At 71.1% G+C, this 57,142-nt stretch carries 47 protein-coding genes and 1 pseudogene (2 of these 48 cut by a window edge); 18 read left to right on the top strand and 30 right to left on the bottom strand.

The features are described from left to right. On the top strand, nt 1-723 hold the 3' portion of the coding sequence (locus ACIOHP_RS11130; RefSeq protein WP_401885734.1) for an isopenicillin N synthase family dioxygenase. The gene continues 306 nt to the left of window position 1, outside the view; only the last 723 of its 1,029 coding nucleotides appear in the window; the start codon falls outside the window, past its left edge; the stop codon is at nt 721-723. Between the two features lie 81 nt (nt 724-804). Here the strand turns inward: ACIOHP_RS11130 and ACIOHP_RS11125 are convergent, their stop codons facing one another. After that, entirely contained in the window at nt 805-1,929 is a 1,125-nt protein-coding gene (locus ACIOHP_RS11125; protein ID WP_361538460.1) for a citrate synthase 2, read from the bottom strand. A gap of 306 nt (nt 1,930-2,235) precedes the next feature. Here ACIOHP_RS11125 and pdxH point away from each other — a divergent pair, with 306 nt between their 5' ends. Next, nucleotides 2,236-2,865, top strand: coding sequence for a pyridoxamine 5'-phosphate oxidase (pdxH, locus tag ACIOHP_RS11120; protein ID WP_401886400.1), 630 nt, complete (start codon nt 2,236-2,238; stop codon nt 2,863-2,865). 13 nt (nt 2,866-2,878) lie between these two features. On the opposite strand, the gene ACIOHP_RS11115 is transcribed toward pdxH, so the two are convergent. From ACIOHP_RS11115 to ACIOHP_RS11080, 8 genes are read right to left on the bottom strand one after another with little or no spacing between them, the layout of a single operon-like run. Then, nucleotides 2,879-3,493 (bottom strand): TetR/AcrR family transcriptional regulator, encoded by a 615-nt coding sequence (locus tag ACIOHP_RS11115; RefSeq protein ID WP_361538462.1) that lies wholly within the window; start codon nt 3,491-3,493, stop codon nt 2,879-2,881. Then, on the bottom strand, nt 3,481-4,215 hold the full coding sequence (locus tag ACIOHP_RS11110) for an enoyl-CoA hydratase family protein (protein ID WP_401885729.1): 735 nt from the start codon (nt 4,213-4,215) through the stop codon (nt 3,481-3,483). Before ACIOHP_RS11110 ends, ACIOHP_RS11115 begins: the two co-directional genes overlap by 13 nt. Further along, nucleotides 4,212-5,780 carry a 4-coumarate--CoA ligase family protein gene (locus ACIOHP_RS11105; protein ID WP_361538466.1) on the bottom strand — a complete coding sequence of 523 codons (1,569 nt, stop codon included), beginning with the start codon at nt 5,778-5,780 and terminating at the stop codon, nt 4,212-4,214. The genes ACIOHP_RS11110 and ACIOHP_RS11105 overlap by 4 nt, the downstream gene beginning before the upstream one ends. Nucleotides 5,781-5,797: 17 nt before the next feature. Further along, nucleotides 5,798-6,931 carry an acyl-CoA dehydrogenase family protein gene (locus tag ACIOHP_RS11100; RefSeq protein ID WP_361538468.1) on the bottom strand — a complete coding sequence of 378 codons (1,134 nt, stop codon included), beginning with the start codon at nt 6,929-6,931 and terminating at the stop codon, nt 5,798-5,800. Nucleotides 6,932-6,986: 55 nt separating this feature from the next. Continuing rightward, nucleotides 6,987-8,837, bottom strand: coding sequence for a biotin carboxylase N-terminal domain-containing protein (locus ACIOHP_RS11095; protein ID WP_401885722.1), 1,851 nt, complete (start codon nt 8,835-8,837; stop codon nt 6,987-6,989). 11 nt (nt 8,838-8,848) lie between these two features. Then, nucleotides 8,849-10,447 (bottom strand): acyl-CoA carboxylase subunit beta, encoded by a 1,599-nt coding sequence (locus ACIOHP_RS11090; RefSeq protein ID WP_401885719.1) that lies wholly within the window; start codon nt 10,445-10,447, stop codon nt 8,849-8,851. After that, a complete protein-coding gene (locus ACIOHP_RS11085) occupies nt 10,444-12,114 on the bottom strand; it encodes an acyclic terpene utilization AtuA family protein (RefSeq protein ID WP_401885716.1) in 1,671 nt (556 codons plus the stop codon). The genes ACIOHP_RS11090 and ACIOHP_RS11085 overlap by 4 nt, the downstream gene beginning before the upstream one ends. Next, nucleotides 12,111-12,905: a TIGR03084 family metal-binding protein gene (locus ACIOHP_RS11080; RefSeq protein WP_401885714.1), complete on the bottom strand. Its 795-nt coding sequence runs from the start codon at nt 12,903-12,905 to the stop codon at nt 12,111-12,113. Before ACIOHP_RS11080 ends, ACIOHP_RS11085 begins: the two co-directional genes overlap by 4 nt. Nucleotides 12,906-13,058: 153 nt before the next feature. Between ACIOHP_RS11080 and ACIOHP_RS11075 the strand changes: the two genes are divergently transcribed. Both ACIOHP_RS11075 and ACIOHP_RS11070 read left to right on the top strand, forming a co-directional pair. Beyond that, nucleotides 13,059-13,904 (top strand): helix-turn-helix transcriptional regulator, encoded by an 846-nt coding sequence (locus ACIOHP_RS11075; protein WP_401885711.1) that lies wholly within the window; start codon nt 13,059-13,061, stop codon nt 13,902-13,904. Continuing rightward, nucleotides 13,864-14,070 (top strand): DUF397 domain-containing protein, encoded by a 207-nt coding sequence (locus ACIOHP_RS11070; protein ID WP_401885708.1) that lies wholly within the window; start codon nt 13,864-13,866, stop codon nt 14,068-14,070. Before ACIOHP_RS11075 ends, ACIOHP_RS11070 begins: the two co-directional genes overlap by 41 nt. Before the next feature lie 34 nt (nt 14,071-14,104). Here ACIOHP_RS11070 and ACIOHP_RS11065 read toward each other — a convergent pair whose 3' ends face one another. The 3 genes from ACIOHP_RS11065 to ACIOHP_RS11055 form a co-directional block, all read right to left on the bottom strand. Continuing rightward, nucleotides 14,105-16,546, bottom strand: a complete 2,442-nt coding sequence (locus tag ACIOHP_RS11065; protein ID WP_401885706.1) for a hypothetical protein — start codon at nt 16,544-16,546, stop codon at nt 14,105-14,107. Between the two features lie 95 nt (nt 16,547-16,641). After that, complete coding sequence (locus ACIOHP_RS11060; protein ID WP_401885703.1) at nt 16,642-17,577, bottom strand: EamA family transporter; 936 nt, start codon at nt 17,575-17,577, stop codon at nt 16,642-16,644. Nucleotides 17,578-17,694: 117 nt separating this feature from the next. Beyond that, nucleotides 17,695-20,679 carry an FAD-binding and (Fe-S)-binding domain-containing protein gene (locus ACIOHP_RS11055; RefSeq protein ID WP_401885699.1) on the bottom strand — a complete coding sequence of 995 codons (2,985 nt, stop codon included), beginning with the start codon at nt 20,677-20,679 and terminating at the stop codon, nt 17,695-17,697. Nucleotides 20,680-20,759: 80 nt separating this feature from the next. On the opposite strand from ACIOHP_RS11055, the gene serC reads away from it, so the two are divergent. Further along, entirely contained in the window at nt 20,760-21,878 is a 1,119-nt protein-coding gene (gene serC, locus ACIOHP_RS11050) for a phosphoserine transaminase (protein ID WP_361538486.1), read from the top strand. A gap of 73 nt (nt 21,879-21,951) precedes the next feature. Here serC and ACIOHP_RS11045 read toward each other — a convergent pair whose 3' ends face one another. From ACIOHP_RS11045 to ACIOHP_RS11035, 3 genes are all read right to left on the bottom strand, one after another. Then, complete coding sequence (locus ACIOHP_RS11045; RefSeq protein WP_401885695.1) at nt 21,952-23,475, bottom strand: cellulase family glycosylhydrolase; 1,524 nt, start codon at nt 23,473-23,475, stop codon at nt 21,952-21,954. Between the two features lie 108 nt (nt 23,476-23,583). After that, complete coding sequence (locus ACIOHP_RS11040) at nt 23,584-24,405, bottom strand: ABC transporter permease (RefSeq protein ID WP_401885692.1); 822 nt, start codon at nt 24,403-24,405, stop codon at nt 23,584-23,586. Further along, nucleotides 24,402-25,367: an ATP-binding cassette domain-containing protein gene (locus tag ACIOHP_RS11035; RefSeq protein WP_401885686.1), complete on the bottom strand. Its 966-nt coding sequence runs from the start codon at nt 25,365-25,367 to the stop codon at nt 24,402-24,404. The genes ACIOHP_RS11040 and ACIOHP_RS11035 overlap by 4 nt, the downstream gene beginning before the upstream one ends. Nucleotides 25,368-25,458: 91 nt before the next feature. Here ACIOHP_RS11035 and ACIOHP_RS11030 point away from each other — a divergent pair, with 91 nt between their 5' ends. After that, on the top strand, nt 25,459-26,220 hold the full coding sequence (locus tag ACIOHP_RS11030; RefSeq protein ID WP_361538494.1) for a TetR/AcrR family transcriptional regulator: 762 nt from the start codon (nt 25,459-25,461) through the stop codon (nt 26,218-26,220). 15 nt (nt 26,221-26,235) lie between these two features. On the opposite strand, the gene ACIOHP_RS11025 is transcribed toward ACIOHP_RS11030, so the two are convergent. Then, complete coding sequence (locus tag ACIOHP_RS11025; RefSeq protein ID WP_361538496.1) at nt 26,236-27,207, bottom strand: WD40 repeat domain-containing protein; 972 nt, start codon at nt 27,205-27,207, stop codon at nt 26,236-26,238. 85 nt (nt 27,208-27,292) lie between these two features. Between ACIOHP_RS11025 and ACIOHP_RS11020 the strand changes: the two genes are divergently transcribed. Further along, nucleotides 27,293-27,976, top strand: coding sequence for an SGNH/GDSL hydrolase family protein (locus tag ACIOHP_RS11020; protein WP_401885679.1), 684 nt, complete (start codon nt 27,293-27,295; stop codon nt 27,974-27,976). An 88-nt stretch (nt 27,977-28,064) separates the two neighbouring features. Then, a pseudogene (locus tag ACIOHP_RS11015) lies at nt 28,065-28,653 on the top strand (Uma2 family endonuclease). A gap of 13 nt (nt 28,654-28,666) precedes the next feature. On the opposite strand, the gene ACIOHP_RS11010 reads toward ACIOHP_RS11015, so the two are convergent. After that, nucleotides 28,667-31,183: a DUF6185 family protein gene (locus ACIOHP_RS11010; RefSeq protein WP_401885677.1), complete on the bottom strand. Its 2,517-nt coding sequence runs from the start codon at nt 31,181-31,183 to the stop codon at nt 28,667-28,669. Nucleotides 31,184-31,337: 154 nt separating this feature from the next. After that, a complete protein-coding gene (locus tag ACIOHP_RS11005) occupies nt 31,338-32,216 on the bottom strand; it encodes a nuclear transport factor 2 family protein (protein WP_401885674.1) in 879 nt (292 codons plus the stop codon). A gap of 174 nt (nt 32,217-32,390) precedes the next feature. On the opposite strand from ACIOHP_RS11005, the gene ACIOHP_RS11000 reads away from it, so the two are divergent. Beyond that, nucleotides 32,391-33,383: an aldo/keto reductase gene (locus ACIOHP_RS11000; protein ID WP_361538506.1), complete on the top strand. Its 993-nt coding sequence runs from the start codon at nt 32,391-32,393 to the stop codon at nt 33,381-33,383. Between the two features lie 356 nt (nt 33,384-33,739). On the opposite strand, the gene thpR is transcribed toward ACIOHP_RS11000, so the two are convergent. From thpR to ACIOHP_RS10985, 3 genes are read right to left on the bottom strand one after another with little or no spacing between them, the layout of a single operon-like run. Next, the gene (gene thpR / locus ACIOHP_RS10995) at nt 33,740-34,312 is read right to left on the bottom strand and encodes an RNA 2',3'-cyclic phosphodiesterase (protein WP_401885671.1); all 573 of its coding nucleotides are present in this window, start codon (nt 34,310-34,312) and stop codon (nt 33,740-33,742) included. A gap of 31 nt (nt 34,313-34,343) precedes the next feature. Then, on the bottom strand, nt 34,344-35,699 hold the full coding sequence (locus ACIOHP_RS10990) for an MFS transporter (protein ID WP_401885668.1): 1,356 nt from the start codon (nt 35,697-35,699) through the stop codon (nt 34,344-34,346). A gap of 24 nt (nt 35,700-35,723) precedes the next feature. Continuing rightward, entirely contained in the window at nt 35,724-36,161 is a 438-nt protein-coding gene (locus ACIOHP_RS10985; protein WP_046259087.1) for a MarR family winged helix-turn-helix transcriptional regulator, read from the bottom strand. A 145-nt stretch (nt 36,162-36,306) separates the two neighbouring features. On the opposite strand from ACIOHP_RS10985, the gene ACIOHP_RS10980 reads away from it, so the two are divergent. Beyond that, entirely contained in the window at nt 36,307-36,495 is a 189-nt protein-coding gene (locus ACIOHP_RS10980; protein ID WP_046259088.1) for a hypothetical protein, read from the top strand. On the opposite strand, the gene ACIOHP_RS10975 is transcribed toward ACIOHP_RS10980, so the two are convergent. Then, complete coding sequence (locus ACIOHP_RS10975) at nt 36,488-37,939, bottom strand: NCS2 family permease (protein ID WP_361538513.1); 1,452 nt, start codon at nt 37,937-37,939, stop codon at nt 36,488-36,490. The two genes, ACIOHP_RS10980 and ACIOHP_RS10975, sit on opposite strands and share 8 nt — an antisense overlap. 117 nt (nt 37,940-38,056) lie before the next feature. On the opposite strand from ACIOHP_RS10975, the gene ACIOHP_RS10970 reads away from it, so the two are divergent. Together ACIOHP_RS10970 and ACIOHP_RS10965 are read left to right on the top strand one after the other, a co-directional pair. After that, nucleotides 38,057-38,335, top strand: a complete 279-nt coding sequence (locus tag ACIOHP_RS10970) for a DUF2530 domain-containing protein (protein ID WP_361538515.1) — start codon at nt 38,057-38,059, stop codon at nt 38,333-38,335. Nucleotides 38,336-38,448: 113 nt separating this feature from the next. Beyond that, complete coding sequence (locus tag ACIOHP_RS10965) at nt 38,449-40,845, top strand: cation-translocating P-type ATPase (RefSeq protein ID WP_401885662.1); 2,397 nt, start codon at nt 38,449-38,451, stop codon at nt 40,843-40,845. A gap of 100 nt (nt 40,846-40,945) precedes the next feature. Here the strand turns inward: ACIOHP_RS10965 and ACIOHP_RS10960 are convergent, their stop codons facing one another. The 5 genes from ACIOHP_RS10960 to ACIOHP_RS10940 form a co-directional block, all read right to left on the bottom strand. Continuing rightward, a complete protein-coding gene (locus tag ACIOHP_RS10960) occupies nt 40,946-41,758 on the bottom strand; it encodes a hypothetical protein (protein ID WP_401885658.1) in 813 nt (270 codons plus the stop codon). Between the two features lie 220 nt (nt 41,759-41,978). Beyond that, on the bottom strand, nt 41,979-42,884 hold the full coding sequence (locus ACIOHP_RS10955) for a hypothetical protein (protein ID WP_401885651.1): 906 nt from the start codon (nt 42,882-42,884) through the stop codon (nt 41,979-41,981). 85 nt (nt 42,885-42,969) lie between these two features. Continuing rightward, entirely contained in the window at nt 42,970-43,737 is a 768-nt protein-coding gene (locus tag ACIOHP_RS10950) for a calcium-binding protein (protein WP_401885648.1), read from the bottom strand. Nucleotides 43,738-43,918: 181 nt separating this feature from the next. Then, nucleotides 43,919-47,026 (bottom strand): sacsin N-terminal ATP-binding-like domain-containing protein, encoded by a 3,108-nt coding sequence (locus ACIOHP_RS10945; RefSeq protein WP_401885645.1) that lies wholly within the window; start codon nt 47,024-47,026, stop codon nt 43,919-43,921. 349 nt (nt 47,027-47,375) lie between these two features. After that, complete coding sequence (locus tag ACIOHP_RS10940; RefSeq protein WP_361538527.1) at nt 47,376-48,302, bottom strand: DUF3027 domain-containing protein; 927 nt, start codon at nt 48,300-48,302, stop codon at nt 47,376-47,378. Between the two features lie 303 nt (nt 48,303-48,605). Between ACIOHP_RS10940 and ACIOHP_RS10935 the strand changes: the two genes are divergently transcribed. From ACIOHP_RS10935 to ACIOHP_RS10920, 4 genes are read left to right on the top strand one after another with little or no spacing between them, the layout of a single operon-like run. Next, complete coding sequence (locus ACIOHP_RS10935; RefSeq protein WP_401885642.1) at nt 48,606-50,039, top strand: MFS transporter; 1,434 nt, start codon at nt 48,606-48,608, stop codon at nt 50,037-50,039. Nucleotides 50,040-50,099: 60 nt separating this feature from the next. Further along, the gene (locus tag ACIOHP_RS10930; RefSeq protein WP_401885639.1) at nt 50,100-50,603 is read left to right on the top strand and encodes a hypothetical protein; all 504 of its coding nucleotides are present in this window, start codon (nt 50,100-50,102) and stop codon (nt 50,601-50,603) included. Between the two features lie 14 nt (nt 50,604-50,617). Further along, nucleotides 50,618-51,262, top strand: coding sequence for a futalosine hydrolase (locus ACIOHP_RS10925; RefSeq protein ID WP_361484886.1), 645 nt, complete (start codon nt 50,618-50,620; stop codon nt 51,260-51,262). Then, nucleotides 51,252-52,097, top strand: a complete 846-nt coding sequence (locus ACIOHP_RS10920) for a 1,4-dihydroxy-6-naphthoate synthase (protein WP_361538535.1) — start codon at nt 51,252-51,254, stop codon at nt 52,095-52,097. The genes ACIOHP_RS10925 and ACIOHP_RS10920 overlap by 11 nt, the downstream gene beginning before the upstream one ends. 13 nt (nt 52,098-52,110) lie before the next feature. On the opposite strand, the gene ACIOHP_RS10915 is transcribed toward ACIOHP_RS10920, so the two are convergent. After that, entirely contained in the window at nt 52,111-52,494 is a 384-nt protein-coding gene (locus tag ACIOHP_RS10915; RefSeq protein WP_046259101.1) for a cold-shock protein, read from the bottom strand. 164 nt (nt 52,495-52,658) lie between these two features. Here ACIOHP_RS10915 and ACIOHP_RS10910 point away from each other — a divergent pair, with 164 nt between their 5' ends. Beyond that, nucleotides 52,659-52,907 (top strand): hypothetical protein, encoded by a 249-nt coding sequence (locus tag ACIOHP_RS10910; RefSeq protein WP_351683214.1) that lies wholly within the window; start codon nt 52,659-52,661, stop codon nt 52,905-52,907. On the opposite strand, the gene ACIOHP_RS10905 is transcribed toward ACIOHP_RS10910, so the two are convergent. Further along, nucleotides 52,886-53,527 carry a haloacid dehalogenase-like hydrolase gene (locus tag ACIOHP_RS10905; protein ID WP_361538537.1) on the bottom strand — a complete coding sequence of 214 codons (642 nt, stop codon included), beginning with the start codon at nt 53,525-53,527 and terminating at the stop codon, nt 52,886-52,888. The two genes, ACIOHP_RS10910 and ACIOHP_RS10905, sit on opposite strands and share 22 nt — an antisense overlap. A gap of 23 nt (nt 53,528-53,550) precedes the next feature. Next, nucleotides 53,551-54,564: a hypothetical protein gene (locus ACIOHP_RS10900; RefSeq protein ID WP_401885633.1), complete on the bottom strand. Its 1,014-nt coding sequence runs from the start codon at nt 54,562-54,564 to the stop codon at nt 53,551-53,553. Between the two features lie 153 nt (nt 54,565-54,717). Here ACIOHP_RS10900 and ACIOHP_RS10895 point away from each other — a divergent pair, with 153 nt between their 5' ends. Further along, nucleotides 54,718-57,142: the 5' portion of a helicase-associated domain-containing protein gene (locus tag ACIOHP_RS10895; RefSeq protein ID WP_401885631.1), read on the top strand. 95 nt of this gene lie beyond the right edge of the window; 2,425 of the gene's 2,520 nt are visible here — the first part of the coding sequence; its start codon is at nt 54,718-54,720; its stop codon lies off the right edge, out of view.

Here is a 57,142-nt window from a genome sequence, read left to right as displayed (position 1 = left end):
TGGCGGGACCAGCTCGACATCGGGGCCGAGCGGGAGGCTCGCATACCGGGTGCCGATGAGCCCGCCTACTGGTGGCTCCAGGGGCCCAACCAGTGGCCCGGCTCACTGCCCGAGCTGCGGACCGCCGCGCTGGGGTGGGTCGAACGGCTCAGCTCCGTCGCCGAGCGGCTGCTGCACGAGCTGCTCGCTTCCATCGGGGCGCCCGCAGACTTCTACGACCCGATCTTCGGGGCGCACGCCCATCCGCATCTGAAGCTCGTGAGGTATCCGGGGAGTGCGGGGGACGGTGCCGATCAGGGGGTCGGTGCCCACAAGGACTACGGGTTCCTGACCCTGCTGCTCCAGGACCGGGTCGGCGGGCTCCAGGTGCAGCGCGAGGACGGGCGGTTCCACGATGTGCCGCCGCTGGACGGGGCGTTCGTCGTGAACCTCGGTGAGCTGCTGGAGGTGGCCACCAACGGGTATCTCGTCGCCACGAATCACCGGGTCGTCTCCCCGCCCGGGGCGACCGAGCGGTTCTCCGTCCCGTTCTTCTACAACCCGCGTCTCGACGCGCGCGTGGAGCCGCTGGCCTTCCCGTACGCCTCTGCCGCGCCCGGTGTCTCCGACGACCCCACCAACCCGCTGTTCGCGGAGTACGGCTACAACGAACTGAAGGGCAAGCTGCGGGCGCACCCGCTGGTGGCGGAGCGCCACCACGGCACCCTGCTGACTCCGGCCTAGATCAACGCCCCAAGGGGCGTGAGGAACTGCGCGACCAGCCACATACGGCCCGCAGCCGCCCGCGCCCCTCAGGCACCCTTCTCAGTGGGCGATGTCCTCGTACCCCGAGACGTCCTGCGGACTGCGCGACCCCGGCCCCACATACCGCGCGGACGGCCGCACGAGCCGCCCCGTCCGCTTCTGTTCCAGGATGTGCGCCGACCAGCCCGCCGTACGCGCGCACGTGAACATCGACGTGAACATGTGGGCCGGCACCTCGGCGAAGTCGAGGACGATGGCCGCCCAGAACTCGACGTTGGTCGCGAGCACCCGGTCGGGACGGCGGGCGTGCAGTTCGGCCAGGGCCGCCTTCTCCAGGGCTTCGGCGACCTCGAAGCGGGGCGCGCCCAGCTCACGGGCCGTGCGCCGCAGCACGCGCGCGCGGGGGTCCTCGGCGCGGTAGACGCGGTGGCCGAAGCCCATCAGGCGCTCGCCCTTGTCGAGGGCCTGCTTGACGTACGCGTCGGCGTCGCCGGTGCGTTCGATCTCCTCGATCATGTGCAGGACGCGGGAGGGGGCGCCGCCGTGCAGCGGGCCGGACATGGCTCCCACGGCGCCCGAGAGGGCGGCGGCGACGTCCGCGCCGGTGGAGGCGATGACGCGGGCCGTGAAGGTGGAGGCGTTCATGCCGTGCTCGGCGGCGGACGTCCAGTAGGCGTCGACCGCGGCGACGTGCTTGGGGTCGGGTTCGCCGCGCCAGCGGATCATGAAGCGTTCGACGACGGACTGGGCCTTGTCGATCTCGCTCTGCGGGACCATGGGGCGGCCCTGGCCGCGGGCGGACTGGGCGACGTACGACAGGGCCATGACGGCCGCCCTGGCGAGGTCGTCGCGGGCCTGGGCCTCGTCGATGTCGAGGAGGGGTTTCAGGCCCCAGACGGGGGCGAGCATCGCGAGTGCGGACTGGACGTCCACTCGGATGTCGCCGGAGTGCACGGGGATCGGGAAGGGCTCGGCGGGCGGCAGGCCGGGGCGGAAGGCGCCGTCGACGAGCAGGCCCCAGACGTTGCCGAACGAGACGTTGCCGACCAGGTCCTCGATGTCGACGCCCCGGTACCGCAGGGCGCCGCCTTCCTTGTCCGGTTCGGCGATCTCCGTCTCGAACGCGACGACTCCTTCGAGGCCAGGTACGAAACCGGGGTCAAAGCCGGGGTCGAGGTCGGACATCAGGCGGCTCCTCATGATGTGTGCGACTGGTCTTGTCGGGCGGTCCGGGGGCGACCTGCGGAGGGGACGGCTCCGGATGGTCGGTTGGCCCTGTGATGCCCCGTACGGCGGGTGGTCACCCCACCGCGGCGGCATCTGCACCATATCCCCGAGTGCCACCTTTGGGGAGTACTTGCGGCACTGAGTGCCACCCTTGTGCGGTGGGCCCCGACCGGCTCTCCGGCGGATTCCATACGGCAAGATGACGGCGTGACCGACGCAGACGCCGTCTCCCGCGATCCCGTTCCCTTCCCCGATCCCGCCGCCATGCGCAAGCAGTACCGGGCCGAGGGGCTCGCCGAGAGCGAACTCGCCGCCACGCCCGTGGGGCAGTTCGCGCGCTGGTTCAAGCAGGCCGCGACGGAGGCGCAGCTGTTCGAGCCGAACGCCATGGTGGTCTCCACGGCGGACGCGGAGGGCAAGCCCACCTCTCGTACGGTGCTGCTGAAGCAGTTCGACGAGCAGGGGTTCGTTTTCTACACGAACTACGACTCCCGCAAGGCGCGTGACCTCTCCGAGAATCCGTACGTCTCGCTGCTCTTTCCGTGGCATCCGATGGCCCGGCAGGTCGTCGTCACGGGTGTCGCGCGCCGTACCGGGCGGGACGAGACCGCTGCGTACTTCCGGACCCGCCCGCACGGTTCGCAGCTCGGGGCGTGGGCCAGCGCCCAGTCGTCGGTGATCGCGACACGGGCGGACCTGGAGGCGGCGTACGCCGAGCTCGAGGCCCGCTATCCGGAGGGCGAGCAGGTGCCGGTGCCGCCGCACTGGGGTGGTTTCCGGGTGGCGCCGCAGACGGTGGAGTTCTGGCAGGGCCGGGAGAACCGGCTGCACGACCGGCTGCGGTACGTGGCGGAGCCGGACGGGAGCTGGCGGGTGGAGCGGCTCAGTCCCTGAGGAGCCGGGGCGTTCAGCCCAGCGCGTCGTCCAGCAGTACGGCCCACTGGGCGACGACGCGTTCCCGGCGCCCCGCGTCGTCCGTGAGCAGGTTGGCCAGCCCCAGGCCCCGGGCCATGTCCAGCAGGCCCTGGACCGTCTCCCGTACCCCGGGCCTGGACTCGTCCGCGCCCAGGAGCTCCACCGCGATGCGGTGGGTCTCGCGGCCGACGCGCGCCTCCAGTTCCGTCACGTTGGGGCGGAGCTGCTCCTCGTTGGAGGCGGCGACCCACAGGTGCAGGGCCGCGCGGAAGAGGGGGCCGGTGTAGAGGTCGACGAGGGCTGCCACCACGGTCCGCCGGTCGGCCGTCGCACCCTGCGGGAAGAGCGCCCGCAGAGCCGTCGAGCGTTCCTCCGCCACGTACTCCACCGCCGCCGTGAACAGGTCCTCCCGGGTCGGGAAGTGGTGCTGGGCGGCGCCTCGGGAGACGCCCGCGCGTTCGGCGACGACGGACACCGTGGAGCCCGCCCAGCCGTGTTCGGCGAGGCAGGCCACGGCGGCTTCCAGGAGCCGCTGCCGGGTGGCCCGGCTGCGGTCCTGTTTGGGAGTACGTTCCACACGGTCGCCGACCGTGCTCACAGCGCCCATGCGGGATCCCGTCGTTCCAGAAAGGCCGTCATGCCCTCGCGGGCCTGTGCGGAGGCGAACAGGCGGGCCGAGAGTGCGGTGAGGTCGGCCGCGTCCCGGTCGAAGGCTTCCAGCACCCTAGCGGTGAGCAGCTGTTTCGTCTCCGCCAGGGCTTCGGGGGCCGCCTTGCGCAGGCCGTCCAGGAGGGGTTCCAGTACGTCGTCCACGGCGTCGCCGGTCGCCGTCAGGAGGCCGATGCGGGTGGCCTCGGCGGCGTCGAAGCGTTCGCCGGTGAGGTAGTAGCGGGCGAGGGCGCGGGGGTCGGTGCGGGGCAGCAGCGGCAGGGAGATCACCGCGGGGGCCACCCCGATCCGTACCTCGGTGAAGGCGAAGCTCGACCCGGTGGCCGCGACCCCGATGTCGCAGGCCGCCAGCAGGCCCAGTCCGCCCGCGCGGACGTGGCCGGTGACCCGGGCCAGGACCGGTTTGGGCAGCGCGATGATCTGCCGCAGCAGCCCCACCAGGGCATGGGGGTCGGGCGGGTCCTTCAGGTCGGCGCCGGCGCTGAACGTGTTCCCGGTGTGGGTGAGGACGATCGCGCGTACGTCGCCGTCCTTCTCCGCTTCGGCCAGGGCGGTCGCCAGCTCGCCCACCAGCGCGGCCGACAGGGCGTTGCGGTTGTGGGGCGAGTCGAGGGTGAGGGTCTGGATACCCCGCGCGTGTGCGCGGCCGATCAGTGTCACTGGAGCTCCCTCAGTCGGCGGCGCAGGATCTTCCCGGAGGCGGCCCGCGGTACCCCGTCGATGAAGGTGACCTGGCGGACGCGTTTGTAGGGGGCGACGCGTTCGGCGACGTACATCATGACCTCTCCTTCGGAGAGGTCGGTGGCGTTGGGCCCGCGGACCACGTACGCGTGCGGGACCTCGTTGCCGTCGTCGTTGTAGGCGCCGATGACGGCGGCGTCGGCGATGCCGGGGTGGGTGAGGAGGAGCGCTTCGAGTTCGGCCGGGGCGACCTGGAAGCCCTTGTACTTGATGAGTTCCTTGACCCGGTCGACGACGAACAGCCACCCGTCGGCATCGGCGTGGCCGACGTCGCCGGTGTGCAGCCAGCCGTCGGGGTCGATCATGGCGGCGGTGGCGTCGGGGCGGCCCAGGTAGCCCTTCATGACCTGGGGGCCGCGGATGAGGATCTCGCCGTCCTCCGCGACGCCGACGTCCTTGTCGGGGTCGTCGAGGGAGACGATGCGCATCTCGGTGCCGGCGACGAGGCGGCCGACCGTGCCGGGGGGCGCGTGGCGCATGGCGGCCAGGGGGACGACGTGGGTGCCGGGCGAGAGTTCCGTCATGCCGTACGCCTGGCCCACGGGCGGCAGGTTCAGGCGCTGCGAGCAGGCCTCGGCGAGCTTGGCGTCCAGGGGGGCGGCGGCGCTGATGATGTAGCGCAGCGTCGACAGGTCGTACTGGGTGACCAGCGGGTGCTTGGCGAGGGCCAGGACGATGGGCGGGGCGACGTACAGGCCGGTGATGCGGTGGTTCTGGATGGCCGCGAGGAAGGTCTCCAGGTCGAAGCGGGGCAGGACGACGACGGTGGCGCCGTTGCGCAGTGGCCCGTTCATGAGGGCCGTCAGACCGTAGATGTGGAAGAAGGGCAGTACGGCGAGGATGCGGTCGCCGGGGCCCACCGCGAGGGCGGGTGAGAGCTGCGCGAGGTTGGTGGCCAGCTGGCGGTGGGTGAGCATGACGCCCTTGGGGATGCCGGTCGTGCCCGAGGAGTACGGCAGTGCCGCCACGTCCTCCACGGGGTCGATGTCGATGACCGGTTCCGGGGCGGTGGAGCCCAGCATGTCGAGGAGCGAGCGGTGTCCCGGCGCGCTGTCGCAGACGAAGATCTCCTCGACGCCGCCCGCGAGTTCGGCCGCCCGGCGGGCGGTCTCCAGCAGCGGGGAGACGGTGACGATCCAGCGGGAGGCGGAGTCCTTGAGCTGCTTGGCGAACTCCTCCGGCGTGGCGAGCGGGTGCACGGTGGTGACGGTGGCCCCCGCGCGCGTGGCGGCGTAGAACGCCGTGGGGAACGCGATCGTGTTGGGGCTGTGCAGCGCGAGGACGTCCCCCTTGGCCACCCCCGCCTCGGCGAGACCGGCGGCGACGCGCCGGTGGAACAGGTCCAGCTGGGCGTAGGTGAGGGTGGTGCCGTTCGTGCCGTCGACGAGGGCGGGGCTGTCGCCGAACTCGGCGGCCCGGCCCAGGACGGCCTCGTGGATGGGGAGTTCGACCGGGGGGACGTCTGCGTACTCGCTGCGGAACACGGTTCCTCCAAGACGGCCTAGTACGACTTGGGCAGGCCCAGGGTCTGGTGGGAGACGTAGTTGAGAATCATCTCCCGGCTCACCGGGGCAATACGAGCCACGCGCGAGGCCGTTATCAACGAGGCGAGCCCGAACTCCCGGGTGAGGCCGTTTCCGCCGAGGGTGTGCACGGCCTGGTCGACCGCCTTCACGCAGGCCTCCCCCGCCGCGTACTTCGCCATGTTGGCGGCCTCGCCCGCGCCGACGTCGTCGCCGATGTCGTAGAGATGGGCCGCCTTCTGCATCATCAGGCGGGCCAGTTCGAGGTCGATGTGGGCCTGCGCCAAGGGGTGCGCGATGGCCTGGTGGGCGCCGATGGGGGCGTTCCAGACGGTGCGGTCGCGGGCGTACTCGATGGCTTTGGCGAGCGCGTAGCGGCCCATGCCGATCGCGAAGGCGGCCGTCATGATGCGTTCGGGGTTCAGGCCGGCGAAGAGCTGGAGCAGGCCCGCGTCCTCGTCTCCGACGAGTGCGTCGGCGGGGAGGCGTACGTCGTCGAGGGTCAGCTCGAACTGCTTCTCCACGGCCTGGAGTTCCATGTCGATCTGGTGGCGGGTGAAGCCCTCCGCGTCCCGGGGGACGATGAAGAGGCAGGGCTTGAGGCGGCCGGTACGGGAGTCCTCGGCGCGGCCGACGATGAGGGTGGCGTCGGCTATGTCGACGCCGGAGATGAAGACCTTGCGGCCGGTGAGGAGCCAGTCGGTGCCGTCTCTGCGGGCCGTGGTGGTGATGCGGTGGCTGTTGGAGCCGGCGTCGGGTTCGGTGATGCCGAAGGCCATGGTGCGGGTGCCGTCCGCCAGGGCGGGGAGCCAGTCCTGCTTCTGGGCGTCCGTGCCGAACCTGGCGATCACTGTGCCGCAGATGGCCGGGGAGACGACCATCATGAGCAGGGGGCATCCTGCGGCGCCGAGTTCTTCGAGGACGATCGAGAGTTCGGAGATGCCGCCGCCTCCGCCTCCGTACTCCTCAGGGAGGTTGACGCCGAGGTAGCCGAGTTTGGCTGCCTCGGACCAGAGCTGTTCGCGGTCGTAGGTGCGGCCGTGGCGTTTGCCGAGGGCGGCTACCGCTGCTCGGAGGGCTTTGTGTTCGTCGGATTCGATCGTGGATGGCATGGGACTCCTCCCGGGTGCGAGTTGTCTGTGGCTGGTCGCGCAGTTCCCCGCGCCCCTAGGTGGGTTCGACCACCGCCAGTAGAGAGCCGACCGTGACTTGGTGGCCGGGTGCGGCGTGCAGGGCCGTCAGTACGCCTGTGAGCGGGGCCGTGATCTTGTGTTCCATCTTCATCGCCTCCAGCCACAGCAGGGGCTCTCCGGCCTTCACAGGAGCCCCCTCGGCCAGCCCTTCCGCGACCCTGACCACCGTTCCCGGCATCGGGGCCACCAAGGAACCCGGGGCCAGCTGGGCCGCGGGGTCCGAGAAACGCGGCAGCGCCCTCAGCCGCGTCGCGTTCACGAACACCTCGCCGCCGTACCTGGTCACCTCGAACTTGCGCTGCACGCCCTCCACTTCGAGTACGACCAGAGCCGCGTCCGCGTGCACGATCCGCACCCCGTCCGCCTCCAGTCCGTCCCGCGTGGGGCGGTAGTGGACCTCGTGTTCCTCGCCCGCGATCTCGTAGCGCTTGGTCTGGGGCTGCGAGGGAACGTTGCGCCAGCCTCCGCCGAAGCGGGAAGGGCGGCTTCGGGCGTCGGCGAGGGCGGCGGCCAGGGGGGCGTAAGGGTCGGGCAGCGCCACCGTCAGGGACGGGAGATGGCGGTCGTAGAACGCCGTGGTCATCGCCGCCGACGTGAACTCCTCGTGCCGCAGGCTGCGGACCAGCAGGTCCCTGTTGGTCGTCGGGCCGTGGATCGTGGCCCGCTCCAGCGCGCCCGCCAGTTTGCGGAGCGCCTCCGCGCGTGTGGGGGCGTGGGCGATGACCTTGGCGAGCAGGGGGTCGTAGTGGACGCCGATCTCGGTGCCGTCGTCGTAGCCGGTGTCGAGGCGGACGGATGCCGGGACGGTCAGGCGGTGGAGGGTGCCCGTCTGGGGGGTCCAGTCGGTCGACGGGTCCTCGGCGTAGAGGCGGGCCTCGATGGCGTGGCCACGCGCGCGGGGAGGCTGGTCCGCGTCCAGCGCGCGGCCCTCCGCCACCGCGATCTGGAGAGCCACCAGGTCCACGTCGAACACCGCCTCCGTCACCGGGTGTTCGACCTGGAGGCGGGTGTTCATCTCCAGGAACTGCGCCTTGTCGTCGGCGACCAGGAACTCGACCGTGCCGGCGCCCACGTAGTCGACCGCGCGGGCGGCGCGTACGGACAGCGTGTGCAGCTCGGCCACGAGTCCCTCGGAGAGTCCGGGTGCCGGGGACTCCTCGATGACCTTCTGGTGGCGGCGCTGGAGGGAGCAGTCGCGGGTGCCGAGCGCCCAGACCGTGCCGTGCGTGTCGGCGAGGATCTGGACCTCGACGTGGCGGCCGTTCTCGATGTACGGCTCCAGGAAGACCTCGCCGTCCCCGAAGGCGCTCGCGGCCTCGGCGCGGGCGCCCTCCCGTGCGGCGCTCAGCTCCTCCATGCGGCGCACGACCCGCATGCCGCGCCCCCCGCCGCCCGCGGCCGCCTTCACCAGCAGGGGCAGATCGGCCTCCGTGGGCTCCCCCAGCGGCGCGAGGCCCATCAGCTCCTTCGCGCGCGTCTTGGACGCCATCGCCTCGATCGACGAGGGGCTCGGGCCGATCCACACCAGTCCCGCGTCCAGGACCGCGCGTGCGAAGTCCGCGTTCTCGGAGAGGAAGCCGTAGCCGGGGTGCACGGCGTCCGCGCCGGCCGCGACCGCCGCCTTCACGATCAGGTCGCCGCGCAGATACGTCTCCGCGGGGGTCGCCCCCGGCAGCCGTACCGCCGTGTCGGCCACGCGCGCGTGGAGGGCGTTCGCGTCGGCGTCCGAGTGCACGGCGACCGTCCGGATTCCCAGCTCACGGCAGGTGCGGAAGACGCGGCAGGCGATCTCGCCGCGGTTGGCGACGAGGACAGAAGTGATCACTGGAAGGTTCCTCACATCCGGAAGACGCCGAAGCCACCGCGCGCGCCCTCGTACGGCGCCGTGTGGATGGCCGACAGGCACAGGCCGAGGACGGTGCGGGTGTCGCGGGGGTCGATGACGCCGTCGTCGTAGAGCCGCCCGGACAGGAACATCGGCAGCGACTCGGACTCGATCTGCTGCTCCACCAGGGCCCGCAGAGCCGCGTCGCCCTCCTCGTCGTACGGCTGCCCCTTAGCCGCCGCCGACTGCCGGGCCACGATCGAGAGGACGCCGGCGAGCTGCTGCGGGCCCATCACGGCCGACTTGGCGCTGGGCCAGGCGAAGAGGAAGCGGGGGTCGTAGGCCCGCCCGCACATGCCGTAGTGCCCGGCGCCGTACGAGGCGCCCATCAGCACGGACAGGTGTGGGACACGGGAGTTGGACACCGCGTTGATCATCATCGCGCCGTGCTTGATGATGCCGCCCTGCTCGTACTCCTTGCCGACCATGTAGCCGGTGGTGTTGTGCAGGAAGAGGAGCGGGATGTCCCGCTGGTTGGCCAGCTGGATGAACTGGGCCGCCTTCTGGGACTCCTCGCTGAACAGGACCCCCTGCGCGTTCGCCAGCACGCCGACCGGATAGCCGTGCAGTGAGGCCCATCCCGTGGTCAGGCTGGTCCCGTACAGCGGCTTGAACTCGTCGAAGTCGGAGGCGTCGACGATCCGGGCGATGACCTCGCGGGGGTCGAAGGGCACCTTCAGATCGCCGGGGACGATCCCCAGCAGCTCCTCCGCGTCGTACTTGGGCGGCTCGGCCGGGCCCGGATCGCCGTACGCCTTGCGGTGGTTGAGGCGTGCCACGACCCGGCGTGCCTGCCGTAGCGCGTCCTGCTCGTCCACGGCGAAGTAGTCGGCGAGTCCCGACACGCGCGCGTGCATCTCCGCGCCGCCGAGGGACTCGTCGTCGCTCTCCTCCCCCGTGGCCATCTTCACCAGCGGCGGACCGCCCAGGAACACCTTCGCGCGCTCCTTGACCATGATCACGTGGTCGGACATGCCGGGGACGTACGCGCCTCCGGCGGTGGAGTTCCCGAAGACGACGGCGACCGTCGGGATCCCGGCGGCGGAGAGGCGGGTCAGATCCCGGAAGATGGCCCCGCCGGGAATGAAGATCTCCTTCTGGGACGGCAGATCGGCGCCTCCGGACTCCACCAGGCTGATGCAGGGCAGCCGGTTGGCGAGCGCGATGTCGTTCGCGCGCAACGCCTTCTTCAGCGACCAGGGGTTGCTGGCGCCTCCGCGTACGGTCGGGTCGTTCGCGGTGATCAGGCACTCCACGCCCTCGACGACCCCGATGCCGGTGACCAGGGAGGCGCCGACGGTGTAGTCGCTGCCCCAGGCGGCGAGCGGGGACAGCTCCAGGAAGGGCGTGTCGGGGTCGAGGAGCAGCTCGATGCGCTCACGGGCGAGCAACTTGCCGCGCTTGCGGTGCCGTTGGACGTACTTCTCGCCGCCGCCCGCGAGAGCCTTGGCGTGCTCGGTGTCCAGGTCGGTGAGCTTGGCGAGCATGGTCTCGCGGTGGGCGCGGTAGTCGGGGCCGTTGGTGTCCAGCGCCGACGACAGGACGGTCACAGCAGCTCCTCCGGGATGTCCAGGTGGCGGGAGCGCAGCCATTCGCCGAGGGCTTTGGCCTGCGGGTCGAAGCGGTGCTGGGCGGCGACGCCGGCGCCGAGGATGCCCTCGACGACGAAGTTGAGGGCGCGCAGGCCCGGGAGGGCGTGGCGGGTGACGGGCAGGTGGGCGGTCTCCGGGAGGAGTTCGCGGAACCGGTCGACGCTCAGCGCGTGCGCGAGCCAGCTCCAGGCCTCGTCGGTGCGGGCCCAGACACCCACGTTGGCGTTCCCGCCCTTGTCGCCGCTGCGGGCGCCGACGACGAGCCCGAGAGGAGCGCGGCGCGTGGGCCCCGACGGAAAGGGCTCGGGCAGCGGCGGCTCCGGGACCTCTTCCAGTACGACGGTCTCCTGAGCCGGTGCCACGGACACCCGCCGCCCGTCATGGAGGACCGCCACATGGGGAACGGCCCCATGGGGGACGTACACATCCTCGAAGACCCCATAAGGCGCGCCCTTTCCAGGTGGCGCCAGCACATGGAAGCCGGGATAACTCGCCAGCGCGAGCTCGATGGCGGCCCCGCTGAGCGCCCGCCCCACGGCCTCCTGGTCCGGGTCCCGTACGACGAGCCGCAGCAGCGCGCTCGCGGTCTCCTCGGTGTCGGCGTCGGGGCGGTCGGTGCGGACGAGGTCCCAGCGCACCTCGCTCACCTTGCCGAGGGCAGCCTCCAACTGCCCCTTCACCAGTGCCGCCTTGGCCTCGATGTCGAGCCCGGTCAGCACGAAGGAGACCTCGTTGCGGAAGCCGCCGAGCCGGTTGAGGCCGACCTTGAGGGTGGGGGGCGGGGGTTCGCCGTGGACACCGTCGATACGGACGCGGTCGGGGCCGTCCTGGGTGAGGCGGACCGTGTCGAGGCGGGCGGTGACGTCGGGGCCCGCGTACCGGGCGCCGCCCGTCTCGTACAGGAGCTGCGCGGTCACCGTGCCGACGTCGACGAAGCCGCCGGTGCCGGGGTGTTTGGTGATGACCGCCGTGCCGTCCTCATGGAGCTCGGCGAGGGGGAAGCCGGGGTGTCGGACGTCCCCCTCCCGGAAGAACGAGTAGTTCCCGCCGGTCGCCTGCGTCCCGCACTCCAGCACATGCCCGGCGACGACGGCTCCCGCCAGCCGGTCGTACTCCCCCGGCCCCCACTCGAAGTGCGCGACGGCCGGCCCGGTGACCAGGGCCGCGTCCGTCACGCGCCCGGTGACCACGATGTCGGCGCCCTCGCGCAGACAGGCGGCGATACCGAAGCCGCCGAGGTAGGCGTGCGCGGCGAGGCTGCCGGGATGCTGTGCCGTGAGGTCGTCGCCCTCGACGTGGGCGACGCGGACGGGGATGCCGAGCCGGTCCGCCAGCTCCCGCACCCGGTCGGCGAGTCCGGCGGGGTTGAGGCCGCCCGCGTTGGCCACGAGCTTGACGCCCCGCTCATGGGCGAGACCGAGCGAGTCCTCGAGTTGGCGCAGGAAGGTGCGGGCGTACCCGGCGCCGGGGTCCTTCAGGCGGTCGCGGCCGAGGATGAGCATGGTCAGTTCGGCGAGGTAGTCGCCGGTGAGGACGTCGAGCTCGCCGCCGGTCAGCATCTCGCGCAGGGCGTCGAACCGGTCGCCGTAGAAGCCGGAGGCGTTGCCGATACGCAGCGTGCTCACCCGGCCGCCCCCTTCGGCGGGCGTCCACCGCCCGGCGGGCCCGCGAAGGCCTGGGCGATGTCGAGCCAGCGGTCGGCGTCGGCGCCTTCGGTGCGCAGGGCGAGGTCGGTGCGGTGGGCTCGGTGGGTGACGAGAAGGCAGAAGTCGAGGGCGGGGCCGGTGACGCGGTCGGTGGCGTTCTCGGGACCGTAGATCCACACCTTGCCGGAGGGGGCGGTGAGTTCGATGCGGAACTCCTCGAACGGCGGGGTCAGACCGTGCACGCCGAAGGAGTAGTCACGGGTACGGACACCGAGCCGGGCGATATGGCTCAGCCGGTCGGTGGGCGTACGGGTCACGCCGAGCGCGTCCGCCACGTCCAGGCCGTGCGCCCAGGTCTCCATGAGACGGGCGGTGGCCATGGAGGCGGTGGACATGGGCGGGCCGTACCAGGGGAAACGGGCACCGTCAGGGGCGGCCCGCAGAGCGTCGGCCAGGTCCTCACGTCCCGCGCGCCAGTACGCGAGCAGCCGCGACGGAGGCTTCCCGGCACCCTCCTCGGCACCGTTGTCCACGAAGTCCCCGGGTGCGGCGAGCGCCTTCTCGACCTCGCGGGAGAAGGCGTCCTGATCGGTCACCGCCAGCAGGGAGGAGTGGTCGGTCCAGGCGAGGTGGGCGATCTGGTGGGCGATGCTCCAGCCGGGGGCGGGCGTCGCGAGCCGCCACTGCTCGGGGCTCAACTCGGCCACGAGCAGGTCGAGCTCCTCGCTCTCGGCGCACAGATCGTCGATGACGGGCGTCGGGTCTGCCATGGAGCGAGGATGTCAGCGAGCGCAAAAACAAGCAAGCATGCTTGCATGAAAATGTGCGGCCCTTTCGTCGGCCGTTGACGGCGCCCGACTTTTCCACAAGCCGGGATCTCTGCGCATCCGAGTGGCTACTCTCAGTCATGGGAGGTGGTCGGCATGCGGATCCGTGAACTCGACCCCAGCGCATCGCCGTTGGACTACTACGGCTACGAACTGCGCCGCGTACGGGAGGAGGCGGGACTGACACTGGCGCAACTCGGGGCGATCGTGTTCTGTACCGGGTCGCTGATCGGGCAGATCGAGACGGCGGCGAAGGTGCCGCAGCGGGAGTTCTCCGAGCGGGTGGACGCGGCGATGGGGACGGACGGGATGTTCTCGCGGCTGGTGGGGCTGGTGCTGCGGAGTCAGTTGCCGAACTGGTTCCAGCCGTATGCGGAGATGGAGGCGAAGGCGGGATTCATCTCGACGTACCAGTGTCAGTTGGTGCACGGGCTCCTGCAGACGGAGGCCTACGCACGAGCCGTACTCGGTGTCGAGCACTCGGACCGGCTCGACGAGATGGTGGCGGCACGGATGGACCGGCAGCGCATCCTGGCGCGGGAGCAGCCGCCGGTGCTGTGGGTCGTGCTGGACGAGGCGGTGCTGTATCGCGAGATCGGCGGCCGGGAGGTCATGCGGGAGCAACTGGCGCACCTGCTGAGCCTGTTCGGCCGCCAGTGGATGGAGATCCAGGTGCTGCCGTTCTCGGCGGGCCAACATGCGGGGATGATGGGCTCGTTCACGCTGTTCCGGTTCGACAGCGATCCGGATCTGCACTACAGCGAGAGCTACGACCAGGGCCACCTGACCGCCAATCCGTCAGTGATCAAAGAGCGTTCCCTCGGTTACGCTCGCTTGCAGGCTGCGGCCCTCTCACCGAGAGACTCGGCCGCCTTGATCGCCCGCGTGATGGAGGAACGCTATGGGGAGCAACCTGAACCTGACGCGAGCGCAGTGGCGTAAGTCGTCGTACAGCGGAAGCAGCGGCGGCGAGTGCGTCGAGGTCGCCCACCTCACCCCCCACATCGCCGTCCGTGACTCCAAGAACCCCGACGCCGGGGCGTTCTCCGTCACCCCGGAGGCCTTCGCCGCCTTCGTCGCCGGAGCCGTACGGGGGCCGCTCGCCTGAAACGGCCATCCCACCCGGCTGACACGGTCGGAGGTCATCCGCTGACGCGGGGCGGCACAGCCGCACCGTTCTCGCCGTCCGGCGCGCGTGAAGGCGGGACGACCGGAGCCGACGGCGGCCGCGTCCCCGCCAGACTGTCGAGAAGGTTCCTGCGGATCGGGTGGAGCCGCGGTGCACGCCGGTAGCCGACGTGGCGTTCCAGGGGCCAGAAGACGGGCTGGCCCGTAGTGCGTCCTGGTTCCGTCGTGGTGGGCTCGGCTGTCGGGTCCACCCCGTCCTTCCACTCCACATCCCCGAATGAGCCGTTCTCCGCGGCGCCCCCGACGACGGGTCCCGCCAGTACGTCGGTGGTGCGGTGGATGTTGATCCAGGCGTGCAGGTTCCGCAGCGCGCGGATCGAGTCGGCGGGCGCGTAGCCGGGGTAGTGGCGCCGGAACACCACACCGACCGGGCTGCCCGTGGTCAGCAGGGCGATGCGCCGGCGCAGTCCGGGCCGTACCTGCCACAGGGCCGCCACGGCGATCACCGATCCCATGGAGTGCGCCTGGATCAGCAGGCGGCGGCGGTCGTTCCCGTCCAGCAGGTACTCGATCCGGTGCACGAGTTCGGGGACGGTGCGCACCGCCCAGGCCGCCGGGGTGAACGGGTGCGCCGCACGGGGCCAGAACGCGCCGAACGCCCAGGCCAGCCCCGCGTTCCGGCGCATCTCGGGCCGCAGCACGATGGCGCGTACGGCGAACACGGCCACCGCGACGAGACCCACCAGGATGACGGCCCCGAGCGTCGTCAACTGCTGGAGTACATCGACCATGACGTCCCGTACGCCGGCCAGCCAGGAGCCGTCGCCGACCCAGTAGGCCCCGTACATGGCGCAGGTCAGGAGGACGACCAGGACCGCGAGGGTGGCCAGGCCGCGGTCGTACCAGATCAGGGCGCGGACTCCGGCGTACTCCGCGAACCGCAGCCTTTTCCACTGGCGTTGGTTGTCGAGGATGTCGTCCGGGTCCGCGCCGGGATCGGGGGCGGGGGGCGAGACGTCCCGCAGCCAGGGCCGGCGCAGGGCCGTGCACGCGGCGGCGATCGCGCCCACCGCCGCGCCGAGCAGCACGACCAGCGGGAAGGCCGCCGCGACCACTTGGACGGCCCGCGGGATGAGGGCCGCGTACGGGTCGCCGTCGGGGGTGAGCCAGCCCTGGAGCCACAGGGAGAACGCCGCGGTGTAGAGCCAGCCCACGAAGCAGGCCAGCACGCCGACCACGGGTCCCAGCAGCCCGTACAGGGTCGTCCTCGACGCCGAACCGGTCTCTCCGCGGACCATGGCGAGACAGGCGACGACCATGAGCACGAGACCGACGCCCTGGGCGATGACCACGTAGTTCGCCTCCGCGCCCATGCCGGGCAGCATCGTGGAGCGCTCGCGGGCGGCGTCCCAGTCCCGGGAGGGCACCGCGCAGCACACCATGGCACCGACCGTCACCGCCAGGCACCCGCCGACAGCCCCCTTCGCGTACCGCAGGGGCCAGCGGAGCCTGTGCCGTGGAGTGCCCATGGTTCCTTCGCGCTGGACGTAGCTGGCGCGGAAGTACGGGCCGTCGATCACCACGAGGACGGCGATCACCAGGATCAGCACGAACAGGGTCAGGGCCAGGGTGGCGTCGCCCTCGCGCAGGTCGTACTGGAGCGGCGGGACGATGAGCAGCATGGCCACCGTGAGCAGTCCCGCGCACAGGTGCCGTGTGGTCAGGCCCTTGGCCCGCGTGTTGTGCTCCCAGAAGCCGCGGACCTCCAGGGGCCGCCGGGTGCGGTGTCCGTTGCGCCGGTGCCGGTCCTCCTCCTCGGCCCGTTCGTAGTGCTCGCGCGCGGCGGTCCTGAGCACCGGGCGGTACTCGCGTTTGGCGTCCCGGGCGCTGAACGCCATCAGGGTGCCGACGACCAGCGGCGCGAGGGCCGCGAGGGCCAGGCCCGTCCCGGTGTCCGGCTCGCGGGCCGCGGTCACCGCGAAGTTGCCCGAGACGCACTCGGCGGTCTCGGCTCCGCACTGCCAGACGACCTGGTCCATGGCCGCCTGCCCGAAGACGCCGACCAGCATCACCGTCAGGGAGAGTCCGAGCAGCCGCGCTCCGAAGCTGTACAGGGAGCCGTGCCATGAGCGTTCCGGTAAGCGTGGCTGCATCCACGTCACCAGGTTGATCACGAGAAAGGGCAGCAGGAAGAGCCAGGCCGCCCGGCCGGCCCCGCCGATCAGCAGCCGGGGCCAGTCGTACACCTCCCGCAGGGGGCGCGGCCCGTCCGTGTCCTCCTCGCCGGGCCGGTACCAGCCCGCGCTGTCGTCCCCGCTCACCTGACGTACACCGGGCGGCCGGAGAACCTCCTCGCGGTCCACGACGCCGGTGCCGGGTATGACCAGTTCGATCAGTTCGACCGGCTCCGGCGGGGGTGGTTCGCCGACGTGCGCGCCCGGTGTTCCGTTGTCCATGAGAGCTCAGGGTGAGGCTGCCGACGGCTGCTGACAATGCGCAGAATGTACGAGAAGTCGGCTGTTCGGGAGGCGGCCCGGGTTTCCCGTGCCCCTCAGGAACCGTCCTCCTGAACCTTGGCCTTCCCTCGTCCCACCTGAGTCCGCACCGCCCCCATGCTCGCCGCGATGACCAGGGCGATCGCGGCGGCCTCGGTCATGGAGAGGGCCTGGTTCAGGATGAGGAAGCCGGCGGTCGCGGCGATGGCCGGTTCCAGGCTCATCATGATCGCGAAGGTGGAGGCGGGCAGGCGGCGCAGGGCGACGAGTTCGAGGGTGTAGGGCAGGACCGAGGAGAGGACCGCCACGGCCGAGCCGAGGGCGATGGTCGTGGGGTCGAGGAGCTTCGCGCCGGATTCGGCGACGCCCAGCGGGAGAAACACCAGCGCCGCGACGACCATGGCGAGGGCGAGCCCGTCAGCCTGCGGGAAGCGGCGGCCGGTACGGGCGCTGAAGACGATGTACGCCGCCCACATGGCACCGGCGCCCAGGGCGAACAGGACACCGACGGGGTCGAGGCCGCCGAAGCCTCCGCCGCTGAGGAGGAAGACGCCGCCGAGGGCGAGGGCCGCCCAGACGAGGTTGACCGCCCGGCGGGAGGCGACGACGGAGAGCGCCAGGGGGCCGAGCACCTCCAGGGCGACCGCCGGGCCCAGCGGGATGCGGTCGATGGACTGGTAGAAGAGCCCGTTCATCCCGGCCATCGTGATGCCGAAGACGACGACCGTGCCCCAGTCCGCACGCGTGTAGCCGCGCAGCCTCGGCCGGCAGACGACGAGCAGGACCAGCGCGGCCGCCACCAGCCGCAGGGTCACCACCCCGGACGCCCCGGCCCGCGGCATCAGGCTCGCCGCGAGGGCGCCGCCGAACTGCACCGAGATGCCCGCGGAGAGCACCAGACCGATGGAACCGAGGGAACCCCAGCGGTGCGGGACTTCTGCCGAGGCGGCCTGGATGACGGGGGTCTCGGAAACCGGGGTCGGCGTGGTCACGGGGCCTTCCAGAGGACTTGGCGCGGATTTCGTTCATCGTGATGGACTTACCAGTCCAGAGTAATGGACTACGTCAGGCGCGTGAACCCTTTTTGCCACTGTTCCGAATGACTCGGCTCACGCCCCAGGACGCTCCAGCCCTTCCGCCAGCACCTCCGCCAGATGCCGCCCCCGCGCCCCCGCCAGCTGTCCCAGCTGCGTCCGGCAGGAGAAACCGTCCGCCAGGACCACCGTCCCGTCGGCCGCAGCCCGCACCGCCGGCAGGAGCTGCTCCTCCGCGCAGGCCCGCGACACCTCGAAGTGACCCTTCTCGAAGCCGAAGTTGCCCGCGAGTCCGCAGCAGCCGCCCGCCAGTTCACCGGTCAGGCCCGCGGCTTCCCGCAGCCGCCGCTCGGCCGCGTCTCCGAGGACCGCGTGCTGGTGGCAGTGGGTCTGGCCGACCGCCGGACGGTCCACACGCGGCGGCCGCCAGTCCGGCGCCAGGCGCTCCAGCGCCTCCGCGAAGGTCACCACCCGCGAGGCGAGACGCGCGGCCCGCTCGTCGTCGTGGAGCAGCTCCGGCAGGTCCGTGCGGAGCGCCGCCGCGCAGCTCGGTTCCAGGACCACCACCAGAAGGTCCGTCTCCAGTACCGATGCCATCAGGTCGAGGGTGCGGCGCAGGACCGTACGGGCGCGGTCGAGTTGGCCCGTGGAGACGTACGTCAGACCGCAGCAGACCCGGCCGCGGCGCGCCGCGAGCGGGCGGAGGCCCTCGGACACCGTGCGCAGGGTCGGCGGCAGCACGATCCCGATGCCCGCCGCCTCCAGGACCCGTACCGCCGCCTGGCCCACCTCGGGCGACAGATGTTCGGTGAAGGTGTCCGGCCACAGCACGACCCTCCCGCGCGGCCCATCACCAACCGTCCGCCCGGCCCCGCCACCAACCCTCCCGCGCGCCCCACCACCCGCCATCCCGTGCGGCCCCTCGGAGCCCGCCCCAGCCAGCCCACGACCCGCCGCCTCACACGACCCCTCGACGCCCGCCCCACGAGACCCCTCGACGCCCGCCGGCCTCCGCCCCCACCACCGGCTGAACGTCTCCCCCGCCACCCGCGGGATCGGGCGCTCGGGAGCGATTCCGCCGAGCCTCTTCGCGACCGCCGCCAACGGCCGCACCCCGGCCAGACCGTTCACCGCCCGCGCCGCGCGCGTACGGGCCACCGCCCGCAGCCACACCGGCAGCCACCCCATCGCGTAGTGCGCGGCCGGGCGGCGCCGCCCCTCGTAGTGGTGGTGCAGGAACTCCGCCTTGTACGTGGCCATGTCGACCCCGACCGGACAGTCCGAGCGGCAGCCCTTGCAGGACAGGCACAGATCCAGCGCGTCCCGCACCTCCTCGGACCGCCAGCCGTCGGTGACCAGTTCACCCGCGAGCATCTCGTGCAGCAGCCGGGCCCGCCCGCGCGTGGAGTGCTCCTCCTCGCCGGTCGCGCGGAACGACGGGCACATCACGGAGGACCCGGGCGCGGACGTCGTACGGCACTTCGCCACGCCCACGCACCTGCGGACCGCCGCGGAGAAGTCACCGCCGTCGGCCGGGTAGCCGAAGGCCACGTCGACCGGCTCGCGGGGCAGGACGGAGAAGCGGAGGTTCGAGTCCAGTGGCGCCGGGCGCACCAGCATCCCGGGGTTCAGCAGGTCGTCCGGGTCCCACACACCCTTCGCCCGCTCGAAGAGCCCCACCAGCTCCGCGCCGTACATCCGGGGCAGCAGCTCCGCCCGCGCCTGCCCGTCCCCGTGCTCGCCGGACAGCGAGCCACCGTGCGCCGCGACCAGGCCGGCGAGCTCCTCCGAGAAACGCCGGAAGCGGCCGACGCCCGCGTCCGTCAGCAGATCGAAGTCGATACGGACGTGGATGCAGCCGTCCCCGAAATGGCCGTACGGCGTCCCGCGCAGCCCGTGCTCGCCCAGCAGCCCCCTGAAGTCCCGCAGATACGCGCCCAGCCGGGCCGGCGGCACCGCGCAGTCCTCCCAGCCGGGCCACGCCTCGGAGCCGTCCGGCATCCGGGTCGCCGTACCGCTGGCGTCCTCGCGGATGCGCCACAGGGTGCGCTGACCGGCCGGGTCCGTCACGACCACCGCGTCCATGACATCGGCGGCCCGCACGATCGTCTCCGCACGCGCGCGTGCCTCGGCCTCGGTGTCGCCGCCCGTCTCCACGAACAGCCACGCCCCGCCACGGGGCAGCGCCACCGCCGCGGGCACCAGGTCGGCCGCCATGCCCTCCACCGTCAGGGGGCCGTACGGCAGCAGTCCGGCCGCGGCCTCGGCGGCCGCGCCCTCGTCCGGATATCCCAGCACCGCGAGGGCACGCGCGCGTGGTGACTCGACGAGCCGTACGACGGCTTCGGTGAGGATCCCCAGAGTGCCCTCGCTCCCGCAGAAGGAGCGGGCGACATCCGCGCCCCTCTCCGGCAGCAGCGCCTCCAGCGCATACCCGGAGATCCGGCGGGGCAGCTCGGGGAAACCGGTCCGCAGCCGCGCCAGGTCCCCCTCCACCAGCTCCCGCAGCCCCTCCGGCGCGCCCGCCCACCCCTGCCCCAGCCGCGCCCGCTCCCCGCGCGCGGTGACCACGTCCAGCTCCCGCACACTGTCCGCGGTCGTCCCCCACGCCACCGAGTGCGAGCCGCACGAGTTGTTCCCGATCATCCCGCCGAGCGTGCACCGGCTGTGGGTGGAGGGGTCGGGGCCGAAACGCAGCCCGTGCGGGGCGGCGGCCTCCTGGAGCCGGTCGAGGACGAGACCGGGCTGTACGACGGCGGTGCGGGACAAAGGGTCGAGGGAGAGCAGCCGGTTCATGTGCCGGGTGAAGTCCAGCACCACCCCGGCGCCGGTCGCCTGGCCGGCGATGGAGGTGCCGCCGCCGCGCGCGACGACCGGTACCGAGTGCTCGCGGCACACGGCGAGGACGGCGGCGACGTCGTCGGCGTCGCGTGGAGCCACGACACCGAGCGGGACCCGCCGGTAGTTGGACGCGTCCATGGTGGTCAGCGCGCGGGAGGTGACGTCGAAGCGGACGTCACCCTGGACGGCTTTACGCAGAGCGGCCTCTAGATCCGTCATGTGTCCAGCAAATCAAACGCCGCGTCTCAGCCGACGGACTGCGTTTCGACCAGGTTTCCCGTACCGGCTAACCTCACTCCGTGGCTGAGATCCAGATTCCCGCTGACATCAAGCCCGCCGACGGTCGATTCGGCGCGGGCCCCTCCAAGGTGCGGACGGAAGCGCTGGACGCGCTGGCCGCAACCGGTACATCTCTGCTGGGCACCTCACACCGCCAGGCCCCGGTCAAGAACCTGGTCGGCCAGGTCCGTGAGGGCATCAGTGCACTGTTCTCCCTGCCCGAGGGGTACGAGGTCGTCCTCGGCAACGGCGGCTCGACCGCGTTCTGGGACGTGGCGACCCACGGCCTGATCGAGAACAAGTCGCAGCACCTGAACTTCGGTGAGTTCAGCTCGAAGTTCGCGAAGGCCGCCAAGCTCGCCCCGTGGCTGGCCGAGCCCACGGTCATCGCGAGCGACCCGGGCACACACCCGGAGCCGCGGGCCGAGGCGGGCGTCGACGTGTACGCCCTCACCCACAACGAGACCTCCACCGGTGTCGCCGCCCCCGTCCAGCGCGTGGCCGGTGCCGACGAGGGCGCCCTCGTCCTCGTGGACGCGACGAGCGGCGCCGGCGGTCTTCCGGTCGACATCGCCGAGACGGACGTCTACTACTTCGCCCCGCAGAAGTCCTTCGCCTCCGACGGCGGCCTGTGGATCGCCGTCTTCTCCCCGGCCGCGATCGAGCGCGCCGAGCGCGTCCACGCGTCCGGCCGCCACGTGCCGGAGTTCTTCTCGCTCCCCACGGCGATCGACAACTCCCGCAAGAACCAGACGTACAACACCCCGGCCCTCGCCACCCTCTTCCTGCTCAACCAGCAGCTGGAGTGGTTCAACGGCCAGGGCGGTCTGGCCTGGTCCACGGCCCGTACGAAGGACTCCTCGACCCGCCTGTACGGCTGGGCCGAGGAGAGCAAGTACGCGAGCCCGTTCGTCGCGGACGCCGCCAAGCGCTCGCAGGTCATCGGCACGATCGACTTCTCCGACGAGATCGACGCCGCCGCGATCGCCAAGGTCCTGCGCGCCAACGGCATCGTCGACACCGAGCCCTACCGCAAGCTCGGCCGCAACCAGCTCCGCGTCGCCATGTTCCCGGCGATCGACCCGGCGGACGTCGAGGCGCTGACGAAGTGCGTCGACTACGTGATCGAGAAGCTGTAGTCGCCTGAGGTCGTACGACGATGAAGGGCGCCCGGGCGAACACCCGGGCGCCCTTCTCGCGTACGGCGCTCCCCTAGGCCGCCGTACAGCTCACGCTCGGCACGCCCCCGCCCCCGGGCGCGCCGCCGAATCCGAAGCTCGCCGCACCGCCCGCGGCGACCGAGCCGTTGTGCGCGGCGTTGGACGCGGTCACGGTCGACCCGGTCTGCGTGTACGACGCGTTCCACATGCTCGTCACGCGCTGCGAGCCGCTCCAGGTCCAGGTCACCTTCCATGAACTGATCGCGGTCGTGCCGGTGTTGGTCACCTTCACCTCGGCGTTGAAGCCGCCGCCCCAGTCGCTGCTGACGGTGTAGGCGGCGGTGCAGGCCGCCGTGCCGCCGCCGGGGTCGCCCGGATCACCGGGGTCGCTGCCGCCGCCCGCCGGGAAGCCCGGCGCCTTGACGCTCGCCAGGTAGCCGTCCTTCACGGTGTCCACGGTCTGCCAGTCGTCCTTGAGGATCCCGCCCGTGTCACCGGAGTTGGGGTTCCAGGACCAGAAGGTCCAGTGGAAGGAGTCCGAGCCGTACGTCGCCGTCGGCCGCAGATAGTCCACCAGCGCGGCCAGCCACCGCTGGTCCACGGTCGACTGGAGGGTCGTACCGAACTCGCCCACCCACACGGGCGCGATGTTCTGCTTGAAGATGTAGCCCCAGTACTTGTCCCAGATGCCGGGCATGTTGGCGGGGAAGGCGGGATCGCTGAACCAGCTCTGCTGGGCCACGGACGTGGCGTAGTCGTGCGCCGAGTAGACGACCCGGTTCGCCACGTTCAGTTGGACCGGGTGGTCGGCCACTCCCATCAGGTTGCCGCCCCACCACCCGGAGACGCCGTTGTACGTCTGGACACCCTCGACGAAGATCAGCAGCTCGGGATTGACGGCGAGGACCGCGTTGCCGGCCCGTTGGGCGGCCAGGCGCCAGTCCCTCGTCGTGTCGCCGCAGCCCCAGCAGGCGGGGTCGTGGGGCTCGTTGTGGAGGTCGATGCCCACGACGGTGTCCTGGCCGAGGTAACGGGTCGCCAGGTTCTTGAGGTTGGCGATCCAGGTCGACTCCGGGACCGCCGAGGTGTACCAGAGCGCCGACTGGCCGCCGGAGTCCGGGCGGTGCCGGTCGAGGATGACCTTGAGGCCGTCCTGACCGGCGTACGAGACGATCTTGTCCAGGATCTGGAGGGAGTTGAGTCCTTGCAGGTCGGCGTTCTTGCCGCTGGAGAAGTCGATGCTGTTGGGGACGGTCCCCGACTTGAAGATGTCGTCGCTGAACGGGATGCGGATCGTGTTGTAGCCCAGCGTTTTCATCTGGTCGATCATGCTCTTGTAGTCGCGTGACCAGAGGCCGTGGAGGACGTAGTTGCCGGTCTCGAAGCCGAACCAGTTGATGCCGGCGATACGGACCGGCTGCCCGGCCTCGTCCAGGATCTGGCGGCCGCTGGTGTGCCAGTAACCGGCGCCGGCCGCGGCCTCGGCGGCCTGGGCGGGCTGGGCCGTCTGCGCGCCCAGCGGTAAAAGAAGGGCCGCGGCCACCGCACACAGCGCTCTTCGCAAGCTGCGGAACATGTCGCTGCTTCCTCTCGGGAGGCGCGGGCCCGGAACTGGGTGGGAGCGCTCCCACACCCGCACCTCCCATGGAAGTCAGGTCACATGAACACGTCAAGACACTGGACGCTACCGACTGAGCTTCTGGAACCTGCGTACCGCCAAGGGCAGGAAGATCGCCGTCAGGATCACCGGCCACACGTACGCCATGAGCAGCGCGTGCTGCTCGACCCAGGAGTCCCCGCCGCCGACCGGGGTGCCGAACAGGTCGCGGGTGGCGGCAGCCGTGGAGGAGATCGGGTTCCAGGAGGCCACGGCGCCGAGCCAGTCGGGCATCAGCTGGGGTGCGACGAAGATGCTGGAGATCATCGTGAGGGGGAAGGCCACCGCGAACAGGCCGCCCGCCGCCTCCGGGTTCGGCACGATCAGCCCCAGCCACACACCGATCCAGATCAGCGAGAACCGCAGCCACAGCAGCAGCCCGAACGCGGCGAGGAAGCCCAGACCCCCGTCCGGCCGCCAGCCCATGGCGATCGCGGTCAGCATCATGATGGCCAACTCGGCGCAGGCGACCAGCAGATCGGTGACCCCGCGCCCGGCCACGACCGCCGAGGACGCCATCGGCATGGAGCGGAACCGGTCGATCACGCCCTTCGTGGCGTCGTACACCACGAGCGTCGCCGTGTTGATGAAGCCGAACGCCATCGTCATCACGAACATCCCGGGCATCAGGAAGTCCTTGTAGTCCCCGCCGCCGGGCACCTGCATGGCGCTGCCGAAGACATAGCCGTAGAGGAGGACGGAGAGGATCGGGAAGCCCAGCTGCCAGGCGATGTTGACGGGCTGACGCTGGTAGTGGGTCAGGCCTCGGCGGACGATGTTCCAGACGTCGGCGAGGATCCAGTAGGCGCGGCCGTGGGTGGCCCGGCCGGTCAGGTCGACGGTGCTCATGCGGCTGTCTCCTCCTTCTCCGTGCGGTGTCCGGTCAGGCGCAGGAACACGTCGTCGAGGCTGGGCCTGCGCAGCCCGATGTCCTCCACACGGACACCCTCGTCCTGGAGGGTGCGGGCCACCTCGGTGAGCGCCGGGACGCGGTCGACGACCGGGGCGTGGACACGCAACTCGCCTTCCTCCGCCTCGGGTTCGCCGTCCGAGACGCGGGCGACGACCTTCACCACCCGCGGGATGTCGGCCCGGTCGGCGACCACCACCTCGATACGGTCGCCGCCGACCCTGCTCTTCAGTCCGTCCGGGGTGTCGTCGGCGATGGAGCGCCCCTGGTCGATGACGGTGATGCGGGAGGCCAGCTTGTCGGCCTCCTCCAGATACTGCGTGGTCAGCAGCACGGTGGTGCCGCTCGCCACCAACGCCCGCACGGAGTCCCAGACTTCTCCCCGGCTGCGGGGGTCGAGTCCGGTGGTCGGCTCGTCCAGGAAGAGGACGGCCGGGGCGAGGATCATCGAGGCGGCGAGGTCGAGGCGGCGCCGCATGCCGCCGCTGTACTTGCCGACGCCCTTGTCCGCGGCGTCGGTGAGGTCGAACTGCTCCAGCAGGTCGGTGGCGCGCGCCTTGGCCCGCCGGCCACCGAGGTGGAAGAGCCGGCCGAACATCTCCAGGTTCTGCCGGCCGGTGAGCACCTCGTCCACGGCCGCGTACTGCCCGGTCAGCCCGATGCGGGCACGCACCTCGCGTGAGTGCCGGGCCACATCCAGGCCGGCCACGGTCGCGTGTCCGCCGTCCAGCCGCAGCAGCGTGGCCAGGATGCGGACGGCCGTGGTCTTGCCGGCGCCGTTCGGCCCGAGCAGTCCGTGCACGGTGCCTTCGCGGACGGCCAGGTCGAAGCCGTCGAGGGCGCGCTTCTCGCCGTACCGCTTCTCCAGTGCCTCGGCGCGCACCGCGTATCCGTCGGTCATGGGTTCCCCCTTGGTCTCCTTAACTGAGTACACCGTACCCGATTACGCGTACGGCGTACCCAGTTAATTTCCGGGGAACTAAGCTGCACCCATGACGAGCAGTTCGGAGAGCAGCGGCAGCGGGGACATCGTCCGCACCCTCGAGCTGCTGTGGGACACGGGCCGGCGCCCCAGCCGCGGGCCCAAGCCGGCCCTGACCCTGGACCGGATCGTGGAAGCGGCCGTCCAGGTGGCGGACGCCGACGGTCTGGACGCGGTGTCGATGCGCCGCGTCGCCGGCGAGCTCGGCACCGGCGCGATGTCGCTGTACCGGTACGTCCCCGGCAAGGCCGAGCTGCTCGACCTGATGCTGGACCGGGTGCAGAAGCCGTCCGAGAACCCGGCGGACCTGGGCGACGGCGACTGGCGCTCGGCTTTGGAGGCCATGGGCCGCGCGACCCTCGCCCTCTACCGCCGGCACCCCTGGCTGCTCCAGGTCAACCAGTCCCGCCCGATCCTCGGCCCGAGCGCCCTGGACGGCATGGAGAAGGTCCTCACCCTCATCAAGCCGATGGGCCTGACCGACCCCGAACTGGTCTCGGCGATCATCATGATCGACGGTTACGTCGTCGGCGCCGCCCGCACCCAGCTGTACCAGCAGGAGGTGGAGCGCCGCACGGGCCTGACGGACGCGGAGTTCTGGCAGGCACAGGTGCCGACGCTGGAGAAGGTCATGGCCAGCGGTCGCTACCCGGTGCTCGCCGCCCTCTCGGACGACGCGTTCGGCACCGACTTCGACCACTTCGAGTTCGGCCTGCAGCGCATCCTCGACGGCCTGGAGGTCATCGTGTCGCGACGCCGGACGGAACAGTGATCCGGGCCCGGCGGCTCACCTGCGGCGCAGCACCCGGAACCCGAACACGACGGCCGCGGCGACGGCCACGGCGAGAGCGCCGACCTTGACGTTCTTGCTGTCGGAGCCGCCGTCTCCGTCGGCCTGACCCGAACCCCCGTTGCCGGACGGCGAGTCGGACGATCCGTCGCCCCCGGGCGCGTCCTCGGCCACCACCTCGCTGCCGACGCCCTCGCTGCCGAGCATCAGCTTGGTGCCGTCCGGCGAGTAACTGACGGACTCCCCCTGCCCGATGGGCACGCTGATCCGGCCGCCGCGCTTGAGGTCGCCGCCGTTCCAGTCGTACCAGATACCGCCGAAGTAGCCGCGTACGGCGAGCTGTCGGCCGTTCGGCGAGAAGGCGGCGTCGGTGGCCCAGAGGTCGACGGCGGCGGCGGGCCTGAAGACGTTGGCGCCGGAGGTGGAGAGCTTGGCGGGCCCCTCGTACAGATGCCCGCCGTCCTCCTGCTTGTCGATGAGGTAGACGCGCCCGGTCTTCGGATGGACGATCATCGACTCCGCGTCACGGGAGCCGTCGGAGTACTTCACGACGTACTGCTTGGCGCGGATCGTCTGGTCCTTGAGCTCCTTGGGCTCGGGCAGCTGGTAGATCCAGACGTAGGGCCAGGTCACCCCGTCGTTGTCGCCGATGTCCCCGACGTAGATCTGGTTGTCCGGCCCGATGGCTACGGCCTCGACGTCCCGCTGGGTGCCGACACCCTTCAGGGTGATCCTCGCGACGGTCTTCCCGGTGGAGCTGTCGACGGCGTAGAGGTAGGTGCCGGTGTCCTGGTCGTTGTGGGTCCAGTAGATGCCCGGGTGCTGACGGGACGCGGCGAGCCCGCTGGACTCGGTGATGCGCGGGTCCTCGATGGTGAACCCGTTGTCCCCGTCGGCGGCGGCCGCGGGGCTCGCGCCCGTGAGAACGAGCAGGGCAGTGGCTCCGACAACACCGAGTAGCGCACGCATGAGCCCAAGCTTGCCATCCCCGGAAGGGCGTTCACGTGTCCGGCCTCACACCCCACCGCTCCCACTGATCGTTCATCATGAGCGGATGCCCAGGTTCATGCCCGTCGGCGACTCCATGACGATCGGAAGCGCGGGCGAACACACATGGCGTTACCGGATGTGGCAGCACCTGCGCGACACCCACGGCCACCCCTTCGACCTCGTCGGCCCGCGCGAGACGCTCCACGACAAGGCGACGGACACACCCACCTCGTACGAGTACGCCGACCCGGACTTCCCCCGCGCCCACCTCGCCGGCTGGGGCGAGGGGTGGCTGCACATGGCTCCGCTGATCGGTGACGCGGTCCGCTCCTGCCGGGCCGACGTCCTGATGGTCTCGCTGGGCCTCATCGACCTGGGCTTCTACACGAACGCGGAACAGACGGCGGACAACGTCCGCGCCTTCGTCGCGGAGGCACGCGCGGCGCAGCCCCGCATCCGCATGGTGCTGCTCCCGGTCATCCCGAACGTCCGGGCCCAGGACGACCCGCCCTTCGGCACCCAGGTCACCCTCTTCAACGAACTCCTCGCCAAAGTGGTGGCCGACCTGGACGAGCCCCGCTCCCCGCTCCTGCTGGCCTCGCCGCCGGAGTCGTACGACATCAACCACGACACCTACGACGGCACCCACCCGAACGCGAGCGGCGAGCACCGGATCGCGGGGGCGTTCGCGGAGGCGATGTATCAGGGGTGGGGATGGGGACAAACGTACGCGGCTGGAACAAGCTGACCGAGTAGCGGCGTACCTCGATCACCGTGCGTATCGTTGTACCGCGCGGCTGCATCTGTCCGTGGGGCAGCCGCGGAGGAGCGCCACGATGACCGTCCTTGAAGACAGGATCGCGATGGCCGAGAGCGACAACGAGAGCACGCTCGACGAGATGTTCGACCGGCTCGAGAAGAAGCCCGCCCCCGAGGGATACAAGGTCGAGATCGTCGAGGGGACCCGTCTACATGTCGCCGCAGCGGGACACCCGCTGGGAGATCATCGCGGACATCTATGAGCAGTTGCGGACCAAGTACCCCCGGAAGCGAGTGAAGTCCGACGTCCGGATCGACTACCCGGGCCATCTCAACGGCTTCGCGACCGACGTGACGGTCGTGAAAGAAGGTGCGGCAAAGACTGAGAAGGGCCACTGGCGCCACGAAGACGTCGAGTTCGTCGCCGAGGTCATTTCCAGGGGCACGGCTGCCAACGACTACGGCCCCAAGAAGACCGCCTACGCCGTCGCCGAAGTCCCCGTCTACCTCATCGCCGACCCTTACAAAGGCACTTGCTACGCCTATACCCAGCCCAAGGAAGGCGACTACATCACGAGGACGAAGGTCGACTTCGGCACCGACATCGACCTTACCGGCACCGTCGTCGACCTCACCCTCAAGACCGACGAGTTCCCGCGCGACTGAGCCGGGCGGGGGGTCACTTGCCGCCGGCCGGCGGTGTCGCCGCGGGCTCTGCGAAGAACTGCCAGATGGTGATCACGGCGATGACCTGGCCGATGAGATAGGCGACCTGGAGCGAGTAGTAGCGCATCTGGTAGATGGACAGCAGCAGCCCCAGGCGACTCTGCCAGTACCGGCGCTCACCCCGGAAGGTGTCCAGGTCCAGCGCGATGCCGGTGACCGTGAGGACGAGCAGCATCGTCACGGCGTGCAGTGCGAGGTTGGCGGCGCCCTCCTGCGTGAACCAGCCGAACACCGCGTCCAGTGCCAGCGGAACGGCGAAGGCGAGGGCGACCGGAATCGCCTTGACCGCCCCGCGCCGCCCGGGCAGAACCCGCCACAGCGCCCCCAGGAAGAACCCGCCGCCGATCCAGGTGGACGCCCAGTAGACGATGCCGAGCGCCATGCTGGGCAGGCCGAACAGGTCCAGCAGGGTGTCTCGCCAGGCCTCGCCCCGGACGAAGCCCGCCCAGGTGGAGAGGACGGCGGCGAGGAGACCGGGGACCAGCGCCCAGCGGGCCCCGCGGACGCCGTTGTCCCACCAGTTGTCCCTCGGCCCCAGTGCCAAGGCCGCGTCGACCACGGAGACTCGCGTGGGAAGGCGATCGGGGAACGGCAGCGGGCCGCCCGTGGGCCAATCGTGCAGCCCGTCCAACTTCCCTTCCAGCGTCTGTCGTTCAGGGGGCTCGTCGCCGAACATCCCTTGGTCGAGGCGGCGCAGCTCCGCGTGGGTCTCCCGGTAGACCCGTGAGTCCTTCATCAGCCTGCGGCGGGCGATGGCATCAGCGGCCGTCGCCAGGGGCCACCGGGAATCCTCGAAACCCTGCTCCAGGACAGCGCGGCCCCGGAAGGCGGCCACCGCCGCGTACAGGGCCAGCATGTAGACGGGGATCCAGAGGATCTCGGCGAGTGAACTCGCCAGCCGGTCCTCGCTGATGGACACCGCGACCGGGAAGAACGCGAGCAGCAGCAGTCGGTCCGCCGGATCGTCCAAGGGTGGGTGCGTCGGGGAACGCCTGGTGCGCAGTACGGCGAGCATGGCGATGCCGGTGAGGATCCAGGAGTTGGCGAGGATCCATTCCTGACCGTTGGAGACGGACCACATCGACTCCCAGACGAAGTCGTTGCGGTGTTCCGTTCCGTACGAGGGGTCACCGCGGTCGCTGAGCCAGGAGGCGCGCTGCCAGTTGCGCTCCTCCGTGAGCGCGTAGCAGAGGCCCACCACGGCGGTCCACGCGACGACGGCGGGTACGACGATGCGCAACCGCAGCTCACGGTCCCTCGGTGGCCCGCCGGGAGGAACACCCCTCCCGCTCTTCGGGATGAGCTCCCCGTCGACGCCCAGCCGCCACGCCACGGCGACGAATCCGAGGACCGTGAGGGCCATCAGACAGCACGAGGCCGTCGTCTCGGCGGCGAGTGCGAGGTCCGACGTCATCGGCTGGTCGTCCCACCACTGGTACAGGTCGAAGGTCTTGGGCAGGCTCATGGTCACCGCGGGCGGGATCCCCAACAGGGCACCGACGGCCCAGACACGCCAGGGCGGCTTCGCGAAGGCGAGCAACAGCGCTGCGGTGGCCAGCGCGAAGAGATGCCCCCGCAGCAGCGCGTCCTCGAACCACCACGCGCTGCGCCTCACGTCGTACTCGTGGATCAGGTCGTCCGTGTACGTCAACACGAAGAGGGCGACGGCGATGACGGCCCAGCAGGCGAGGTTGCGCAGGACGGGATCTGGTGTGCGGCGGCGCGGGCGGTAGCGGGCCACCGCCCACAGCAGCAGGGCGGACATCGCCACCGTCGACAGCAGACCGCCGATCCAGCCGAGGCCCTGGGCGGTCAGACGCTCGTTCTGCGCGGACCACAGGCGCTGCCAGGACGGCCTGACGACCACGGTCAGGGCGGAGGGCGCCGACTTCACCCGGTTCCCGAGACGCCACACCAGCCGGGAGCCATCCTCCTCGGCCGTCGGCCACGGCTGTGCGCTCTCGACGCCGGGCACACCGGGGTCCACCGTGACCTCGTCCCAGCGGGCACCGCTCAGCGCGGGCGGCGGCCTGAGCGTCACGGACCAGGTGTCGGTCCCGGCCCGCAGCCGCCAGATCCCCATGTCGAGGTTCTTGTCGTACTGACCGACCCAGGCATGTGCCTCGTAGACGACGTGGACCCGGCCGCCCTTCTCCACCGTCACCTCGGGCAGCCCGGGGCGCCACTCCCACCAACGCAACGGGTCCTGCCAGCCCGGTCCCTGCCGGGTGAGGCAGGCCATGGCGGTGGTGTGAAGGGGGCTGTCCCCACTGAGCAGCAGGACCGGCGCGTAGGCCCAGTCGGCGGGCACGTCGACGGTGAGCTTGGTGATGACCTTCGTGAACGTACGGTCGTCATGCAGGAGTTGGATGCTTGTCGAGACCTTGGCATCGGCGAGCCCCGAACTCAGACACGCCGGGTCCCCGGCGTCCGCCGCCCGCGCGGGACCGGAACAGAGCACAACCCCCATGACCGCCGTCACGACCGCCGCCAACACCCGACTTCCCAGCAAGCCCGCCCCCCGACCGACTCATCACAGTGTGACGCCGGTCATACTGCCCACCACCTCCCACAACAACTCCCCCACCACGAAAGGCGTTGGGCCACCTTCCTGGCACCCTCCCCTAGAACATCCCGTTCTCATTCGCCGAGCTCTCCGGAACGTCCTGGATCACATCCCACTGCTCCACGATCTTGCCGGCCCGTACCCGGAAGAGGTCCACGATGGCCTGGCCGCGCTCTCCCGGTGCCGGGACGTAGTGGCTGTGGACGGCTACCAGGTCGCCCTCGGCGATGATGCGCTTGGGCTCCACCTTCAGCTCGGGGAAGGCCGTGAAGTACGCGCCCAGCCCTGACTTCACGCCTGCCACGCCGTCCGCGATACCGGGGTTGTGCTGGTGGTACTCACGGCCCCAGTAGCGGTCGATCGCCGACAGGTCCTTCTTCACGAGCAGTTGGTCGAAGGCGGCCGTCACCATCTTCTTGTTGTACCCGGTGAGGAACCCCGGACCCGGCTCGGTCGTCTGCGGCCAACTCACCGTGGAGAACATGTCGTTGCCGTTGGCGGAAGACTCCGGCACCGTCTGTCCCACATCCCAGTGCTCGGCGATCTTCCCGCCCTGGAACCGGAAGATGTCGAACACGGCGGAGCCACGCGTACCCGGCGTCAGCACGACGTTCGAGTGGACCAGGACCAGGTCGCCCTCCGAGAGCACCCGCTTGATGCCGTACACCGCGTCCGGGAACTGCGCGTGCACCGACGTCGCCAGCCCCTTGAGCGTCTCCGCCCCGTCCGGTGCGAACGGGTTGTGCTGGATGTAGTCCGGCCGTACGAAACGGTCCACGACCGTGGTGTCGCCGCGCTCGAAGACGCCCTTGAGGACGCGTTCGGCGACTGCCTTCTGATAGCCGAGGCGGGCGAAGTCGGGGTGACCGACGGATGCCGGGCGCGGTGCCGCGACGGCCGGTGCGGCCACTGCGGTCAGTACCGCGGTGGCGGCCATGACAGCGACAACAGCCTTGCGGACAGGCGTGGTGGGGGACACAGGACTCTCCAGGCGATAGATATTGAAAGTTCAAGCTCCAACTTTCCATAGGGAAGCACTAACCATTGGTTAGCGTCAAGACTCAAGATCACCCTTGCCTAGAGCGCACTCCACGCCGTTGGCTAGGGAGTCATGAAGTACACGCAGCTCGGACGCACCGGACTCAAGGTCAGCCGACTCGTCCTCGGCACCATGAACTTCGGCCCGCAGACCGACGAGGCCGACTCCCACGCGATCATGGATTCGGCCCTCGACGCGGGCATCAACTTCTTCGACACCGCCAACGTGTACGGCTGGGGCGAGAACAAGGGCCGTACCGAGGAGATCATCGGCAACTGGTTCGCGAAGAGCCCCACGCATCGCGACAAGACCGTCCTCGCCACCAAGGTCTACGGCAACATGGCCGGCGACGGCCCCTCCTGGCCGAACCACGACAAGCTGTCCGCCCTCAACATCCGGCGGGCGGTGGACGCGAGCCTCAAGCGGCTGCGGACCGACTACATCGACGTCTACCAGTTCCATCACGTCGACCGCGCCACCCCCTTCGAGGAGATCTGGCAGGCGATCGACGTCCTCGTCCAGCAGGGCAAGATCCTCTACGTGGGGTCCAGCAACTTCCCCGGGTACAAGATCGCCCAGGCCAACGAGATCGCCGCCCGGCGCGGCGGCACCATCGGGCTCGTCAGCGAGCAGTGCCTCTACAACCTCGCCGAGCGCCGCGCCGAGATGGAGGTCATTCCGGCCGCGCAGGAGTACGGGCTCGGTGTCATCCCGTGGTCGCCGCTGCACGGCGGGCTGCTCGGCGGTGTCATCAAGAAGGAGGTCGAGGGCGGGCGCCGGGCGAGTGGCCGGGCCGCCGACGCCCTCGCCAACACCACCGTCCGCGCCCAGATCCAGTCGTACGAGGACCTCCTCGACAAGCACGGGCTCGCACCCGGCGAGGCCGCCCTGGCCTGGCTCCTCACCCGCCCCGGCGTGACCGGCCCGATCGTCGGACCGCGTACGGCCGAGCAGTTGGAGTCGGCGATCAGGGCGGTGGAACTGGAGCTGAGCGAGGAACTGCTGACCGGCCTGGACGAGATCTTCCCGGGCCCGGGCCCGTCGCCTGAAGCATTCGCCTGGTAGGAGCCCCCGTCAGGGGCGCGGGGCGGAGTCGATACGCGGCTCCGTCCGGCGGGCGCGGCCAGCCGCATACGGCCCGCAGCCGAAAAACCGCGCGCAGTTCCCCCACCTGCTGCTGACCGGCCTGGACGAGATCTTCCCGGGCCCGGGCCCGTCGCCGGAGGCATTCGCCTGGTAGGCGTGCCCTGTCAGGGACGCGGGGAACTGCGCGCCCGGCCACACCCGGCCCGCGGCCGAAAGCCGGCCGCAGTTCCCCGGCCCTACCGCCCGAGCATCGATGCCAACGCCACGACGACGAACATCAGCACCAGCACAACGGCCATGATTCGGTTCCGGGTCTTCGGGTCCACCCCCCGAGCCTAACCGGCCCCGCCGAGCGCCCACCGGGCGACCACCTCGTACCGCGGCTGCTCCCCCGGCACCCCCGACTTCGGCAGGTCGCTGCGGACCAGCGCCAGCTCGCCCACGGTCCACGTACGGCTCGTGAACCCCTCGAGCGCGGAGACGTACGGCCCTACGTCCACGTCCGACCGGCTGCGCGCCACCGTCAGGTGGGCCTTGTACCGCCGGTGCTCCCCCATCGGCACTCCCGCCTTCCGGGCCGCCGCCTCCGCACGGTCCGCCAGCAGCCGCAGCGCCGGCACATCGCCCGAGGCACCCGCCCACAGGGCCCGCCCGTGCCCGAACTGCCCGCCGCCCCGCACCGCCAGCTCGAAGGGAGCGGTGCGCGCGGCCGCCCGCTCCAGCCTCGCCGAAAGGTCCGCCACGACGTCGTCGGCGACCTCGCCGTAGAACGCCAGCGTGAAGTGCCACCCCGGGCGGCCGGTCCAGCGCAGGGCGTCCGCGCCGGGGAGCTTCCTCAGTTCGTCGACTTCGGCGGCGAGCTCGTGAGCGACGCCCTCGGGCGGCAGTACCGCGGCGAACAGTCTCATACGCCCCACCCTGCCAGCCCGCCGGACGGCGTCACGCGGCCGTCGCCAGCCGCTCCCGCTCACGGGGGACCAGGCCCACCCGCGGATGCCCGTGGTGCCAGCCCACCGACAGGCGCAGGTTGCCGATGCGGGCGAGGCACAGGCCGATCGTCACAGCTGCCGAGGCGGCGATCACACCGCCGGCCGCGAGGCCCGCCCGGACGCCGTACGCGTCGGTGATCCAGCCGGCGATCGGGGCGCCCAGGGGGGCGCCGCCCATGAACACCATCATGTAGAGGGACATCACCCGGCCCCGCATCGCCGGGTCGGTGCTCAGCTGGACGCTGCTGTTGGCGGTGACGTTGACCGTCATGCCGAACATGCCGATCGGGACCATGAGCAGCGCGAAGAGCCACAGGGACGGGGCGAGCGCGGCCACGATCTCCAGCGTGCCGAAGGCCACCGCGCCCGCGACCAGCACCCGCATCCGGGCGGTGCCGCGCCGGGCGGCGAGCAGGGCGCCGGCGAGGGAGCCGACCGCCATCAGGGTGTTGAAGAGGCTGTAGGAGCCGGCGCCCGCGTGGAAGACGTCGTCGGCGAAGGCCGACAGGTACACCGGGAAGTTGAAGCCGAAGGTGCTGACGAACCCGACCAGGACGATGGTCCAGATCAGGTCCGGGCGGCCCGCGACGTAGTGGAGCCCCTCCCGCAGCTGGCCCTTGCCGCGCGGGGCCCGCTCGACCGCGTGCAACTCGCGCGACCGCATCAGCAGCAGTCCCGTGATGGGCGCGACGAACGACAGGCCGTTGGCGAGGAAGGCCCAGCCGGTGCCGACGCCGGTGATCATCAGGCCCGCGACGGCGGGGCCGATCAGACGGGCGGACTGGAAGTTCGCGGAGTTCAGGCTGACCGCGTTCTGCAGCTGGTCGGGGCCGACCATCTCGGAGACGAAGGTCTGGCGGGCCGGGTTGTCGACGACCGTGGCGAGGCCCACGGCGAAGGCGGCCAGGTAGACGTGCCAGACCTCCACGTGCCCGGAGAGGGTCAGGAAGGCGAGTGCGAGGCCGGTGACGGCCATCGCGGACTGGGTGACCAGCAGCGTGGGGCGCTTGGGGAGGCGGTCGACGAGGACACCGCCGTAGAGCCCGAAGAGCAGCATCGGCAGGAACTGGAGTGCGGTGGTGACGCCGACGGCGGTCGAGGAGCCGGTGAGGCTCAGGACCAGCCAGTCCTGGGCGATGCGCTGCATCCAGGTGCCGGTGTTGGAGACGACCTGACCGGCGAAGAAGAGCCGGTAGTTCCGGCTCTTCAGGGAGCTGAACATCGAGGACTTCGAGGGCCTGGCGGGATCCTCGGGGGTAGAGGTGGACGGTGCGGGGGCGGAGTCTGCTCCGGATCCCGTACTCAAACGGATTCGCCTCCTCAGGACGGATTACAGGTGGGCGAGCTTCTCCAGCACGGGGGCGGCGGCGCGCAGTTTGGCCCACTCGTCCTCGTCCAGTCCGTCGACCAGGGTGGCCAGGAAGGCGTTGCGCTTGGCGCGGCTCTCGGCGAGCATCGCCTCGGCCTGTTCCGTCTTCGTGACGACCTTCTGGCGACGGTCCTCTGGGTGCGGCTCGAGTCGGACCAGTCCCTTGCCCTCGAGCAGCGCCACGATGCGGGTCATCGAGGGCGGCTGCACATGTTCCTTGCGGGCGAGCTCGCCCGGGGTGGCCTTGCCGCAGATGGAGAGGGTGCCCAGGACCGACATCTCGGTGGGGCTCAGCGACTCGTCGACCCGCTGGTGCTTGAGCCGACGGGACAGTCGCATCACGGCGGAGCGAAGGGAGTTCACGGCGGCAGCGTCGTCGCCATGCGTAAGGTCCGGCATCTCTTTAGCGTAACTCATTACCCTCGCTAAACAAGCTGGCGCGCGCGAGGATTCCCGTGAGGCGGGCCACTAAAACAGGATCATCACCCGTACGAGTGAGACGGCAGCGGAATGTGAACGCCGCCCGCCGACGCCCGCGACCCTCGTGTTCATGGGGACCAGCGTGCTCAGCCTGCGGATAGACGGGGAGCTGCTCGAACGGCTCCGTGACCATGCGGCGAAAAGGGGAATGAGCGTCCAGGACTATGTCGTCCGAACGCTCATCCGGGATGACTTCGACGAGCGGTTCCAGACCGCCGTCGAGGAGACGGAGAAGTTCTACGGGGTCACGTGAGACCCAGGGCCGGCATCAGGTAGTAGAAGGCGAAGACGGCGGCGACGACATACATCGCGGCGGGGATCTCCTTGCCCCGCCCGGCGGCCAGCCGCAGCACCACGAAGGTGATGAAGCCCATGCCGATGCCGTTGGTGATCGAGTACGTGAACGGCATCATCACCATGGTCACGAAGGCCGGGATGGCGATCGTGTAGTCCGCCCAGTCGATCTCCCTGACCGAGTTGGACAGGATCAGGAAGCCCACCGCGAGCAGCGCCGGGGTCGCCGCCTGGGACGGGACCATCGTGGCCACGGGGGTCAGGAACAGCGCCACGGTGAAGAGGCCACCGGTGACGACGTTCGCGAAGCCGGTGCGCGCGCCCTCGCCGACACCCGCCGTGGACTCCACGAAGGCGGTGGTGGCCGAGGAGGAGCTGGCACCGCCCGCGGCGACCGCGAGGCCGTCGACGAACAGGACCTTGTTGATGCCCGGCATCTGGCCCTGGGCGTCGGTCAGCTTGGCCTCGTCGCTGACGCCCATGATCGTGCCCATCGCGTCGAAGAAGCACGACAGCAGGACCGTGAAGACGAACAGGACGCCGGTCAGCACGCCGACCTTGTCGAAGCCGCCGAACAGGCTGACCTTGCCCAGCAGCCCGAAGTCGGGGGTGGCGACCGGGTTGCCGGGCCACTCCGGTGTCGTCAGACCCCAGGACGGGACCTTGGCGACGGCCTCGATGATCATCGCCACGACGGTCATGGCGACGATCGAGATGAGGATCGCGCCGGAGACCTTGCGGACGATGAGCGCCAGGGTGAGCAGGGCGCCCAGGATGAAGACCAGGACCGGCCAGCCGTCGAGGTGGCCGTTTCCGCCGAGCTGGAGCGGGACGGTGGTCTGGGCGGCGTCCGGGATACGCGAGACGAAGCCGGAGTCGACGAGGCCGATCAGCATGATGAACAGGCCGATACCGATGCTGATGGCCTTGCGCAGACCGAAGGGGACCGCGTTCATGACGCGCTCGCGCAGACCCGTGGCGACCAGCAGCATCACGATGAAGCCGGCGAGCACCACCATGCCCATGGCGTCCGGCCAGGACATCCGGGGCGCGAGCTGGAGCGCGACGACCGAGTTCACACCGAGGCCGGCGGCCAGCGCGATCGGGACGTTGCCGATGACGCCCATGAGGAGCGTGGTGAACGCCGCCGTCACACAGGTGGCCGTCACCAGCTGACCGTTGTCGAGCTGGTTGCCGTACATGTCCTTCGCGCTGCCCAGGATGATCGGGTTCAGCACGATGATGTAGGCCATCGCGAAGAAGGTGGCGAAACCGCCGCGGACCTCGCGGGGGAGCGTGCTGCCCCGCTCGGAGATCTTGAAGTAACGGTCGAGGGCGCCGTATGCGGGCGCACCACCCGGCTGATCGGGCGCGGGGACCTTGGCGGGGGCCGAGGTGGACATGTTTTGGTGTTTCCTACGATGAGAAGTGGTCAGAGGCAAACCGTTTCAGTATGAACATATAAGGCGGCGCTCCACCATCTCCGCGCGTAGAACTGATCGCCTCGTAAGCTGTGCTCCATGGCGAAGTGGACCCCCAAGCACGAGGCACCCGAGCCCCTGGAGGGGCCCATCGTGCCGACCATCATCGGCGGCACGATCCTCTGGTTCGTCCTCTTCCTCGTCCAGCTCCCCTTCTACGGCTGGTTCGACGACCGCGGACACGCCTGGTGGGTGTGGACCTGCCTGGCCGGCACCGGGCTGGGGCTGTACGGCGTCTACTTCGTCAAGAAGCGCGACACCGCCATCAAGCGGGCGGCGGCCGCCGCCGAGGACGACGAGGCCCCTGCCGCGGAGTGAGGGGCATCCCGTACAACCACGGCACCACTCCCCCCGCCGGTCCGTCCTCCCCAGGTCGGATCTTCCGGCCACTCGGCGTGTGAAGCCGTAAATCCGCACGTACCGTCGAACGCATGACGCACATCGACGCGGGCGCCGAACTCGATCCTGTGCATCCCGTTCCCGTCCCCGCCACGCCGGCGACCGGGCTCTCCGCCGCCGAGGTGGCCGAGCGGATCGCGAACGGTCAGGTCAACGACGTCCCGGTGCGCAGCAGCCGGTCGATGGCCGACATCGTCCGTGCCAATGTCTTCACCCGGTTCAACGCGATCATCGGCGTGCTCTGGCTGATCATGCTGTTCGTCGCGCCGTTCCAGGACAGCCTGTTCGGGTACGTGATCATCGCCAACACCGGCATCGGCATCATCCAGGAGTGGCGGGCGAAGAAGACCCTCGACTCCCTCGCGGTGATCGGCGAGGCCAGGCCGACGGTACGGCGGGACGGGGTGGCCCTGGAGGTCAGCACCTCCGACATCGTGCTGGACGACCTCATCGAGATCGGGCCCGGCGACAAGGCCGTCGTGGACGGGGTGTGCGTCGAGGCCGACGGTCTCGAGATCGACGAGTCGCTGCTCACCGGCGAGGCCGACCCCGTGGTCAAGCAGCCAGGGGACGAGGTCATGTCCGGCAGCTTCGTCGTCGCGGGCGGCGGGGCGTTCCGGGCGACCAAGGTGGGGCGTGAGGCGTACGCCGCCCAACTCGCCGAGGAGGCATCCCGGTTCACCCTCGTCCACTCCGAACTGCGCTCCGGCATCTCCACGATCCTCAAGTACGTGACCTGGATGATGATCCCGGCTGCGACCGGCCTGGTCATCACCCAACTCGTCGTCAAGAGCAACGACCTCAAGGAGTCCATCGCCCGCACGGTCGGCGGCATCGTCCCGATGGTGCCCGAGGGGCTCGTCCTGCTGACGTCGGTCGCCTTCGCGATAGGGGTCATCCGACTTGGCCGAAAACAGTGCCTCGTCCAGGAGTTGCCGGCCATCGAGGGTCTCGCCCGTGTCGACACGGTCTGCCTCGACAAGACGGGCACGCTGACCGAGGGCGGCATGGACGTCACGGAGCTGCGGCCGCTGAACGGCAGCGACGAGTCGTATGTACGCAAGGTCCTGGGCGCCCTCGGCGAATCGGACCCGCGGCCGAACGCGTCCCTCCAGGCGATCATCGACGCCTACCCGGACGCCGAGGACTGGCGCTGCACCGAGTCGCTGCCCTTCTCCTCCGCCCGCAAGTACAGCGGGGCGACCCTCAGCGAGGGCAACGGGGAGTCGAGCACATGGCTGCTGGGGGCGCCCGACGTACTGCTCGCGGCGGACGACCCCGCGCTCGCCGAGACCGAGCGGCTCAACGAACAGGGCCTGCGGGTGCTGCTCCTGACACGGGCCGTGCGGGACCTGAGCGAGCCGGAGGTGGCCCAGGGCTCACGGGCCACCGCCCTCGTCGTCCTGGAGCAGCGGCTGCGGCCCGACGCGGCCGACACCCTGCGGTACTTCGCCGAGCAGAACGTACGGGCCAAGGTCATCTCCGGCGACAACGCGGTGTCCGTGGGCGCGGTGGCCGGGAAACTCGGGCTGACCGGCGCGACCGTCGACGCGCGCGCCCTGCCCACCGACAAGGAGGGCATGGCGAAGGCCCTCGACGAGGGCACGGTGTTCGGGCGGGTCACCCCGCAGCAGAAGCGGGACATGGTGGGCGCGCTCCAGTCCCACGGGCACACGGTCGCGATGACGGGCGACGGGGTCAATGACGTCCTGGCGCTGAAGGACGCCGACATCGGGGTGTCGATGGGCTCCGGCTCCGAGGCGACCCGGGCGGTGGCGCAGATCGTGCTGCTCAACAACAGCTTCGCGACACTGCCCTCGGTGGTCGCGGAGGGGCGCCGGGTCATCGGGAACATCACGCGGGTGGCGACGCTGTTCCTGGTGAAGACGGTGTACTCGGTCCTGCTGGCGGTGCTGGTGGTGTGCTGGCAGGTGGAGTACCCCTTCCTGCCGCGGCACCTGACGCTGCTGTCCACCCTGACGATCGGTGTCCCGGCCTTCTTCCTCGCCCTCGCCCCCAACACGGAGCGGGCGAAACCCCACTTCGTGCGGCGGGTCATGCGGTACGCCATCCCCGGCGGGCTGCTGGCCGGGATCGCGACCTTCGTGACTTATCTGATCGCCCGTCACCACTACACGGGCGAGGGCGCGCTGGACGCGGAGACGAGCGTCGCCACGCTGACCCTGTTCCTGATCTCGATGTGGGTGCTCGCCATCATCGCCCGGCCCTACACCTGGTGGCGGGCGGCGCTGGTGGCGTCGATGGGCGCGGGGTTCCTGCTGGTGCTGGTGGTGCCGTGGCTGCAGGACTTCTTCGCGCTGAAGCTGGTGGGGGTGACGATGCCGTGGATCGCGGTGGGCATCTCGGTGGTGGCGGCGGCCGTCCTGGAGTTGACGTGGAAGTTGGTCGACCGCCGCGTGGCCGCTTAGCGCTGGGCTGGAGCCGGGGGGTGGGTGGGGGGCGGCTGTTGCGTGCCGGGTGACGCGCCGTGGGGGCTGGTCGCGCAGTTCCCCGCGCCCCTGGGTGGGTTTACTGGACGTCTATGTAATCGCCCGTTGCGCTCACTGCCGGGGTCGTGGTCGTGCCCGCGAAGCTGTAGCGGTAGTAGCCGTCGGCCGAGGCCGTGACCGTGGTGCTGAGGGTGCCGGTGGAACTGGTCTTGACGGTCTTGACCGTGGTGTAGGTGGTCGTGCCCGCCTTGCGGAACTGGAGCTTGACGTACTGGCTCGCGTAGCCCGCGTACTTGTTGGTCTCCCAGTTGGCGCGGGACAGCTTGCCGGTGACGGTGATGGTCTTGCCCTTCTTCACCGGCTCGGGCGAGGCGTTCACCGTGAGGGTGGACCTGCGCTGGAGCTTGGTGGTGCCGAAACCGGACTGCCAGGTGAGCCCGCCGTTGTCGTCGGCCGCGAGGGCGCCCAGCTTCCAGCTGCCCGCCTCGGCGTTGACGAGGCCGCCCTCCTCTGCGGTGGAGTCCGGACGGAACTGGATCTTCGCCGTGCACTTCAGGACCGTCGAGGAGGACGCCGTGCAGGTGCCGGGGTTGTCGCCGAGGAGGAGGTCGTCGGAGTTCACACCGAGAGTGTCGCCGCGGTAGAGAACGGGGCCGGTCTGGAAGGAGCTCGCGGCGAGGGTCGCGGGCTTGGTCACGGTGTACGTCGCGGAGACCGTGACCTGGGTCGTGGTGCCGACCACGATGTTCTTTCCGCTGTTCACCTTGAGCTCGGAGAAGGTGACGGCGGGCCCGGCGGTGGTGGCGGCCTGCGCGGCCGGCACGGCGAGGGCGGTGAGCGCCAGGGCGCCGGTCACGACGGAGACGGCGGCCAGAGTGGCTCTGTTGCGCATGTGCGTTCCCCAGGGGGAGAAGTGATCTAGGAGTCTGTTGACTCACGCGATCAGATCCGTGACACCCGGGGTGAGTTGTACGGGTGGGTTCGGATTTTGTCCTTGCCTGCACAATGCTTGAATCTTGGAGAGATTCCGAGGGAATCCGTTGGGCTCCGCATGACCAAGCACGAACGCCGGCCCCGGACGGCTTCCGGGACCGGCGTCGTAGGGGCTCTGCTTACTTCACGTCGACGAAGTCACCCGTGGCGCTGACCGCCGGGGTGGTCGTGGTGCCCGCGAAGGAGTAGCGGAAGTAGCCGTCGGCAGAGGCCTTGACGGTGGTGCTCAGGTTGCCGGTCGAGTTCGACTTGATGGTCTTGACCGTGGTGTAGGTGCTGGCGCTCTTCTTGCGGAACTGGAGCTTCACCGACTGGCTGCTGTAGCCGGCGTACTTGGCGGTGTCCCAGTTGGCGCGGGAGAGCTTGCCGGTGACCGTGATGGTCTTGCCCTTCTTCACCGGCTCCGGCGAGGCGTTGACCGTCAGCTTGGAGAGACGCTGCACCTTGAACGCGTTGGTCTTGTCGGTCACGGCGACACCGACGTTGTCCAGGTTCGGGTTCTCCGGGTCCTCGCCGTTGAACGCGACGGCGAAGCCGGCGGCCTTCCAGGAGCCGGCGTCCTCGTTCAGCAGGTCCGCCGGGTCGACCTCGACGGTGGCCGTGCAGTTGGCGACGGTCGCGGAGGCGTCCGTGCAGTTCGCGTTGCCGCTGTCGAACCACCAGATGGAGTTGTAGAAGTCCGTGCCCCGGTACAGCTCGACGCCGCCGAAGAAGTCGTCGGCGTAGATGTTGACGTCCGCGGCGTGGTTCAGCGTGAAGGAGACCGGGACCTTCACCACGCTGGTGGTGCCGACCACGATGTTCTTGCCCTTGTTGACCTTCACGTTGGAGAAGGAGGCGTCGAGGGCGTAGGGCGTGCCCTCCGCGGCGGCGGCGAACGCGGACTTGCCGGTGGCGGCCGCGGCGGCCTCGTGCGCGGCGGAGACGCCGACGGGAACCCGCTCGTCGGCCTGCGCGGCCGGCACGGCGAGGGCGGACAGGGCCAGGGCGCCGGAGACGGCGGCCACGGTGGCGCGAATACGCATGTGTTTCCTCAAGGAAGAGAATGTGGGAGGTACCGGGCCCCGGACACGCCGGGACCCGGTGGGGTGGTGCGGGGACCGCTGTCGCTTACTGCACGTCGATGAGGTCACCGGTGGCGTTGACCGCCACGGTGGTCGTCGTGCCCGCGAAGGAGTAGCGGAAGTAGCCGTCGACCGACGCCGTGACGGTGGTGCTCAGGTTGCCCGACGAGTTCGACTTGATGGTCTTGAGCGTGGTGTACGTGCTGGAGCTCTTCTTGCGGAACTGCAGCTTCACCGACTGGCTCGCGTAGTTGACGTACTTGGGAAGCGGGTAGGCCTCCCAGTCGGCCCGGGTCAGCTTGCCGGTGACCGTGATGGTCTTGCCCTTCTTCACCGGCTCCGGCGAGGCGTTCGCCGTGAGCTTGGCGGCGCGCTGGAACTTGAAGGACCCGGCCTTCTCCGTCCAGATGTAGTCGTCGTCCTTGGCGTCGATCCACGCGTTGACGTACCACGTGCCGGCGCTGGCGTTGTCGAGGTAGTCCGTCTTCGGGTCCACCGTCACCGACGCGGTGCAGGTCGAGGTGGTGGAGCTGACGGCCGTGCAGGTCGGCTTGCCGGTGGTCAGGAAGCCGTAGCCGGGTCCCTCGAGAGAGAACTCCTGGGCGCCGGCGATGCCCGAGTCGTCCGTGGCCGTGACGCTCACCTTGATGGTCTTCGCGGCCGAGGTGCCGATGGACACCTTGTTGTCGCCGTCGACGACGACCTTGGTGATCTTGGTATCGCCCAGGCTGCCGTCCGCCTGCGCGGCAGGCACAGCGAAGGCGGAAAGGGCCAGGGCGCCGGTGACGGCAGCCCCGATGGCTCGAATACGCATGCGTTCCCCGTGTGGAGAAAGGGGCCCCGACGGTCGTCGTCCCCCACGGCGATCGCCTACACGTCGGGGCCCAAGTGATCAAGGAGTCTGTTGACTCATGTGATCAGATTCGTGACGCGAGTGAATGGTTGTACGGATGGTGAGAAATTTGTGCGAGCTTTTCGAAGATCACCCGCACAGATCAGTCGAACCACCGGTCGCGGGCCAACTCCGCTGTTCGTGACGGGTCTTCGAGCAGCGCGGCGACCTCGAAACGACGCGGCCACTGCCCCGCCGCCCAGGCGAGTCCGGCGGCGACGCCTTCGAGCGTCGAGGCGTGCAGGACACCGTCGTTGGTCAGCCGCCAGTCCAACTCCACGCCGTCCACGACGAGTTCCTCGTGCTCGACGTACGTCGTCGGCGTCCGCGACCCGAGCAGTACCCGCACCGGCTCCGGTACGTCGTGTTCGGCGCCCTCGGAGTCCACCGACCCGGTGACCGACTCGCTCAGCCGCCGCACCTGGAACAGTTCCGCCAGCTCGGCGGCGCGCGCCGGCCGCACCGGCAGCAGCGGCATGCCCGCGGTGAAGGGCAGCAGGTCGGGTGAGTCGACGACCACGGCACCGGCCGCCTCCACCACCTCGACCCGCCCGTCGACGACGGCCCGCAGCTCGTCGGGCAGGGTCACCTGCTCGGGGTCCAGATCGGCCAACGCGCCGTAGAGGGCGTGCAGCTGGCTCCCCGTCACCTCACGCGAGGGGTCGGCGAGACGGTCGAGCAGCTCCGCCGCCCCACCCGGCTCCTCCAGCAGCGCGGCCACCGACGTCCGCACACCGAGCGCCCGCAGCACCTGCTCGTCGTCGAAGCCGGCCGCGTCCGCCTCCTCGTACAGGCCCCGCAGCAGCGGGTCCCCGCCGGCCGCGAGCAGACCGGCCGGGCGACGGCCGTCGAGCACCGGGTGCCCCCGCAACCACCATGCGGTGTAGGGCCGTACGACTTCATGGGTGCCGTCCGGCAGCAGGATCCGCACCGGCTGGGTGAGCGCGTCCCGCAGCGGCGGCCGGGCGAGCAGGGCGAGCGCCTGCGGCCAGCACTCCTCGTCCACCAGGTCCAGATCGCGTACGGCGATCAGTTCCGTGGCGACCGGCGGGACCGGCGAGTCGGGGAAGCGGTCGAGGATGTCCTCGCTCCACACGTCCACGGCGTCCAGCAGGCCCGCGTCGTCCGGCTCGGCGAAGTCCCCGTCGCGCGGCTCCAGTTCGTCCGGGTCCAGGACCACGTCGGTGGCGCGGACCAGCGCGAAGGTGGCGAGCACGCCACAGGCGGCCAGCGGCTGTTCGCCCCACCTCTCGGCCAGCTCGGCGTCCACGGTGGCGAGTTCCCCCTCGCGCATGATCTGCGCGAACGGGCTGCCGGGGAGGACGAGTTCACCGGCGGGCGCCGGTTCGCCGTCCTCGTCGGGCAGGGCGAGCGCACCGAGCCAGGGCTCGTCGCCGGGCTCGAGGCCCGCGTCCCGGACGAGAGCCAGGACGGTGTCGGCCAGCTCCTCCGCGTCGAGGGTGTCCTCCTCCCACGCCCCGCCGTCGTCGTCCAGCGACGCGGCGACCGCGGCCCGCACCTGCGGGGTGGTCAGCACCGCACGCGGGGAGGCGGGCAGCGCGCCGAGCTTCTCCAGCAGGGGGTGCGCGGCGTCCGGGTGGGCGACCTTGAGGCCGAGCCGGGCGAGCACCTCCGGGTCGATGACGGCGCTGTCGGCGGTGGGCAGGAGGACCTGCCGGGGGCCGATGGTGGTACGGCCGTCGGCGAGCGGGACCGGAAGGCCGGACAGCCGGTCCGGGTCCACCCCCGCGAGGCTGTCGTACAGGCTGCGCCACCAGCCCGGCTCCTTCTCCAGCCCGGCCAGCCGGTCGACGGCGTCGGTCAGCGGAAGCCGGGCGACGCCGAGAGTGCGCAGTTCGACCCGGCGTTCGAGTCCGGCGGGGAGGAGCGTGGGGAGGACCTCGGCGAGGACGCGCACGGTGTCGGCGCCGGCGCCCTCCACCACCTCCGCGTCCCTGGGGCGCAGGGCCTCGGGCAGGTCGTCGTCCTGCTCGGGGGGCAGGGCCGGCGGCAGGAAGGCGGTCCGGGGCAGCCGCTCCAGGATCGCCTGCCGCAGGGCCCCGTCCAGCTCGCCCCTGCCGAGCGGGCCGGGCACGAGGTCGATGATGCCGGCGGTCACCGGCCGCCACGCGGCGAGCAGTTCGACGTACGCGTCCGCCGCGCGCTGCACCACGAAGTCGGTCAGCGGACCGGGCGCCGCGTGCCGGCGGGTGGGGTCCAGCGGGAAGGAGGCGATGAGCAGCGCGGGCACACCGAGCGGCTCGTCGCTGGGCGTGGGGGCGTGCACGACAGGGCTGGTGCGGGGGCGGGCCGGGGTGCCGTCGGCGTCGGCGGGGACGGCCCAGGTGACCGACCAGTGCGGCCGCAGCCGCTCCTCTACGGGACGGTCGGCGAGGAGCTCGGCGGTCAGTGGCCCGTTCGAGGCGGCGACCCGCCACCGGGTCACGCCCTCCCGCGAGTCCTCCACGACGGTGAAGGCGTCCTCGGTGCGGCGGCGCAGGGTCCGGGTGGTGTCCGTCTCGATCACCACCTCCTCCAGCCCGGGGAGGGCGAGGAGCAGGGCGTCGTCGACGGCGTTCAGGAGGCGCTCGGCGAGGTCGCCGGCGGCCGGGTCGCGCAGGGGCAGGATGACGGCCGTGTCGTACGGGTCCGGGGCGGTGCCCTCGGCGGCGAACGGGAGACGCAGGAGCGGGATGTGACCGTCGCGCCGGCGGATCTCGTCGCCCAGTCCCGGGCTGTGGCGGGCGACGTCGGCGGCCCGCTCCCGGCCCTCGGAGAGGGACCAGCGGACGCCGCCGTGGCGGCCGACGACCGCGGGCTCGTCGGTGACGGCGAGGACGGCGGCGAAGCCGACGCCGAAGCGGCCGATGGCGGCGGTGTCGCGTTTCGCGGAGGCGCGCAGGGTGGAGAGGGACTCGACGCCGGTCGCGTCCAGGGGTGCGCCGGTGTTGGCGGCGACGAGGACGCCGTCGCGGAGGGTGAGCCGGAGCCGTCCGGGCACGCCGGCCCTGGCGGCGGCGTCGGCGGCGTTCTGGGCGAGCTCGACGACCAGCCGGTCCCGGTAGCCGCCGAGGGCGAGGTCCTCCTCGGCGTTGGCGTCCTCACGGAACCGGGCGGGGCTGGCCACCCAGGCGTCGAGCACCCCCCGCCTGAGACGGGCGGTCCCGAACGGGTCGGCTCCCTCGGCTGCGGGCCGCACGAACTTGCTCACGTTCAACACTCTCCTCGTCGGCGTGGGGTCGAAGGTACCGCGAGGAGAGGGGATCGTAGATCGGGGAGGCCGTGTGCGGCCAGGACGGCACGCGGGCCGTCGGCGAAGCCGCTGCGGAACACGGTCTCGCCCCCGCCGCCCCTACCCGTCCCGTCCCTGGGGGCTGCGCCCCCAGACCCCCGCTGTCGGCCCTGAACGGGCCTCGTCCTCAAACGCCGGACGGGCCGAGATGCCTGGCCCGGCGTTGAGCGGCGAAGCCCTCAGCGGGTGGGTGGGGGCTCGGGACGGCGTCAGTCCCGTCCCCAGACTCCCGTGCTCGAAGCCAAACGGATGGAAGCCGGCCGCAGGCCTACGAGTGGCCCAGTTCCGCCGCTGCCTCGTCCGAGATATCCGGGACCGAGCCCGAGTCCGGGGCCGGGCGCAGGGGGAAGGGGTCGACCTTGGTCTCGTCGATCACCGGGGCCGCCGGGCGCGGGGGCTTCGGCATGATCGCCGCCTCGGAGTGGCCGCCGCAGCCGTACGACAGGGACACCACGCGGCCGTCCGCCGGGGCGAACTCGTTGGCGCAGACGCCGAAGGCCTGGCCGAGGGAGCCGCCGATCGGCTGGAGGAAGCCGCAGCTGACGCAGGTCGCGGGGGCCGCCTGCGCCATCGGGGTCTTGGCGCCGTAGGACTCGTCCCAGCGGTCCGCGGCGGTGTGCAGGCCGTAGCGGGACAGGACCCGGGCCCGGCGCATGCCCAGTTCCTCGGCGACCGAGGCGATCGAACCCCGGGTCGGCGCCATGGGGAGGTTCGACGGCGTACCGGCCGTGACCTCCGCGTCCTCCGCCTCCACCAGCTCGGCCATCTCCTCGGAGACTGCGGAGCTCGGGACCGGCTCGTCCTCGCCGGAGTAGCCGGGTTCCAGGCGGAGGTCCTCGGCGTCGGTGGGGAGCAGGTCGCCGGGGCCCATGTCGCCCGGGCGCAGGCGCTCGCTCCACGGCACCCACTCGGGGGCCAGCAGGGCGTCCGGGCCCGGCAACAGTACGACTTCGTCGAGCGTCACGATCTTCGCGCGGGATGCCCGCGCCACCGTGACGGCCCAGCGCCAACCCCGGTAGCCGAGCTCCTTGCACTCGAAGAAGTGCGTGACGACACGGTCGCCCTCGGACTCGAGTCCCGCGTGCTCACCGACGACGCCGGGCGCCGCCGCCTCCTCGGCTGCGGTGCGTGCGAGGTCGACGGCCTCGGCGCACAGGCGGTCGGGGGTGCGGCTTCGCGTGGTCGCTGCGCTCACAGGTATCGCTTCTCTCCTACGCCGTCACTGTAGGTGCGTACGCCGGGGGCGAGGGTGGCGGACGGAGCGGACCCGGGGACCGCGTCAACGTCCGCGCCCGCTCACGCTCGGGCGCACCTGTGCCATCCATTGTGCAAGATGGCTGAGATACGCACGCTACCTGCTCGCGTGCGCTCGGCCTACACCGACGGGACGTTTGGCACCCCCGCACCGGTCTCGGTATGGCCACGGCAAGTCCGTGAATGCGCGTCCATACGCGCGGTAACCGCACTACGAACGCCTCAGTCGGGGCACTATGACGTCGTGGCAGCCGCGAAGACACCCCAAGGAGCCACCGGGATCGGTGGGGCCAAAGGGATCAAGGGGAGCAGCCGACGCAACGGCACGGGCCGGGTGCGCGGCTCCTTCCGCTCGGTCGGACGCGCCCTGCACTTCCCGGTCACCGGACCCGCCCGAGGCATCCGCAAGGCCACGCACGCCCACGGGGCCGGGGAGTCCGGTCTGGGCAAGCTGATCGAGCTGCACGGTGTGAACGGCGCGGGCGATGTGATGATCACGGTCGCGCTCGCCTCCACGGTCTTCTTCTCCGTTCCCACGGACGAGGCCCGCGGGCGTGTCGCCCTCTACCTCGCGATCACCATGGCGCCCTTCACGGTCCTCGCCCCGGTGATCGGCCCGCTCCTGGACCGCCTGCCGCACGGCCGCCGCGCCGCGATGGCGGGCGCGATGCTCGCCCGGGCCCTGCTGGCGCTGGTGCTGTCCGGGGCGGTCGTCACCGGCAGCATCGAGATGTATCCGGCGGCCCTCGGGGTCCTCGTGTCCTCCAAGGCGTACGGCGTGGTCAGAAGCGCCGTGGTGCCCCGTCTCCTGCCACCCGGCTTCTCCCTGGTGAAGGCCAATTCCCGGGTCACCCTCGGCGGGCTCCTCGCGACCGGCATCGCCGCGCCGATCGCCGCGGGACTGCAGTCGCTGGGCCCGCGCTGGCCTCTCTACGGCGCCTTCGTGATCTTCATCGCGGGGACGTTCCTGTCCTTCACCCTGCCGCCGAAGGTCGACTCGGCCAAGGGCGAGGACATCGCCCTGCTCGCCGCCGACGAGGACCACCTCCACGGGCCGCACCGGCGGCCGGTCAAGCGACCCGGGCTGCGCACGGTCGGCATCGCCGTCACCCACGCGCTGGGCGCCAACGCCGGTCTGCGCTTCCTCTCCGGGTTCCTGACCTTCTTCCTGGCGTTCCTGCTGCGCGAGCACCCGCTGTCCGGGCAGAGCGCCGCGGTGTCGCTGGGCATCGTGGTCGTCTCGGCCGGTGTGGGCAACGCGCTGGGCACGGCGGTGGGGGCGGCGCTGCGCCAGCGGGCTCCGGAGATCATCATCGTGACGGTCGTCGCGTTCGTCCTGGGCATCGCGATCACCGCCGCGATCTTCTTCGGAGCGTTCCTGGTCGCGGTCCTCGCCGCGGTCGCCGGGTTCGCGCAGGCGCTGTCCAAGCTGTGCCTGGACGCGCTGATCCAGCGGGACGTGCCCGAGCAGGTCCGTACATCGGCCTTCGCACGCTCGGAGACCCTGCTCCAGGTGTCCTGGGTGTTCGGCGGCGCCGTCGGCATCGTGATGCCCCTCAACGGCTCCCTGGGCCTGTCGGTGGCCGCCGCGATCGTCGCCGTGGGCTGGCTGGCGACGGTGAAGGGCCTGCTGCGCTCGGCCCGCCAGGGCGGCTCTTCCCGCGCGCGCGTGGCCTAACGCACGGCACGCCGCACCCCGCGTAACGGGACGGCCGGTACCGCCCTATAGCCTTCCGCCATGACCACGATGCAATCCGCTGTGCGACGCCGCCGCGTTGTCGCCGCCGCCGGCGCCGTTTCCGCCGGACTGCTCGTCCTGTCGGCGTGCGACAAGCCGACGCCGCGCGCCACCGTCACGGTCGGCAAGAACTCGGTGAGCGCCGAGGCCGAGTGCTGGGAGGACGGCGACAACCTGGGCCAGGAGAAGGCCACCAAGTGCGCCCTGAAGAAGGCGTCCGACTCGATCGACGTCCCGCAGAGCGAGACCCTGCGCATCGGTGTCGACCCGGAGATCGCGGACACCGGCTGGGCGCTGTGGATCAACGGCCAGCAGGTCACCGACGTCTACAAGACGACGTACTACTCCTTCCAGGGCGTCGACCTCTTCGCCAGCCAGCAGGGTCAGGCCGCGCCGAAGCAGCTGTACATCAGCGTCGTCCAGCAGGACAAGCCCGGGTCCACGGGAGCCAGCAAGGCCTTCGAGGGCGTCTGGAACTTCAAGCTCGTCAACGACAACGCGTAAGCGCCGCGACGTCGATGCGCATCCTCGTGGCCACCGCGGTCCCGGTCGAACGGGACGCGGTGGCCCGGGCGTTTGACGGGGCGGCGGTCGACGTCGTCGCCGTCGGGGTCGGTCCCGCCCTCGCCGCCGCCGCCACGGCCACCGCGCTGGCAGGCACCCCCTACGGCCTCGTCGTCTCCGCCGGGATCGCCGGCGGCTTCGTGCCCCACGCCCCCGTCGGTTCGCTCGTCGTCGCCGACGAGATCACCGCGGCCGATCTGGGCGCCGAGACCGCCGAGGGCTTCGTGCCGGTGACCGAGCTGGGGTTCGGGACCGTCACCCACCGCCCCCCGGAAGCACTCGTCCGGGACGCCGTGGCCGCCACCGGAGCCCGCCGCGGCGCCGTGCTCACCGTCTCCACCGTGACCGGCACCGCCGCCCGCGCGGCCGCGCTCCGCGAGCGGCACCCCACCGCCCTCGCCGAGGCCATGGAGGGGTTCGGGGTCGCCGAGGCCGCCGCCCTGCACGGGGTGCCGGTGCTGGAGGTGCGGGCCGTGTCCAATCCGGTCGGGCCCCGCGACCGTGCCGCCTGGCGGATTCCGGACGCCCTCGCCGCACTGACCGACGGCTTCGGGAAGCTCGCGCCCGTACTGGAGAGTTGGAACCCACATGACCGGTGAACCGATGCAGATCGCGTACTCCCCCTGCCCCAACGACACCTTCGTCTTCGACGCCCTCGCCCACGGCCGCGTCCCCGGCGCGCCCGCGCTCGACGTGACGTTCGCGGACATCGACCTCACCAACGGCATGGCCGAACGCGGTGAGTTCGACGTGCTGAAGGTGTCCTACGCCGTACTGCCGTACGTCCTCGACGAGTACGCGCTGCTGCCGTGCGGCGGCGCGCTGGGGCGGGGCTGCGGGCCGCTGGTGCTCACCCGCGGGCCGGGGGATCTGACGGGCCGTACCGTCGCCGTGCCCAGCGAGCGGTCGACGGCGTATCTGCTGTTCCGGCTGTGGGCCGCGGACACGATCCCCGGCGGTGTCGGCGAGATCGTCGTCATGCCGTTCCACGAGATCATGCCCGCCGTGCGGGACGGGAAGGTCGACGCGGGGCTCGTCATCCACGAGGCACGCTTCACGTACCAGAACTACGGGCTGCACAAGCTCGCGGACATGGGCGAGCACTGGGAGAACAGCACCGGGCTGCCGATCCCGCTGGGCGCCATCATCGCCAAGCGGTCACTGGGCGAGCGGACGCTGACGAACCTGGCCGATTCCATCCGTACATCGGTGCGCGCCGCCTGGGACGACCCCGAGATCTCCCGCCCGTATGTCATGGAGCACGCCCAGGAGATGGATCCCGCCGTCGCCGACCAGCACATCGGGCTGTACGTCAACGAGTTCACCCATGATCTCGGCGTCGACGGCTATGCGGCGGTGCGGGGGCTCCTCACACGTGCGGCGGCCGAGGGGCTGGTGCCGCCCCTCGGCCCGAATGCACTGGCTTTCCCTTAGAAATCCAGCAGTTCTATACGTCGAGCTGGTCGGCGACGGCTCGCAGCAGGCCCGCGATCTTCCCGCCGGCGGCCTTGTCGGGGTAACGGCCCCTTTCGAGCATCGGTGTGATGTTCTCGAGAAGGGTCGTCAGATCCTGGACGATGGAGGCCAGCTCGTCCGGCTTCTTACGGGTCGCGGCCGCGACCGACGGGGTCGGATCGAGGACGACTACGGAAAGGGCCTGGTCACCGCGCTGCCCGGCGACGACCCCGAACTCCACTCGCTGGCCCGGCTTCAGGGCCTCGACTCCGGCGGGGAGGACCGAGGAATGGACGAAGACGTCACCGCCGTCGTCGCGGGAGAGAAAGCCGAAGCCCTTCTCGCTGTTGAACCACTTGACCTTGCCGGTAGGCACGTCTGTTCCTCGTCCTCGTACTCGTCGGAAAACTGCTTCTGAAACGGCTCTTGATAGCACTGGGGCGGGTCGTCGGGACCCGCCGGTACCAAGGCTAATGGTCTTCAGGCCGGTGACAAGACGTCGCCCGGTTGTTCCTTCGGGCAGGGAACTACCCTGGTCCGGTGCGTGACAAAACCCAAACGAATTCCGCCGCGCCCGGTGACCGACTGATCCGTGCCGGAGCCATCGTGTTCTTCATCGGTACGGTGGCCACACTCGTCACCGTGGCCCCGCTGCTTCTTGGAACGACGCCCTTTCCGACGTACATGTTCGGACTGAGCATGCTGATGGGCGTCGGCTTCCTGCTCGCCGGCGCGGGTGTGTTCCAGTCGATCGCGGCGGGGCGGCGTCAGGCGCGGGCCGGACGGTAGCCGGCGAGCCAGTCCGGGAACCGGGTGAGGTCGGCGAGGACCACGTCCGCGCCGGCCGCGGTCAACTCCGCCGCGCTGCACGGGCCGGTGGCCACGGCGACCGAGAGCGCCCCGGCGGTCCGGGCGCCGCGTACGTCCCCGAGGTGGTCGCCGACGTAGACGCTCGCGCCGTGCTCGCGCAGCGCCACCGCCTTCTGCTCGGCCCACAGGTCGCCGATCACCGCGTCGGGGTCGAGGCCGAGGTGCTCCACGTGCAGCTTGGCGCTGGGCTCGTACTTCGCGGTCACGACGATCGCCCGCCCACCGGCCGCCCGCACGGCGGCGATCGCCTCACGGGCGCCGTCCATGGCGGGCGTCGCGGTGATCGCGATGGCCGGGTACAGCGACCGGTAGAGGTCGGCCATGGCCGGGATCTCGTCCGCCGGGAACCAGTGGGCCAGTTCCTCCGCCAGCGGGGGCCCGAGCCGGGTGATCGCGAGGTCGGCGTCGATGTACGTCCCGGTCCGCTCGGACAGTTCCAGGTAGCAGGCCCGGATGCCGGGGCGGGAGTCTATGAGGGTCATGTCGAGGTCGAAGCCGACGGTCGGGGCGGAGATGGGTGCAGTGGCCATATGGGCCATTGTGCCCAGCCGGTACGACCGTCCTACCGCTGCCTCTGGGATCGCCAGACGAGGAACAGGGCCGACGCGACGGCCGCGCCCCGGATCACCCACGGCCAGGTGTCGGCGATCGCGTCACTCATGTGCCCCTTGACGATGGGGTCGCCCCAGCGGCCCTCGGTGCGGCCCCACAGCCACACGACCCCGGCGGTGAGCGCCAGGCCCGGCAGGAACATCACCGCCCACTTGGTCTCCGCCTCGGTCAGCCGCCGCGAGGCGTAGGCGATGAGCCAGCCGAGGAGAAGGACGACGAGGTTGCCGAGGACCGACCCCACGACGAGGAGACCCGCGGCGATCAGCAGGAGAGGGTTGGTCCACTTGCCCCTGGGGAGGGAGAGCAGCCGGCGGCGCGTGACGGGGACCTCGTCGGCCTCGACCCCGGCCTCAGTCGCGGGCCCGGCTTCCGGCGCCTTCTCGACGACCGGCTTCGGCTCCTGCTCGCGCGGCGGCGGCTTGAGCAGCTCCGGGATCTCCACACCGCCGACGAACCCCGCCGGGAGACTCTCCCCGACCCCGAACGGGGTGCTGTCCGTGCGCCACCAGTCCGGCTGGAGCGCGCTGTTCCCGATCTCGGCCTCGCTGGCGAGGTGGGGCGGCACGGGTGCCTCGTCCACCGTCTCGGCGGGACGCGGCTTGGGGACGGGGACGATACGGCGCAGCCCCTTGGGGCGGGGGGTGCCGGTGTCCCGGTCCCGCTGCGCGGGTACGGCGGTGGGGGCCGGGGTGGCCCGGGCCTGCGGTACGGCGTCGGCCGTGCCTCCCCCCGAGGAGGTACCCCCGGCCGCGCTGACGACGTCGTCGGGGCTGCCGAGCCGGGCGATGATCCGGCGCACGGCCGCGGGACTGTCCACGGGCACCTTCGCCCGGCGCCGGTCGATCTCGTTGCGCAGCTCCGAGACCAGGCGCATCCGGGTGCCGGACGGCAACTGCCGCTGCTGGGCCACGTCCCCGACGCGGCTCAGATACTCGTAGACGACCTGGTCGCTCTCGATACCCACGAAGTCCCTCCGGGGGGCGGCGCGTTGAATCCCCGGGGATGACCGTATCGCGCGGGACGCGGCCGACGTGGCCACGCGCGGCCGTGCCGTCGGCCGGCTCCCGACCCACGGACCCGCACCTCGCCGTCGCACCCACCCGCTAACGTGGGTCGGATGAGCACCTCGGCCACACCGCCCCGCTCCCTCGCAGAGGCTCTCCGCGTCCGGGACGACGCCTCACTGGGCGCGCTCCTGCGTGCCCGCCCCGATCTCATCACCCCCGTCCCCACCGACCTCACCCAGCTCGCCACGAGGGCCGGCACCCGCGCCTCGGTCGTGCGTGCTCTGGAGCGCCTGGACCGGTTCGCGTTGCAGACCGCGGAGGCGCTGGCCGTGGCGGGGGAACCGGCGTCGTACGCCGAGTTGCTGGGGCTGCTGGCGGGGGACACCGGGGCGCCCGCCGTCGCCGGAGCGCTGCCGCGTGCCCTCGGGACCCTGCGGGAGCAGGCGCTGGTGTGGGGCGAGGACGAGCGGCTGCGGCTGGTGCGGACCGCGCGGGAGCTGCTGGCGCCCTCGCCGCAGCATCCGTCGCCGACGGGGCTCGGGCCGACGGTGCAGGAGGCCACGGCGGGGATGTCGCCGGGCCGGATCCAGGAGATCGTGACCGCGGCCGGGCTGCCCTCGACGCACGACTCGGTGACCGCCGTCGCCGCGTTGACCGGGCTGTTCACCGACCGCGAGCGGATGGCGGCGCTGCTCGCCGGCCTCCCGGAGGAGTCCCTGGAGGTACTGCGGCGCCTGGTGTGGGGGCCGCCGTACGGGCAGGTCACGGCGGACCCCGCGGTCCGGCTGCGGCGGCTCCTGGACGTGGGGCTGCTGCTGCCGACGGCGCCCGGGACGGTCGTACTGCCGCGGGAGGTGGCCCTGCATCTGCGCGGCGGGCTCGCGCACCGGGTCACCGAACCGCTGCCGCCGGCCGTCGAGCCGGTCGCCACGCACCGTCCGCAGGTGGTGGACGCGACGGCTGCCGGACAGGCGTACACCGCGCTGGCGACGGTGGAGGAGCTGCTGAAGGACTGGGACGAGGGCGGCCCCGTGGTGCTGCGGGCCGGCGGTCTGAGCGTCCGCGACCTCAAGCGGACCGCCGTCGCGCTGGACGTGTCCGAGCCGGTCGCCGCGTTCTGGGTCGAGCTCGCCTACGCGGCCGGTCTGATCGCCTCCGACGGGGAGGCCGACGAGCGGTACGCGGCGACCCCGGCCTACGACGAGTGGCTGGAGCGGCCCTCGGCCGAACGCTGGGTGCGGCTCGCGGAAGCCTGGCTGACGGCGACCCGGACGGCCGGCCTGGTCGGCGGCCGGGACGCGAAGGACCGCACCCTGTCCGCGCTGGGCCCGGGCCTGGACCGCAGCGCCGCCCCGGAGGTGCGGCACCGGGTGCTGACCCTGCTGGCCGGTCTCCCGGAGGGTGCCTCGCCGTCCGTGGAGTCCGTGCAGGCGCGGCTGCGCTGGGAACGGCCGCTGCGAGGCCCCCAGCGGGACGACGACCTGCGGTCACGGCTCACCGAGTGGGCGCTGAGCGAGGCGGAACTGCTGGGTGTCACGGGACGCGGAGCGCTGTCGGCCCAGGGACGGGCACTGTGGGGGGCGGCACCGGCGAGGGCTCCTCGCGAGGAGCCGTCGGGCCCCGGCGACAAGCTGCCCGTCCACCACCACACCGCGCCCCCGGCGGAGCTCCTCTCCCCGACCGAGCAGGCCGTGGCCTCCGCCGCGGCCGCCCGTCTCCTCGCCCCGCTCCTGCCCGAGCCCCTGGACCATGTCCTGCTCCAGGCCGACCTCACCGCAGTGGCCCCGGGCCCGCTTCAGCGCCACCTGGCGGACGTGCTCGACGTGCTGGCGGACGTGGAGTCGAAGGGCGGGGCGACGGTGTACCGGTTCACGCCGGGCTCGGTACGCCGGGCGCTGGACGCCGGGCAGGCCGCCTCCGACCTGCACGCCTTCCTCGCCGCGCACTCCCGCACCCCGGTCCCGCAGCCGCTGACGTATCTGATCGACGACGTGGCCCGCAGACACGGCCATCTGCGCATCGGCGCGGCCTCGGCCTATGTCCGCTGCGACGACGACGCCCTGCTGAACGAGATCCTCGCCGACAAGCGGGCCGCCGGCCTGGGCCTGCGCCGACTGGCCCCCACGGTCCTGGCGGCCCAGGCCGATCCGGCCGCGCTCCTGGAGGGGCTGCGCCAGATGGGCTTCGCGCCGGCCGCCGAGTCCGCCGAGGGCGACGTCCTGATCGCCCGCGCCCACGCCCACCGCACCCCGCCGCGCACGGCGCCGGAGCCCGTCCCGGACGGCCCGCCGGTGCCGGACGCCACACTCCTGTCGGCCGCGATCCGCGCGATCCGGGCGGGCGACCTGGCCTCCACGACCCCGCGCAAGGAGAGCCCCGACCACGGCACCACCGGCGAACTCCCCCGCACCAGCTCCGCCGAGACCCTCGCCACCATGCAGGCCGCCGTCCTCACCAACGAGGCCCTGTGGATCGGCTACGTCAACGCCGAGGGCTCCGCCAGCCAGCGCGTCATCGCCCCGATCCGCGTCGAGG

Source organism: Streptomyces sp. NPDC087859 (assembly GCF_044742595.1).
Lineage (GTDB): Bacteria > Actinomycetota > Actinomycetes > Streptomycetales > Streptomycetaceae > Streptomyces > Streptomyces canus_F.
This window is presented reverse-complemented; position numbering and strand designations above follow the sequence as displayed.

Coding starts and splice junctions, on each gene's coding strand:
- ACIOHP_RS11065 (WP_401885706.1), bottom strand. CDS start 16,546: ATGGACAACGGAACACCGGGCGCGCACGTCGGCGAACCACCCCCGCCG.
- ACIOHP_RS11025 (WP_361538496.1), bottom strand. CDS start 27,207: ATGCGTGCGCTACTCGGTGTTGTCGGAGCCACTGCCCTGCTCGTTCTC.
- ACIOHP_RS10965 (WP_401885662.1), top strand. CDS start 38,449: ATGACGCACATCGACGCGGGCGCCGAACTCGATCCTGTGCATCCCGTT.
- ACIOHP_RS11080 (WP_401885714.1), bottom strand. CDS start 12,905: ATGGCAGACCCGACGCCCGTCATCGACGATCTGTGCGCCGAGAGCGAG.
- ACIOHP_RS11040 (WP_401885692.1), bottom strand. CDS start 24,405: ATGAGCACCGTCGACCTGACCGGCCGGGCCACCCACGGCCGCGCCTAC.
- ACIOHP_RS11070 (WP_401885708.1), top strand. CDS start 13,864: ATGGGGAGCAACCTGAACCTGACGCGAGCGCAGTGGCGTAAGTCGTCG.
- ACIOHP_RS11075 (WP_401885711.1), top strand. CDS start 13,059: ATGCGGATCCGTGAACTCGACCCCAGCGCATCGCCGTTGGACTACTAC.
- ACIOHP_RS10925 (WP_361484886.1), top strand. CDS start 50,618: ATGCGCATCCTCGTGGCCACCGCGGTCCCGGTCGAACGGGACGCGGTG.
- pdxH (WP_401886400.1), top strand. CDS start 2,236: ATGCGCAAGCAGTACCGGGCCGAGGGGCTCGCCGAGAGCGAACTCGCC.
- ACIOHP_RS11115 (WP_361538462.1), bottom strand. CDS start 3,493: ATGGGCGCTGTGAGCACGGTCGGCGACCGTGTGGAACGTACTCCCAAA.
- ACIOHP_RS10930 (WP_401885639.1), top strand. CDS start 50,100: ATGACCACGATGCAATCCGCTGTGCGACGCCGCCGCGTTGTCGCCGCC.
- thpR (WP_401885671.1), bottom strand. CDS start 34,312: ATGAGACTGTTCGCCGCGGTACTGCCGCCCGAGGGCGTCGCTCACGAG.
- ACIOHP_RS11005 (WP_401885674.1), bottom strand. CDS start 32,216: ATGGCCGCCACCGCGGTACTGACCGCAGTGGCCGCACCGGCCGTCGCG.
- ACIOHP_RS11125 (WP_361538460.1), bottom strand. CDS start 1,929: ATGTCCGACCTCGACCCCGGCTTTGACCCCGGTTTCGTACCTGGCCTC.
- ACIOHP_RS10955 (WP_401885651.1), bottom strand. CDS start 42,884: ATGCGTATTCGCGCCACCGTGGCCGCCGTCTCCGGCGCCCTGGCCCTG.
- ACIOHP_RS10960 (WP_401885658.1), bottom strand. CDS start 41,758: ATGCGCAACAGAGCCACTCTGGCCGCCGTCTCCGTCGTGACCGGCGCC.
- ACIOHP_RS10920 (WP_361538535.1), top strand. CDS start 51,252: ATGACCGGTGAACCGATGCAGATCGCGTACTCCCCCTGCCCCAACGAC.
- ACIOHP_RS11100 (WP_361538468.1), bottom strand. CDS start 6,931: ATGCCATCCACGATCGAATCCGACGAACACAAAGCCCTCCGAGCAGCG.
- ACIOHP_RS11030 (WP_361538494.1), top strand. CDS start 25,459: ATGACGAGCAGTTCGGAGAGCAGCGGCAGCGGGGACATCGTCCGCACC.
- ACIOHP_RS10950 (WP_401885648.1), bottom strand. CDS start 43,737: ATGCGTATTCGAGCCATCGGGGCTGCCGTCACCGGCGCCCTGGCCCTT.
- ACIOHP_RS10985 (WP_046259087.1), bottom strand. CDS start 36,161: ATGCCGGACCTTACGCATGGCGACGACGCTGCCGCCGTGAACTCCCTT.
- ACIOHP_RS10905 (WP_361538537.1), bottom strand. CDS start 53,527: ATGGCCCATATGGCCACTGCACCCATCTCCGCCCCGACCGTCGGCTTC.
- ACIOHP_RS11035 (WP_401885686.1), bottom strand. CDS start 25,367: ATGACCGACGGATACGCGGTGCGCGCCGAGGCACTGGAGAAGCGGTAC.
- ACIOHP_RS10975 (WP_361538513.1), bottom strand. CDS start 37,939: ATGTCCACCTCGGCCCCCGCCAAGGTCCCCGCGCCCGATCAGCCGGGT.
- ACIOHP_RS11045 (WP_401885695.1), bottom strand. CDS start 23,475: ATGTTCCGCAGCTTGCGAAGAGCGCTGTGTGCGGTGGCCGCGGCCCTT.
- ACIOHP_RS11055 (WP_401885699.1), bottom strand. CDS start 20,679: ATGACGGATCTAGAGGCCGCTCTGCGTAAAGCCGTCCAGGGTGACGTC.
- ACIOHP_RS11000 (WP_361538506.1), top strand. CDS start 32,391: ATGAAGTACACGCAGCTCGGACGCACCGGACTCAAGGTCAGCCGACTC.
- ACIOHP_RS11010 (WP_401885677.1), bottom strand. CDS start 31,183: ATGGGGGTTGTGCTCTGTTCCGGTCCCGCGCGGGCGGCGGACGCCGGG.
- ACIOHP_RS10970 (WP_361538515.1), top strand. CDS start 38,057: ATGGCGAAGTGGACCCCCAAGCACGAGGCACCCGAGCCCCTGGAGGGG.
- ACIOHP_RS11020 (WP_401885679.1), top strand. CDS start 27,293: ATGCCCAGGTTCATGCCCGTCGGCGACTCCATGACGATCGGAAGCGCG.